Source organism: Rhizobium sp. Pop5 (assembly GCF_024721175.1).
Lineage (GTDB): Bacteria > Pseudomonadota > Alphaproteobacteria > Rhizobiales > Rhizobiaceae > Rhizobium.
The window spans coordinates 57,672-114,064 of record NZ_CP099400.1 but is presented as its reverse complement, the minus strand read 5'-3'; the positions used below and the strand labels follow the sequence as shown (position 1 = coordinate 114,064).

General features: G+C 62.0%; 54 protein-coding genes (2 of these 54 cut by a window edge). 27 read left to right on the top strand and 27 right to left on the bottom strand.

What is annotated here, in order from left to right; all coding sequences use genetic code 11:
* Nucleotides 1–2,065, bottom strand: the 5' portion of a protein-coding gene (locus tag NE852_RS24400; protein ID WP_258156820.1) for an ABC transporter substrate-binding protein. The gene continues 23 nt to the left of window position 1, outside the view; 2,065 of the gene's 2,088 nt are visible here — the first part of the coding sequence; it begins with the start codon at nucleotides 2,063–2,065; the stop codon falls past the left edge of the window.
* Nucleotides 2,066–2,189: 124 nt separating this feature from the next.
* On the bottom strand, nucleotides 2,190–3,656 hold the full coding sequence (locus NE852_RS24395; protein WP_008531719.1) for an alpha-glucosidase/alpha-galactosidase: 1,467 nt from the start codon (nucleotides 3,654–3,656) through the stop codon (nucleotides 2,190–2,192).
* A 244-nt stretch (nucleotides 3,657–3,900) separates the two neighbouring features.
* On the opposite strand from NE852_RS24395, the gene NE852_RS24390 reads away from it, so the two are divergent.
* Nucleotides 3,901–4,743 carry an AraC family transcriptional regulator gene (locus NE852_RS24390; protein ID WP_037173499.1) on the top strand — a complete coding sequence of 281 codons (843 nt, stop codon included), beginning with the start codon at nucleotides 3,901–3,903 and terminating at the stop codon, nucleotides 4,741–4,743.
* Nucleotides 4,744–4,998: 255 nt separating this feature from the next.
* Nucleotides 4,999–6,519, top strand: a complete 1,521-nt coding sequence (locus NE852_RS24385; protein WP_008531717.1) for a mechanosensitive ion channel family protein — start codon at nucleotides 4,999–5,001, stop codon at nucleotides 6,517–6,519.
* 44 nt (nucleotides 6,520–6,563) lie between these two features.
* Here the strand turns inward: NE852_RS24385 and NE852_RS24380 are convergent, their stop codons facing one another.
* Nucleotides 6,564–7,625 carry a class I SAM-dependent methyltransferase gene (locus NE852_RS24380; protein WP_008531715.1) on the bottom strand — a complete coding sequence of 354 codons (1,062 nt, stop codon included), beginning with the start codon at nucleotides 7,623–7,625 and terminating at the stop codon, nucleotides 6,564–6,566.
* Nucleotides 7,626–7,896: 271 nt separating this feature from the next.
* Here NE852_RS24380 and NE852_RS24375 point away from each other — a divergent pair, with 271 nt between their 5' ends.
* The 4 genes from NE852_RS24375 to NE852_RS24355 all read left to right on the top strand — a co-directional run bounded on the left by NE852_RS24375 (nucleotide 7,897) and on the right by NE852_RS24355 (nucleotide 11,605).
* Nucleotides 7,897–8,217 (top strand): XRE family transcriptional regulator, encoded by a 321-nt coding sequence (locus NE852_RS24375; RefSeq protein ID WP_037173497.1) that lies wholly within the window; start codon nucleotides 7,897–7,899, stop codon nucleotides 8,215–8,217.
* A gap of 3 nt (nucleotides 8,218–8,220) precedes the next feature.
* The gene (locus tag NE852_RS24370; protein ID WP_008531711.1) at nucleotides 8,221–8,481 is read left to right on the top strand and encodes a hypothetical protein; all 261 of its coding nucleotides are present in this window, start codon (nucleotides 8,221–8,223) and stop codon (nucleotides 8,479–8,481) included.
* A 9-nt stretch (nucleotides 8,482–8,490) separates the two neighbouring features.
* Nucleotides 8,491–8,730 (top strand): hypothetical protein, encoded by a 240-nt coding sequence (locus tag NE852_RS24365; protein ID WP_003554151.1) that lies wholly within the window; start codon nucleotides 8,491–8,493, stop codon nucleotides 8,728–8,730.
* A gap of 313 nt (nucleotides 8,731–9,043) precedes the next feature.
* Entirely contained in the window at nucleotides 9,044–11,605 is a 2,562-nt protein-coding gene (locus tag NE852_RS24355; protein WP_008531710.1) for an FAD-dependent oxidoreductase, read from the top strand.
* Between the two features lie 79 nt (nucleotides 11,606–11,684).
* On the opposite strand, the gene NE852_RS24350 is transcribed toward NE852_RS24355, so the two are convergent.
* Entirely contained in the window at nucleotides 11,685–12,422 is a 738-nt protein-coding gene (locus NE852_RS24350) for a phosphatase PAP2 family protein (protein ID WP_008531709.1), read from the bottom strand.
* Between the two features lie 192 nt (nucleotides 12,423–12,614).
* Here NE852_RS24350 and NE852_RS24345 point away from each other — a divergent pair, with 192 nt between their 5' ends.
* A complete protein-coding gene (locus NE852_RS24345) occupies nucleotides 12,615–13,160 on the top strand; it encodes a hypothetical protein (RefSeq protein WP_258156819.1) in 546 nt (181 codons plus the stop codon).
* Between the two features lie 5 nt (nucleotides 13,161–13,165).
* On the opposite strand, the gene hutH (NE852_RS24340) is transcribed toward NE852_RS24345, so the two are convergent.
* The 5 genes from hutH (NE852_RS24340) to NE852_RS24320 form a co-directional block, all read right to left on the bottom strand.
* On the bottom strand, nucleotides 13,166–14,659 hold the full coding sequence (gene hutH, locus NE852_RS24340) for a histidine ammonia-lyase (RefSeq protein ID WP_258156818.1): 1,494 nt from the start codon (nucleotides 14,657–14,659) through the stop codon (nucleotides 13,166–13,168).
* Nucleotides 14,656–15,432, bottom strand: a complete 777-nt coding sequence (locus tag NE852_RS24335) for an ABC transporter ATP-binding protein (RefSeq protein ID WP_008531703.1) — start codon at nucleotides 15,430–15,432, stop codon at nucleotides 14,656–14,658. The genes hutH (NE852_RS24340) and NE852_RS24335 overlap by 4 nt, the downstream gene beginning before the upstream one ends.
* Nucleotides 15,433–15,459: 27 nt before the next feature.
* A complete protein-coding gene (locus tag NE852_RS24330; protein ID WP_258156817.1) occupies nucleotides 15,460–16,164 on the bottom strand; it encodes an ABC transporter permease in 705 nt (234 codons plus the stop codon).
* A 10-nt stretch (nucleotides 16,165–16,174) separates the two neighbouring features.
* A complete protein-coding gene (locus NE852_RS24325; protein ID WP_258156816.1) occupies nucleotides 16,175–16,900 on the bottom strand; it encodes an ABC transporter permease in 726 nt (241 codons plus the stop codon).
* A gap of 107 nt (nucleotides 16,901–17,007) precedes the next feature.
* On the bottom strand, nucleotides 17,008–17,850 hold the full coding sequence (locus NE852_RS24320) for a transporter substrate-binding domain-containing protein (RefSeq protein WP_258156815.1): 843 nt from the start codon (nucleotides 17,848–17,850) through the stop codon (nucleotides 17,008–17,010).
* Nucleotides 17,851–18,045: 195 nt separating this feature from the next.
* Between NE852_RS24320 and hutC (NE852_RS24315) the strand changes: the two genes are divergently transcribed.
* Nucleotides 18,046–18,801, top strand: coding sequence for a histidine utilization repressor (gene hutC, locus NE852_RS24315; protein WP_008531698.1), 756 nt, complete (start codon nucleotides 18,046–18,048; stop codon nucleotides 18,799–18,801).
* 34 nt (nucleotides 18,802–18,835) lie between these two features.
* Here the strand turns inward: hutC (NE852_RS24315) and hutC (NE852_RS24310) are convergent, their stop codons facing one another.
* The gene (hutC, locus tag NE852_RS24310) at nucleotides 18,836–19,558 is read right to left on the bottom strand and encodes a histidine utilization repressor (RefSeq protein ID WP_008531697.1); all 723 of its coding nucleotides are present in this window, start codon (nucleotides 19,556–19,558) and stop codon (nucleotides 18,836–18,838) included.
* Between the two features lie 155 nt (nucleotides 19,559–19,713).
* Nucleotides 19,714–21,060 (bottom strand): formimidoylglutamate deiminase, encoded by a 1,347-nt coding sequence (locus tag NE852_RS24305; protein ID WP_008531696.1) that lies wholly within the window; start codon nucleotides 21,058–21,060, stop codon nucleotides 19,714–19,716.
* A 122-nt stretch (nucleotides 21,061–21,182) separates the two neighbouring features.
* Here NE852_RS24305 and hutI point away from each other — a divergent pair, with 122 nt between their 5' ends.
* From hutI to NE852_RS24275, 6 genes are all read left to right on the top strand, one after another.
* Nucleotides 21,183–22,445, top strand: a complete 1,263-nt coding sequence (gene hutI / locus NE852_RS24300; RefSeq protein ID WP_008531695.1) for an imidazolonepropionase — start codon at nucleotides 21,183–21,185, stop codon at nucleotides 22,443–22,445.
* Nucleotides 22,442–23,977: a histidine ammonia-lyase gene (gene hutH, locus NE852_RS24295; protein ID WP_008531694.1), complete on the top strand. Its 1,536-nt coding sequence runs from the start codon at nucleotides 22,442–22,444 to the stop codon at nucleotides 23,975–23,977. The genes hutI and hutH (NE852_RS24295) overlap by 4 nt, the downstream gene beginning before the upstream one ends.
* Before the next feature lies 1 nt (nucleotide 23,978).
* Nucleotides 23,979–24,782 (top strand): N-formylglutamate deformylase, encoded by an 804-nt coding sequence (hutG, locus tag NE852_RS24290; protein WP_008531693.1) that lies wholly within the window; start codon nucleotides 23,979–23,981, stop codon nucleotides 24,780–24,782.
* Between the two features lie 24 nt (nucleotides 24,783–24,806).
* Nucleotides 24,807–26,480 carry a urocanate hydratase gene (gene hutU / locus NE852_RS24285; protein WP_037173478.1) on the top strand — a complete coding sequence of 558 codons (1,674 nt, stop codon included), beginning with the start codon at nucleotides 24,807–24,809 and terminating at the stop codon, nucleotides 26,478–26,480.
* 5 nt (nucleotides 26,481–26,485) lie between these two features.
* Nucleotides 26,486–27,061, top strand: a complete 576-nt coding sequence (locus tag NE852_RS24280; protein WP_008531689.1) for a HutD family protein — start codon at nucleotides 26,486–26,488, stop codon at nucleotides 27,059–27,061.
* 173 nt (nucleotides 27,062–27,234) lie between these two features.
* Nucleotides 27,235–27,864, top strand: coding sequence for a J domain-containing protein (locus tag NE852_RS24275; protein WP_258156814.1), 630 nt, complete (start codon nucleotides 27,235–27,237; stop codon nucleotides 27,862–27,864).
* Nucleotides 27,865–27,877: 13 nt separating this feature from the next.
* On the opposite strand, the gene NE852_RS24270 is transcribed toward NE852_RS24275, so the two are convergent.
* Nucleotides 27,878–28,579 (bottom strand): DUF899 family protein, encoded by a 702-nt coding sequence (locus NE852_RS24270; protein WP_008531683.1) that lies wholly within the window; start codon nucleotides 28,577–28,579, stop codon nucleotides 27,878–27,880.
* A 352-nt stretch (nucleotides 28,580–28,931) separates the two neighbouring features.
* On the opposite strand from NE852_RS24270, the gene NE852_RS24265 reads away from it, so the two are divergent.
* Complete coding sequence (locus NE852_RS24265) at nucleotides 28,932–29,573, top strand: alpha/beta family hydrolase (RefSeq protein ID WP_258156813.1); 642 nt, start codon at nucleotides 28,932–28,934, stop codon at nucleotides 29,571–29,573.
* A 5-nt stretch (nucleotides 29,574–29,578) separates the two neighbouring features.
* Here the strand turns inward: NE852_RS24265 and NE852_RS24260 are convergent, their stop codons facing one another.
* The 3 genes from NE852_RS24260 to pcaQ all read right to left on the bottom strand — a co-directional run bounded on the left by NE852_RS24260 (nucleotide 29,579) and on the right by pcaQ (nucleotide 31,827).
* A complete protein-coding gene (locus NE852_RS24260) occupies nucleotides 29,579–30,250 on the bottom strand; it encodes an RES family NAD+ phosphorylase (protein ID WP_258156812.1) in 672 nt (223 codons plus the stop codon).
* Nucleotides 30,247–30,771, bottom strand: a complete 525-nt coding sequence (locus tag NE852_RS24255; RefSeq protein WP_008531676.1) for an MbcA/ParS/Xre antitoxin family protein — start codon at nucleotides 30,769–30,771, stop codon at nucleotides 30,247–30,249. The genes NE852_RS24260 and NE852_RS24255 overlap by 4 nt, the downstream gene beginning before the upstream one ends.
* 129 nt (nucleotides 30,772–30,900) lie before the next feature.
* Nucleotides 30,901–31,827, bottom strand: a complete 927-nt coding sequence (gene pcaQ, locus NE852_RS24250; RefSeq protein WP_008531674.1) for a pca operon transcription factor PcaQ — start codon at nucleotides 31,825–31,827, stop codon at nucleotides 30,901–30,903.
* A 199-nt stretch (nucleotides 31,828–32,026) separates the two neighbouring features.
* Here pcaQ and pcaD point away from each other — a divergent pair, with 199 nt between their 5' ends.
* The 7 genes from pcaD to NE852_RS24215 all read left to right on the top strand — a co-directional run bounded on the left by pcaD (nucleotide 32,027) and on the right by NE852_RS24215 (nucleotide 37,866).
* A complete protein-coding gene (gene pcaD, locus NE852_RS24245; protein ID WP_258156811.1) occupies nucleotides 32,027–32,836 on the top strand; it encodes a 3-oxoadipate enol-lactonase in 810 nt (269 codons plus the stop codon).
* The gene (pcaC, locus tag NE852_RS24240) at nucleotides 32,833–33,237 is read left to right on the top strand and encodes a 4-carboxymuconolactone decarboxylase (RefSeq protein ID WP_008531665.1); all 405 of its coding nucleotides are present in this window, start codon (nucleotides 32,833–32,835) and stop codon (nucleotides 33,235–33,237) included. The genes pcaD and pcaC overlap by 4 nt, the downstream gene beginning before the upstream one ends.
* Before the next feature lie 9 nt (nucleotides 33,238–33,246).
* Nucleotides 33,247–33,996 (top strand): protocatechuate 3,4-dioxygenase subunit beta, encoded by a 750-nt coding sequence (gene pcaH / locus NE852_RS24235; RefSeq protein ID WP_008531661.1) that lies wholly within the window; start codon nucleotides 33,247–33,249, stop codon nucleotides 33,994–33,996.
* A 2-nt stretch (nucleotides 33,997–33,998) separates the two neighbouring features.
* On the top strand, nucleotides 33,999–34,610 hold the full coding sequence (pcaG, locus tag NE852_RS24230; protein ID WP_008531660.1) for a protocatechuate 3,4-dioxygenase subunit alpha: 612 nt from the start codon (nucleotides 33,999–34,001) through the stop codon (nucleotides 34,608–34,610).
* 229 nt (nucleotides 34,611–34,839) lie between these two features.
* Nucleotides 34,840–35,886, top strand: a complete 1,047-nt coding sequence (locus NE852_RS24225) for a 3-carboxy-cis,cis-muconate cycloisomerase (protein WP_008531655.1) — start codon at nucleotides 34,840–34,842, stop codon at nucleotides 35,884–35,886.
* 66 nt (nucleotides 35,887–35,952) lie between these two features.
* Complete coding sequence (locus NE852_RS24220; RefSeq protein ID WP_008531654.1) at nucleotides 35,953–36,720, top strand: SDR family oxidoreductase; 768 nt, start codon at nucleotides 35,953–35,955, stop codon at nucleotides 36,718–36,720.
* A 315-nt stretch (nucleotides 36,721–37,035) separates the two neighbouring features.
* A complete protein-coding gene (locus tag NE852_RS24215; RefSeq protein WP_258156810.1) occupies nucleotides 37,036–37,866 on the top strand; it encodes an MBL fold metallo-hydrolase in 831 nt (276 codons plus the stop codon).
* Here NE852_RS24215 and NE852_RS24210 read toward each other — a convergent pair.
* Entirely contained in the window at nucleotides 37,863–38,615 is a 753-nt protein-coding gene (locus NE852_RS24210; protein ID WP_258156809.1) for a polysaccharide deacetylase family protein, read from the bottom strand. The genes NE852_RS24215 and NE852_RS24210 overlap by 4 nt on opposite strands.
* Entirely contained in the window at nucleotides 38,615–39,703 is a 1,089-nt protein-coding gene (locus tag NE852_RS24205; protein WP_008531648.1) for a glycosyltransferase family 4 protein, read from the bottom strand. Before NE852_RS24205 ends, NE852_RS24210 begins: the two co-directional genes overlap by 1 nt.
* 177 nt (nucleotides 39,704–39,880) lie before the next feature.
* Here NE852_RS24205 and NE852_RS24200 point away from each other — a divergent pair, with 177 nt between their 5' ends.
* From NE852_RS24200 to NE852_RS24190, 3 genes are all read left to right on the top strand, one after another.
* Entirely contained in the window at nucleotides 39,881–41,599 is a 1,719-nt protein-coding gene (locus NE852_RS24200; protein ID WP_258156808.1) for an adenylate/guanylate cyclase domain-containing protein, read from the top strand.
* Nucleotides 41,599–42,477 (top strand): FkbM family methyltransferase, encoded by an 879-nt coding sequence (locus NE852_RS24195; RefSeq protein ID WP_008531641.1) that lies wholly within the window; start codon nucleotides 41,599–41,601, stop codon nucleotides 42,475–42,477. The genes NE852_RS24200 and NE852_RS24195 overlap by 1 nt, the downstream gene beginning before the upstream one ends.
* Before the next feature lie 233 nt (nucleotides 42,478–42,710).
* A complete protein-coding gene (locus tag NE852_RS24190; protein WP_037173450.1) occupies nucleotides 42,711–44,627 on the top strand; it encodes an adenylate/guanylate cyclase domain-containing protein in 1,917 nt (638 codons plus the stop codon).
* A 67-nt stretch (nucleotides 44,628–44,694) separates the two neighbouring features.
* Here the strand turns inward: NE852_RS24190 and NE852_RS24185 are convergent, their stop codons facing one another.
* The 9 genes from NE852_RS24185 to NE852_RS24145 all read right to left on the bottom strand — a co-directional run bounded on the left by NE852_RS24185 (nucleotide 44,695) and on the right by NE852_RS24145 (nucleotide 52,650).
* Nucleotides 44,695–45,024, bottom strand: coding sequence for a hypothetical protein (locus NE852_RS24185; RefSeq protein WP_008531639.1), 330 nt, complete (start codon nucleotides 45,022–45,024; stop codon nucleotides 44,695–44,697).
* A 63-nt stretch (nucleotides 45,025–45,087) separates the two neighbouring features.
* A complete protein-coding gene (locus NE852_RS24180) occupies nucleotides 45,088–45,987 on the bottom strand; it encodes an RDD family protein (protein ID WP_008531637.1) in 900 nt (299 codons plus the stop codon).
* Entirely contained in the window at nucleotides 45,984–47,063 is a 1,080-nt protein-coding gene (locus NE852_RS24175) for a stage II sporulation protein M (RefSeq protein WP_258156849.1), read from the bottom strand. Before NE852_RS24175 ends, NE852_RS24180 begins: the two co-directional genes overlap by 4 nt.
* Nucleotides 47,063–48,376, bottom strand: a complete 1,314-nt coding sequence (locus NE852_RS24170; RefSeq protein WP_008531633.1) for a DUF58 domain-containing protein — start codon at nucleotides 48,374–48,376, stop codon at nucleotides 47,063–47,065. Before NE852_RS24170 ends, NE852_RS24175 begins: the two co-directional genes overlap by 1 nt.
* The gene (locus tag NE852_RS24165; protein WP_008531632.1) at nucleotides 48,377–49,333 is read right to left on the bottom strand and encodes a MoxR family ATPase; all 957 of its coding nucleotides are present in this window, start codon (nucleotides 49,331–49,333) and stop codon (nucleotides 48,377–48,379) included.
* A 65-nt stretch (nucleotides 49,334–49,398) separates the two neighbouring features.
* Complete coding sequence (locus NE852_RS24160) at nucleotides 49,399–50,709, bottom strand: hypothetical protein (RefSeq protein ID WP_052034570.1); 1,311 nt, start codon at nucleotides 50,707–50,709, stop codon at nucleotides 49,399–49,401.
* Complete coding sequence (locus NE852_RS24155) at nucleotides 50,702–51,472, bottom strand: hypothetical protein (protein ID WP_037173441.1); 771 nt, start codon at nucleotides 51,470–51,472, stop codon at nucleotides 50,702–50,704. Before NE852_RS24155 ends, NE852_RS24160 begins: the two co-directional genes overlap by 8 nt.
* 3 nt (nucleotides 51,473–51,475) lie before the next feature.
* Nucleotides 51,476–51,922, bottom strand: coding sequence for a DUF805 domain-containing protein (locus NE852_RS24150; RefSeq protein WP_037173438.1), 447 nt, complete (start codon nucleotides 51,920–51,922; stop codon nucleotides 51,476–51,478).
* Between the two features lie 248 nt (nucleotides 51,923–52,170).
* Entirely contained in the window at nucleotides 52,171–52,650 is a 480-nt protein-coding gene (locus NE852_RS24145) for a class I SAM-dependent methyltransferase (RefSeq protein ID WP_008531630.1), read from the bottom strand.
* Between the two features lie 121 nt (nucleotides 52,651–52,771).
* On the opposite strand from NE852_RS24145, the gene NE852_RS24140 reads away from it, so the two are divergent.
* Nucleotides 52,772–53,947, top strand: coding sequence for a DUF3095 domain-containing protein (locus tag NE852_RS24140; protein WP_008531626.1), 1,176 nt, complete (start codon nucleotides 52,772–52,774; stop codon nucleotides 53,945–53,947).
* Here the strand turns inward: NE852_RS24140 and NE852_RS24135 are convergent.
* Entirely contained in the window at nucleotides 53,937–55,274 is a 1,338-nt protein-coding gene (locus tag NE852_RS24135; RefSeq protein ID WP_258156807.1) for a nucleotide sugar dehydrogenase, read from the bottom strand. The genes NE852_RS24140 and NE852_RS24135 overlap by 11 nt on opposite strands.
* Before the next feature lie 648 nt (nucleotides 55,275–55,922).
* On the opposite strand from NE852_RS24135, the gene NE852_RS24130 reads away from it, so the two are divergent.
* A protein-coding gene (locus tag NE852_RS24130) for an adenylate/guanylate cyclase domain-containing protein (protein ID WP_258156806.1) crosses the window boundary here: on the top strand, nucleotides 55,923–56,393 show its 5' end (the start). Its footprint extends 873 nt past the window's final position; the window shows 471 of its 1,344 coding nt (coding positions 1–471); it begins with the start codon at nucleotides 55,923–55,925; its stop codon lies off the right edge, out of view.

Here is a 56,393-nt window from a genome sequence, read left to right as displayed (position 1 = left end):
CGGGCTTGCCGGGCAGTTGTTCAGGGAACAGCTCGTATTTGCCCTGCTTGTCGGCGGCCACCCACAGGCGTTCGCGGATCACCGAATCTTCAGCCCAGTTGAACATGAAGATCGGTGTGCCCTGCGGGACGTTCGAGAACCGCTTGTTGATGATCAGCGCACCGGGATATTCCGTCAGACCGACGGTGTTGACGTGCTCCGTCGAGATCTTCTGATACTGCTTCATCAGATTGACGCGCTCGTCATTGCTCTGGCTCGTGGTGAACTTGTTGACCACGTCGACAAGCTCCTGCTCGAAGGGCATCAGATCAAGCTTGTCGTCCTTGCCGGCACGGTGGTTCCAGCTGGTACGCGGACCGACAGGAGCAAGCTGTTCGGTATTCTGCACCACCGACGACAGTTCCGTCGTGTTGCGCTGGATCAGCCAATCCCAGCGGCCGGAATAATGCGCGTCGTCACGCTTCGTACCGTCGAGCCCGTTGATGACGATCTTCAGACCGAGCTTTTCCATCTGGGCGACGACACCTTCGGCAAGGCTCTTGTCGGTCGTGTACTGATTGGTGATCAGCATGACGATTTCGACATTCTTGCCGCCAAGCGTGCCGGCCGGGAAGTTCACGATGCCGTCGCCATCGGTATCCTTGAGGCCGGCCTTGGCGAGTTCCGCCTTGGCGCCAGCGAGATCAAAGGGATAGTAGACGGTCGAGTTGCGGTCGTAGAAGCTGGTGCCCGAGGAGAGCCCGCCCGCATAGATCGCGGTGAAGGGTCCCTTGACCAGCGATTCGCCGATCGCCTTGCGGTCGAGCGCCATAGTGACGGCCTTGCGGAAATCCTCGTTGCGGTTCAGCTCGCGGATCGCCTGACCGCGCTCGTCCGGGTTGCCCCAGCCGTTGGCGGAGAAGTTCATGCGCAAGTTATAGCCGATGAGGCGCGGACCGAAGGCAAGGCGGGCGGGCGCCGTCTTTTCCGCAGCACGCTTCAGCGATGCTACGAAGTTTTCCGGCTGCTCGAGGTTCGAGAAGTCGGCGGAGCCTGCTACGGCCTGAACGTCGCGGTCGGCCCAGGTCGAGAGCTTGTAGTGCAGTTCATTGAGGTAAGGCAGCTGGTTGCCCTTCTCGTCGACCTTCCAGTAATAGGGGTTGCGCCGCATGACGATGATGTCATCGGAGCGATATTCCACAGGCACCCAGGCGCCCATAACCGGCATGTTCATGAATTCAGGCGGAAAGGCGTTCTTGAACTGGTCGTAGGTGTTCTTCGAATATTTCGGATGCTGGGGTTTGAGGATATGCGATGGACCCGGGCAGAAGTTCGGGTAGGACATCGTGTAGAGATATTGCTTCGGGAAGGCCTCCTTGAAGGTCCATTCGACGGTGTAATCGTCGATCTTCTTCAGCGTCGTGCCGGCACCGAAGGCTTCCGGCGAGGCGCCGCCGCCGAGCGGCGAGACGTTCGGGTCGATGACTTCATCGTCCCAGTAGAACATGATGTCGTCGGCATTGAACGGCGCGCCGTCGGACCACTTGGCGCCTTCGATCAGGTGCATGGTCAGCTTATGGCCGTCCGCGGACCAATCCCAGCTCTTGGCGAGGTTCGGCAGCGGCTCGGTATCCTTGGCTTCCACCTGGAACAGCGGCGCGGTGCGCGTCAGGCATTCGGAAAGGCCGATATCGATGCCGCCCCAGCCCTGCGTCTGGCCGGCGCCGTAGTTCCAGCCTTCAGGCCGGCCGCCGATGACGTGACGCATCGTATCGCCGTAGACGCCGACGCCGTCGGGCATATTGCCTGTCTTGAAGACCAGCGGCTCCTTCGGCAGCCGGTCCTTGACCGGCGGCAGCTTGCCGGCGGAGACGAAATTCTTCGTGACCCAGTCGGGCTCGTGATATTCGGGCAGCGCCTTGAACTCCAGGATGGAGTCACGCGCAACATATTTGATCTTGCCTTCGGCCGGGAAATCCGCCGGCGCCGGCGGAATGGTTGCCTCGGAAGCATATGCATTCAGTGCCAAGACCGAGGCGCCAAGCGCCAGGCCGGCAAGAATGCCTGTTTTGCGGAAATTCATCATCGCTTCTCCCTCTGTTCCGGAGCGCAGGTCAAGCGGCTCCATTTTCCTCGCACGACGTGAAAGCGGGGCTTGATGTCATGGATTTCCCTCCCGGAAACCCATGACGACCCATCCTTCACAAAACTCAGACGGCCTGTTTCACAGCAGCCTTTTCGGCGCGCAATTCCTCGATCGAGCGGACATTGCGCCGCGCAGCACCTGCCCAGTCGCGGGTCTGCACCTTCGATTTCGACAGCCGCTCCTTGGCGGCCGGCACGGCATCGGCATATTGCGGCAGCCAGCGTGCCTGGGCAACAACCATCTCGTCGACCATCTGCCACACCTCTTCGGGTGTCGAGACGGCGCCGACCAGCGGATCGTGCAGCACAGCGAGCTTCAGCAGGTCGATGTCGCCGCTGATTGCAGCGTGCACCGACATGCGCTGGACGTTGATCGATGCGTTGCAGGTTGCCGCACAGGCTTCCGGCAGGGTGACGCCCGAGACCATGTTGATGCCGAAGCGATCGACGAAGCCCGGCGATTCGATGATCGCGTCGGAAGGCAGGTTGGTGATGACGCCATTGTTCTTGACGTTGAAATGGCCGCGATAGACCCGGTTCGTCTCAAGCGCCTCCAAAATGTGGCTGGCATGTTCGTTCGAGCGCTTGGCAGGATCGATCGGCTTCGAAGCGGATTCCAGGAATTGCGGAAATTCCGTCTCGAACCAGTTGCGCGTTTCGGTGGAATAACGGAGATAACCGCCGGTCTCGCCGTGGATCCAATCGGACATGTCGATCCAGCGGGTAATCTCGTCCGGCCGCTTGCGGTACCAGGGCAGGTATTCCGAGAGATGGCCGTTGCTTTCCGTCGAATAGACGCCGAACCGCTTCAGCACGTCGATGCGCAGCTTCTCCTGCTGCGAATAGACGGGATGTGCCTCGAAGGCTGCGATCAGTTCGTCCTTGCCGATCTTGCGGCCATTGAGGCGCAGATCGATGAACCAGGTCTGGTGGTTAATGCCGGAGCAGATATAGTCGAGTTCGCTGCGAGACTTCGCGCCGAGCACCTCGGCGATCTGTTCGGCGCCGTGCTGGACGCCATGGCAGAGGCCGACAGTATCGACCTTGCCGTATTCGATCGCCGCCCAAGTGTTCATCGCCATCGGGTTGGCATAGTTCAGGAACTTCGCGCCGGGCTCGGCGACCTCTCTTATATCCTTGCAGAAGTCGAGAATGACGGGGATGTTGCGCTGGCCATAAAGGATGCCGCCGGCGCAGATCGTATCGCCCACGCACTGGTCGATGCCGTATTTCAATGGAATGCGGATATCATCCGCATAGGCCTCGAGGCCGCCGACCCGCACACAGCTGATGATATAACGTGCGCCCGCCAGCGCCTTGCGCCGGTCGGTCGTCGCCGTCACTTTCGTCGGCAGCCCGTTCGCCTCGACGACGCGATCGAGGATCGCCTTGATCATTTCCAGATTGTGTTCGCTGAGATCAGTCAGCGCGAATTCCACGTCGCGAAACTCCGGAACACACAATATGTCGGTGAACAGCTTCTTGGTGAACCCAACGCTGCCCGCGCCGATGATAGCGATTTTGAAACTCATGATCTTCACCTCGACCCAATCGAATGCTAGAGAAAAGATGGCTATGAAGGATCAGGCCGCATGCCGGCGCATGTGGTTGAAAAGCCGTAAAACTGCCTGTTTTCCTCCCGACCGCTGTGTTCGGCCGTGGTCTCTTCTTCCTTGTCGAGCGGGATTATGCCCGAAATCGGCGGGGCCGCCAGAGAAGGATTATGCTTTCATGGGTAATTTTGTGCTGCATGATTTGATCTCTAACGGACAGTCGATGAGGACGGTCTCATTGCCCCGCGGCCGCCAGCCATTGCACGCCATGCCGACCAGTACCGGCTATGAAGTGCGTGAGAACGAAACCTATGATTGGGACGGCCGCCGGCGCGGCCAGACCCCCTTCACCGTGCTGCAGCACACGATCAGCGGCAGTGGCCGGCTGCGCTACCAGAACCGCAACTATCGCCTCCAGGGAGGCGACACCCTGCTCGTGCTCGTGCCCCACAATCACCGCTACTGGCTGGAGAAGGGCGACCGCTGGGAATATTTCTGGATTTCGATGAATGGCGAGGAGACGCTGCGCATCCACAAGCTGGTGCTTTCCACTGCCGGCCCGGTCTTGAAACTGCAACCCTCGACCATCGACCATCTCGCCGATTGCAGCCTGCGCCTCGTCAAGGGCGTGACGTCGCCGGGCGCTGCCTCGGCAATCGCCTATGAGGCGGCAATGGCGCTCTATGACGACGTCTTCGGCTCGCCGGCCTTTGCCGCCGAGCTCAGCCTCATGCAGCCGGTGATCGACCATATCAACGCCAATCTCGACAAGCCGCTGCCGGTCAGCGACCTCGCCGGCATCGTCGGCCTCAGCCGCGCGCATTTTTCGCGCAGCTTCGCCGAGAGCGAGGGCATGCCGCCGGCCGAATTCGTGCTGCAGCAGCGCCTGCAGCGCGCCGTCAAACTTCTGACCAAGGCGGACTTCCTGCCGGTCAAAGAAGTCGCCATCATGTGCGGCTTCGAGGACGCCAACTATTTCTCCAAGGTCTTCCGCCGCGTCTACGGCACCAACCCGACGGAATTCCGAACGACCGGCATGTATGCCAGCATCGGCAAGCTTCGCTGAGCGCCCTGATCGCCCGAAGGCCACAACGCCAAATCCACTGCTACGTGGCGGTTTGACATTGCTAGAACGAAGGGCAATGTTGCTCTCCGGACCTCTGGTTCGCCCTGCCTGGCGGACGTCGCGACGATATGGAATTTTCTCAAGGAATATTCGATGACAGCGACCAAGATTCTTCTATGGTTGCCTCGCGGTCGGCTTGGAAGGCCGGATGCGTACGTGCTACAGGGCGCAGCCTTCCCTCGCGAGTTGATTTCGATGCTTGACGATCCCACATGGTCCGAGGTGCTTTCCGATCCCATCGTCCAGGTCGGAGCGGTGGCCGTGGTCGGCGCGATGGTTACCCGAGTTGCCCTTCGCCCCTTCCCGAGCTGGAAGCTGGCCGGCCAGGTCTTCTTCCTCACGGCGCTGACCATCCTGCTTCTCTATCACGATATCGTGCCCTACGAGGTCAGTCCGCCATCGTCTTCCACCTTCGAACGTGTCTTCATCGCCCTTGCCAAAGTGGTCTGGTGGATCAATGCCGCCTGGGCGTTGATCGGCTTCGTTCGTGTCTTCCTGATCTTCGAACGCCAACCGCGGGAGGGACGCCTCGTTCAGGATCTGGTCATCGGCCTGATCTATCTCGGCGCGATCCTCTCGGTGGTGGCCTATGTCTTCAGCTTTCCCGTCGGAACGCTGATCGCCACCTCGGGGGTCTTCGCCATCATCCTCGGCCTGGCGCTGCAGAGCACGCTGAACGACGTCTTTTCCGGCATCGCCCTCAATCTCGGCCGGCCTTATACAATCGGCGACTGGATCGTCCTCAACGACGGCGTCGAAGGACGGGTCGTCGAAACCAACTGGCGCTCCACGCATCTCCTGAACGGCACGAACGACCTCGTCATCCTGCCAAACAGCTTCCTTGCCAAGGTGGGGCTGACCAACCTCAGCAGCCCCGACCGCAGCCACGGTGTCATGCTGACGGTCCGCGTCGTACCGACGGCCGGGCCATCGACGATCGTCGAGGTCATGCGCACCGTGCTTTTGAGCAGCGGCTCTATCCTGACGGAACCAAAGCCCGGCGTGCAGGTCAAATCGCTCAATGCCGATGCGGTGGAAGTGGAACTCTCTTTCCGCGTCAAGGATATTGGCCACGCCGGGCCGGCGAAGAATGAGATATTCGATCTCGTCTATCGCCACATCAAGGCTGCCGGCCTCACCCTGGCGCGGCCGATCGACGCCGCCGGCCCGCCGCCCGACCGGATGCAGCCGGAAGAAACGGCAGGGCCGCATCGTCCGACGCCGCTCAAGCTTCTCGACGCCATCCCCCTGTTTTCCTCGTTGACCGAGGACGAGAAGGAGACGCTGGCCGCCTCGATGACGCGGCGGACATTCAAGAAGGATGCGATTCTGATCGAACAGGGGGATACGGTGGCCTCGCTGATGATCGTGCGCAGCGGCGCCGTCATCGCGATGCGGAAGGAAGGCCACAAGGAAACCGAAGTCGGACGATTGGCGCCGGGCGACTATTTCGGCGAGAGCGGACTGCTGATCGGCGCCGGCGAAGCGGCAAGCCTGCACGCCCTCACCTTCGTGGTCATTTACGAAATTGCGCAGACCAGTCTGACACCGCTGCTGCACGACAGGCCCGGTATCGCCGAGGAGCTTGCCGCCACGCTGTCCCGCCGCATCGAGACCGGCCAGCATTCCCTTGCCACCGAAGGCGCGACGTTGAACGGCAGCTCGATGACCTCGTTGCTGATGCGAATCCGTCACCTGTTCCAGGTGCCGCAATAGCGGTCAGTACCTAGCCGACACCCTGAAAAAACGACTGATCTGCTTTACGCCCGCACCTCGAACACCATGTTGAATGGCGTTTCCGTCGCACGGCGGAAATGCGTGAAGCCGGCGTCGAGCGCGACCTTTCGAAGCTTCATTTCTCCCGCCTGAGCGCCGAGCCCGAGCCCCACCTCCTGGGAAAGCGATGCCGGCGTGCAGATCATCGTCGACGCACCGTAATAGACGCGGCCGACCGGGTTGAGATTGTCCTTGAGATGGTCATGGGCAAAGGGCTCGACGATCAGCCAGGTGCCGTTCGGGGCAAGCGTCTCCTTGACGTGCCGTCCGGCGCCGACCGGATCGCCCATGTCGTGAAGGCAGTCGAACATGGCGACCATATCATAGCTGCGCCCCGGAAATTCGGACGCCCGTCCCTGCTCGAAGGTCACGCGGTCCGCCACGCCCGCCTCTTGCGCGGCTGCCTTGGCTCTTTCGATCGATGGGCCGTGATAGTCGAAGCCGGTAAAATGCGAGGCGGGATAGGCCTGCGCCATCAGGATGGTCGACGCACCGTGACCGCAGCCGACGTCGGCGACATTGGCGCCGGCCTTGAGCTTTTCGTCCATCCCCTCAATAGCCGGAATCCATTCGTTGACGAGATGACTGTTGTAGCCCGGGCGAAAGAACCGCTCTGTTCCCCGGAAGAGGCAGGCGCTGTGCTCGTGCCAGCCGAGACCTTTGCCGGTGCGGAAGGCTTCAGCGACTTTCGGCTCGTCCATCCACATGGATTGCACGACCTCGAAGGCGCCGACAAAGAAGGCGGGGCTGTTTTCCTCGGCGAACACCATCGCCTGCTCAGGCGTCAGGCTGAAACGATCGGTTTTCTCATTGTAGGTGACATAGTCCGCCGCCGCCTGGGCGCTCAGCCACTCCCTGAGGTACCGCTCCTTCACGCCGGTTTTTGCGGCAAGCTGCTCGACGCTCAAGGGTGTCCCATCGGCCATCGCCTTGAACAATCCCACCTTGTCGCCAAGCACGACCAAGGCACCTGACACGGCGGCGCCGACGTCTCCAACAAGACGACCGACAAGCGCATCGAGTTTCTGCATATCTGGCTCGCGCATCGTTACCTCCCTGGCGCGTGGTAAAGGGGCATTAAATTAGGCTTTCATTATATTCAGTCAATCAACCTCCCCATCATCCAATGAGGGTAGATCATTAAAGCTCGAAAGATCTCTGGTTGACGGCACGCCTGGTTTCCATCCGGCATTGGGAATGCGCGACTGCAATCGGCATGTGGCTGACAATGAGCCTCGCTTGCTTTCTTCTCCTGTGGTTACATCTTTGTATTGCTGACTCAGAGCAAGAATCAGAACTTCAATGCCAGGTGGTGATTTGTATCTATCTCCAGCTCAGTGCCGCGCCGCACGTGCTCTCATCGCGTGGTCTGAGGACGACCTGTCTTCGGCCTCGACAGTCGCAAAGGCAACGATTGCCGGTTTCGAAGCGGGCAGGATTTCCCCCGACGATCAAACCTTGCAGAACATCAAGCAGGGCCTGGAGAACGCGGGTGTGCTTTTCATCCAGGAGAATGGCGGCGGTGCCGGCGTTCGCTTGGCAAGACCGGCGTCGGCTTCTATAGACACTGATGAAACCGAGACGGTTCAATACGAAGAATATTTGAAAAATGACGCCCCTCCCGGCGCTGGCGGCTGATTAATGGCAAAGAAACAGAAATTTGAGCATTCCGAACTGGCGGGCGAATTCACCGATGACGGGATTACCGTGCTCGTCGATATCTTTCGAACCTCCGGCAGCAATGAAGACTGGACGATGGAAGTCGTCACGCAGTCGGAGGACCTGATCCGCTGGGACGAACCCTTCGCGACCGACCGGGAGGCTTTTGACGAATTCCTGGCCGTCGTGGCGCGGGACGGCATCCGATCCTTTCTCGACGATGACGAGCCTTCCGTGCATTGAGGGGCAGCCATGAAAAGCATCAATGATCTCGTCGCATCGGCTAAAACTGTCTGCGACCGGTACCGGGCCGGGCGGATGGAGCGCGAAACCGTGCGGGAATGGGTCCTCGGACTGGGTGCCTATCCGTCGCCGCACGGAGACCGTGTGCGCGAAGCGGCCGAATGGTTCCGCCTGCACAATCGCGAGCCTGTTTCGGAAGACATCGTGCTCGTGGATATCGACCGGCTTGCAGCGATTTCCGCGCCGTGATCCTGGGGTGTGCGAGCGAATGGGCAAGCTGCAGGGCTCGTCTATATCCAATCGTCGCTAATCACTGCCTGACCGTTCGATGCGGGCTGACGCAATTACGCCGGTACTCGGCGGCGAAGGACCAATGACGATCCTGAGCCTTGTGCATAATAGCTTGATCGCAGCTTCCACGCGGAAAGGTCTGGGGCTTCCGCAGCTTCGGTAAATATGACACGCTTACCAGGCTGACATGGCTCCTGCATCTGACGCGCGAAGCGCAAGCCAAGCGCAGCTAGGTAATTTTTATTCGTGCGATAAGTAGAAGGAACAGCACGTGGCAGCATTTCCGGAAAAGGCAAAGGTCGTCATCATCGGGCTCGGCGGTATCGTCGGCGCCTCCATCGCGCATCATCTCGTCGAGCGCGGATGGGACGATATCGTCGGTATCGATAAGTCGGGCATCCCGACCGATATCGGCTCGACAGCCCATGCCTCCGACTTCTGTTACACCACGAGCCACGACTATCTGTCGGTCTGGACTACGCAATATTCGATCGATTTCTACGAGAAGATGGGCCATTACGCCCGCATCGGCGGTCTCGAAGTGGCGCGGACCGGCGACGATGCCTGGATGGAAGAAATCAAGCGCAAGCTTTCCTCGGCACGCGCTTTCGGCACGCGCGCCCATTATGTCAGCCCTTCCGAGATCAAGGAAAGGTTCCCGCTGATCGAGGAAGATCAGGTGATGGGCGGCCTTTTCGATCCGGATGCCGGCCTCGTCATTCCGCGCTCGCAGACCGTTGCCGGCAAGCTGGTCGATGCCGCCGAAAAGGCAGGCAAGCTCAAGGTGTTCGGCAACACCCCGGCGAAGTCGCTGATCGTCGAAGGCGGCCGCATCAAGGGCGTCGTCACCCATCGCGGCACTATTATGGCCGATCACGTCATCGTCTGCGCCGGCCTCTGGGGACGCCTGATCGCCGAGATGGTCGGCGAAGACCTGCCTGTTATGCCGGTCGACCACCCGCTCACCTTCTTCGGTCCCTATAACGAGTTTGAAGGCACCGGCAAGGAAATCGGCTTCCCGCTGCTGCGTGACCAGGGCAACTCCGCCTATATGCGCGATACCGGCGACCCGGCGACGACGGAAGGCGGCCAGATCGAGTGGGGCTATTACGAGGCCACCAATCCGCGCATGTGCCATCCGCGCGACCTTCTCGAAAAACACGAAGCGCGCCTTTCGCCCTCGCAGCGCGACCTCGAGATGGAACAGATCATCGAGCCGCTCGAGCGCGCCATGGAACTGACGCCGATCCTCGGCGAGCTCGGCTACAACGAAGGTCACTCCTTCAACGGCCTGCTGCAGGTTTCCGCCGCCGGCGGCGCGTCCTGCGGCGAGAGCCAGAAGGTGCGCGGCCTGTGGTATTGCGTTGCCATCTGGGTCAAGGACGGCCCGGGCTACGGCAAGCTGATCGCCGACTGGATGACTGACGGCCGTACTGAAATCGATCACAACAGCATCGATTACGCCCGCTTCTATCCGCATCAGCTGACGGAAGAGTTCATCGAAGGCCGCTGCTTCGAAGCCGCCCAGAAAATCTATTTCCCGGCTGTTCACACCCGCGAACCCTATGCATCCGCCCGCAACGTCAAGCGCTCGCCCTTCTACGAGCGCGAGAAGGAGCTTGGCGGCTACTTCATGGAACTTGGCGGCTGGGAGCGTGCGCACGGCTATGCCGCCAACGAGCACCTGCTGGAGAAATACGCCGACCGCGTCCCGGTTCGCGAGAATGAATGGGACAACCGCCATTTCTGGCGCGTATCGAATGCCGAGCATCTGGCGATGAGCGAGGATTGCGGCATCGTCAACCTCAGCCACTTCCACATGGTCGACATCGAAGGACCTGACCATGTCGAGCTGATGGAATGGCTGTGCGCCGCCAAGGTCGGCGGCGATGCAAACATCGGCAAGGGCGTTTACACCCACTTCCTCGACGACGAAGGCATGGTGCGCGCTGACTTCACGGTCTTCCGCATGGCCGACCGGTGCCGTCTCGTCAACGGTGCCGACGCCGGCCCGCGCGACCTTCACTATATGAGGCGCGTCGCTCAGGACCGCGGCCTTGACGTGACCATCACCGACGTCTCGGAGAAATTCGTGACGATCGGCATCTGGGGTCCGAACGCGCGCGACACACTGAAAAAGGCTGTGGCCGATCCGGCCGGGCTCGATCAGGAGAACTTCGCCTTTGCGGCGATCAAGCCGATCGAAATCGCAGGCAAGCCCGTCACCGCCTTCCGCATCTCCTATGTCGGCGAGCAGGGCTGGGAACTGCACATGAAGTACGAAGACGGCCTCGCCGTCTGGGATGCGCTGCGCGCGACCGGTGTGATGGCCTTCGGCGTAGAAACCTATGCAAACTCGCGCCGCATGGAAAAGAGCCTGCGCCTGCAGAACGCCGACCTCCTGACCCAGTACAACCTGATCGAATGCGATCTCGCCCGTCCCAAGGTCAAGGAAGCCGATTTCCGCGGCAAGGCAAAACATCTGGAATACAAGGCGCGTGAGCACCAGCCGGCCATGCTCTGCACGCTCGTGATGACCGAGAATACCGACAAATCGGGCGTGAAGCGTTATCCCCTCGGCAACCTGCCGGTTGTCGATCCGGCGACGGGCGAGGTTCTGGTCGACGAGCTCGGCCGCCGCTCCTACACGACCTCGATCGCCTACGGCCCGACGGTCGGCAAGAACATTGCCTTGGCCTATCTGCCCTGGTCGCATTGCCAGGTCGGACGCAAGCTTGAGGTCGAGTACTTTGCCGAGACTTATCCGGTGGAGGTTGTCGGCGTCGGCTACAAGCCGATCTATGACCCGGAAAATCTGAAGCCGCGCACCTAAGCACCCAAGTGTTTGTGGCGCCGCAGGTATGCGGCGCCACACCCATGAGGGCGAGCCGGCGCCTGGCCTAGACATCGCGCTATCTGCCGTCGCCGTTTTCGGCTTCGGCGACAGCGTCAGGGGCGCGGTTTGGAACGAAACGTTTCGAGATCAGCCAGCAGCCGAGCGCCCAGAGCGCGCCGGCGCACCATCCGGCGAAGACATCCGTCGGGTAATGGACGCCGAGATAGATCCGACTCAAACCGATGATGACGGCCAGGAAGACGCCGGCGCCCATGACGAAGATCCGCGTCGAGCGATACCGCTGCGTCCGGGCCAGCAACGCACCGAGCGTCAGATAGGTCACCGCCGAGACCATGGCGTGTCCGGAGGGAAAGCTGAGATCGCTGACCTCGACGAGATGCGGCACGATATCGGGACGCGGCCGTGCGACGAGGATCTTCAAGAGCGTGCTCGCCAGCCATCCAGTCAGCACTGAGGAAAAGACGAAAATCGCGATCGGCCAGCGCCGGTCGAGCAGAAGATAGACGGTGACAAGAACAGTCATCAAGGTCAGGACGGTGAGGCCGCCGAGGCTGGTGATGTCGCCGACGGCATGCGTCAGCCAGGCGGGACCGATCGGCACGGCAAGATCGCCATGCCGTCGAAGCGCCAGCAGGATCGCCTCGTCGAAGCCCAGAGTCTCGCCCTCGAGAACCTCGCTTGTCAACCGCTGCAGCACGAACAGCCCGCCGGCGATCGTTGCCAGCGTGATCAACGTCAGCGGCTCATATGCGGTTAGCCTCTCCCAAAATCCGCGTCGTTGAACATCCGTCATGCCTGCCGTCAAACTCCCTTCACATCTTGTCCCACCCCGCCAGATCGGCAAGGTGAGCCGCAAATTCAAGACCTTGCGGCATTCGGAGATGAGTAGAGGTTACGGCCCACGCGGTTTCGGCACGCCCGGTAGCAAAAGCTCAACCTTCTTTTGCTATCGCTGGAGCCGATTGTCCTGGAGATGGTTTCGGCGATGAAAATACTGACAGCGATGGTTCTGACGGCGGCCGTGCTGCAGCCGGTCGCAGCCCTTGGCGAGACCGATTGGATGGGCGGCGCGAGACAATGGTCGGTCGGCTATGCGAACGAGAGCCCGCAGCCCTATTGCCGCCTGCTGTGGGACAGTGAAATCGGCAAAACCATGGAATTCCGCCAGAGCGCGACCGAGACTTTGTGGCTGGTAACGAAGAACACATGGGACATTCCCGCCGGCACCACGACCGAGGTCACGCTGACCGATCGCAAGATGACGAAAGTGGTCGCGGCCGCGTTCTTCGACAAGAATACGCTTCGCCTCTGGCCCCCGGCCAGCAAGGGAAGTGGCGGGTTGAAGAAGATCATCAAGAATTCCTTTGCCGGAACCCCCGACGTGCAGTTGACCTTTGCCGGTGACGAAGGCGACTGGACGCTGCCGCTCTCGCGGGTGGATCAGCTCTACCCGACCTTCTCTCAGTGCCTCAAGCGCCTCGAGGCCGGCGGAAGGCCCAAGCAGGATTCCGAAACCAGCAAGCCGTTCTGACGAACTCAGCCGATCGGCGGCGGCGCAGTCTCACGGATCAGGCTTCGTACGGTCTCGATATCGCCGTTGAGCGGCCGCTCGTCGCCATAATGGGAAACTTGCTGCCGCGCGGCTTTATAGACAAGGTCCGTGCCTGCCGCCCGCGGCGCTGTCGCCGCCAGGAAATCATGTGCCTGGGCAGCGGCCATCAGCTCGATCGCCAGAATATATTCGGCGTTGTCGATGACGGCGAGCAGCTTGCCGGCGGCGGCCGTCGGATGCGCGAGGAAATCCTCCTGAAGGCCGGAGGTCAGGCCGCCGTCCATGGCAGCAGGCGCGGCAAGCCGGCGGTTCTCGTTGCTGAGCGCGGCAGCGGTATATTGCGCGATCATGAAGCCGGAATGGCTGCCGGCATCGCTTGCCAGGAAGGGCGGCAGACCGCTCACCAGTGGATTGACGAGCCTATCCATGCGCCTTTCGCTGATCGCGCCGATCTGCGCCAGCGCAATCGCAAGACTGTCGGCCGCCTGCCCGAGCGCGGGGGCGACCGCATGCGCCTCGGAAGAGACGATCGGCTGCTCCGGCGTGCCTGAGACCGCAGGATTGTCCGTCACCGAAGCCAGTTCCTGGTCGGCGACGCGGGCGGAATTGTCGAAGACGTCGCGGGCGGCGCCATGGGCATGCGGCACCGAACGAAGGCTGAGCGCATCCTGGGTGCGCCGGCCGAGCGCGGCGGCGACGAGGCCGCTGCCTTGGAGGCGAGCCCGAAGGGTCTCCCCCACCTTCCCGATGCCGGCCGATGGGCGCAGCGCCAGGACCGGTTCGTCAAAAGCGGTGATCTGGCAGCCTGCGGCCTCCAGTGTCAGCGCCGCGATCGCATCGGCCCAATCGAGCAACCGTTCAGCGCGGGAAAGCGCGACGGACGTCAAGCCGGTGGCGCAGGCGGTGCCGTTGACGAGGCTCAGACCCTCCTTGGCGCCGGGCACCAACGGTTCCAGGCCGATCGCGGCAAGCGCCTCGCGGCCGCCCATGCGCCGGCCGCCGAACGTGGCGCTGCCTTCGCCGATCAGCACGAGCGCGGTATGGGCGTTGTGCGTGAGATAACCCGCCGAGCCTTTCGACGGCACGTCGGGAATGCAATCATGCTCCAGCAGCGCCGCAAGATGCTCAACGATCTCACGCCGCACGCCGGAATGGCCGTGGGCGAAATTGGCGATCTGTGCGGCGATGATGGCGCGCACCTCATGGACCGGCAGCAGCGGGCCGACGCCGCAGGCATGGCTGAGCACGATGCTGCGCGACAACAGGCTTTGCGAGGTACGGTCGACCACGGTATCCGCGAGCGCGCCGACGCCGGTATTAACACCATAGGCGCGCACGCCCGTCTCGACGATACGCGCGACGATGCGGCTTGCCTGCTCGATCCGTTCCCAGGCTGCCGGCGACAGCGCAAGCGTTTCCCCTGCCCCGACGCGCGCGACGTCGCGCCAGGTCAGCACTTTGTCGATGACTATTGTCATTGACCTGTTCCGAAATGGCCGATGAACTGGCGGAAGGCTGGCGTCGCGCCGCTGGTGAACATCTCGTCCGGCTTGCCGCTGCTTTCGATCAGCCCTTCGCGCATGAAGACGACGCGGTTCGAGACGTTGCGGGCGAAGCTCATCTCATGGGTGACGACGAGCATGGTCATGCCCTCCTCGGCAAGCGCGCGCATGACGCGCAGCACCTCGCCGACAAGCTCCGGATCGAGCGCCGAGGTCGGCTCGTCGAAGAGCATGACCTTCGGCTTCATGGCGAGCGCGCGGGCAATCGCGGCGCGCTGCTGCTGGCCGCCGGAGAGGTGGGCCGGATAGGCGTGGCGCTTGTCGGCGATGCCGACCTTCTCGAGCAGTGCCTCGGCCTCGGCGATGCAGTCGGCGCGCGGCCGCTTCAACACATGGACCGGCCCTTCGATGATGTTCTGCAGGATCGTCATGTGCGACCAGAGATTGAAGGACTGGAACACCATGCCGAGTTCGGAGCGGATATGGTCCACCTGCTTCTGGCTGGCCGGCTTTGTCTTGCCGTTCTTGTGAACCATTTCAATATGCTCGCCGTCGACCCAGATCTCGCCGTCGCTGGCGGTTTCGAGCATGTTGATGCAGCGCAGGAAGGTCGATTTGCCGGAGCCGGAGGCGCCGAGCAGCGAGATCACATCGCCGTCCTCAGCATCGAGGGAAATGCCGCGCAGCACCTCGTGCGTACCGAAGCTCTTGCGGATATTGCGGACCGATAGTCGGGTTACGCCTGGCATGAGTGCTCCAATCGGGTCAAAAGCCGCTTATGCCTTCAGCGCCTGCGGGATCGCGCGGCGGTGTCGGGAAAGCGAATATTCGAGCAAGGCCATGCCCTGCAGGATGATGAAATTCAGGACGAGGTAGATGATTGCCGCGCAGAGGAAGACTTCCATCGTGCGGTAGGTCTGCGAGATCAGCCGCTGGGCCACGCCGGTGACCTCCCAGACGGTGACGAGGCTTGCGAGCGCCGTCGACTTCATCATCAGCACGATCTCGGTGGAATAGGCCGGCAATGCATGGCGGAAGGCGATCGGCGCCAGGATGCGGCGCACCAGCAGGGAGCCGGACATGCCGATCGAGCGCGCCGCCTCGATCTCCTTCGGGGAAACGGCCCGGATGCCGCCGCGGAAGATCTCCGCGGTATAACCGGCCGTGCAGAGCGCCAGCGACAGGATGGCGCAGACCATCGGCTCGCGCAGGAATGGCCAGAGGAAGGAATAGCGGATGAAACCAAACTGGCCGAGACCGTAGAACACCAGGAACATCTGGATCAAAAGCGGCGAGCCGCGGAAGACGAAGATGTAGCCCTTGGCGAAGCCCGCAAGCGCTGGGTTGCCGCTGACCCGCATCCAGACGATGACGAGCGCCAGCAGGCCGCCGAAGAAGATCGACAGCGAAAAAAGGATCAGCGTCGTCGGCACGGCCTTAAGCAGGGTTACCATCGTCGAGGCGAGGAAGGTGAAATCCATCGTCGTCTCCTTACGCCTGGCCCATGGCCGAGGCCGGCATGCTGCGGTTGGCGCGCCGCTCGGCGCCGTTGAAGATGCGGTCCGAAAGGCTGGTCAGGATCAGATAGAGGCAGCCGCCGGCGATGAAGAACAGGAAATATTGCCGTGTCGAGCCTGCCGCCACCTGGCTGGTGCGCATCAGCTCGGCAAGGCCGGTAACGGAGATCAGCGCCGAATCCTTCAGGCTGAGCTGCCAGACATTACCGAGGCCGGGAATGGCGTAGCGCAGCACCTGCGGCATGATGATGCGGCGAAAGCGCAGGCCGCGATGCATGCCGATTGCCGATGCCGCCTCGAGCTCACCCTTGGAGATGGCAAGGTAAGCGCCGCGGAACACCTCAGCCTGGTAGGCGCCGGAGATGATACCGACGGCAAGCGCGCCGGCGGCGAAGGAAGGCAGGCCGAGGAAGCCTTCGTAACCCATCGCCTTGCCGATCGACGTGACGGCCGAGGAGCCACCGAAATAGATCAGATAGATGATCAGCAGTTCCGGCACGCCGCGAAACACGGTCGTGTAGACATTGCCGAGCGTGACGAGGAGCGGATTGCCGGAGAGTTTCGCGAATGCCACGATCGCGCCGAGAACAGCGCCAATCGCAAGCGCCGTCGCAGTGACGGCGAGCGTCATCAAGGTGGCGAGAATGAGCAGCGCGCCCCATCCCGTCGAGCCGAAGCCAAGCAGTTCCAAGCTTGCCATATCGTCCGTTCCCCGTCCGCGGCAGTGTTTTTGTGAATTTAAGAATAACACGCGGTCTCCGGCGTTGAAGCCGGAGACCGGCGTTTACGGCCAAAGGCCGAAACGCCTTATTGCTGCGGGCTGACGTCGACCTTGAACCACTTCATCGAAAGGTTCTTGACGGTGCCGTCGGCGAGCGCTGATTTGATCGCCTCGTTGAACTTGTCGCGCAGATCCGTATCGGCCTTGCGGATGCCGAGACCTTCGCCCTCGCCCCAGATCGAGCCGACGATCTCAGGACCGGTGAAGTCGAGCGCGCCATTGGCGCTCTGGAAGGCGTTGGCGAAATAGACGGCGTCATCGAAGCCGAGGTCGATGCGGCCGTTCTGCAGGTCGAGGTCGCGATCGGCGCCGGTCTTGTATTCGCGGATCTCGGCAATGTCGCCGAAGTTGTCATAGACGAACTTGGCATAGACGGTCGCCGCCTGGATGCCGATCGTCTTGCCCTTGAAGGCGGCCTTCAGCGCCTCGATCTCCTTCACGCCGGTCTGGCCGGGCGTCATCTTGATCGTGGCGCCGGTGCCGGCGGCCTTCGCCAGCGGGCTGTCCTTGGCCGTCGCAAAGGCGGCAGGCGTCGCAGCGTAAGGAATGGTGAAGCCGATGACCTGCTTGCGCTCGTCGGTGATCGACAGCGCGTCCATGATGACGTCGAACTTGCCGGCATTGAGCGCCGGGATCATGCCGTCCCAATCGGAAGCAACCAGCGTGCACTCGATCTTGGCGCGTTCGCAGAGCACCTTGGCAAGCTCCGGTTCGAAGCCGCCGAGCGTGCCGTCGGCGTTGGTGAGGTTCCAGGGCGCATAAGCGCCTTCGAGGGTGATCGTCGCCTTGGTCCAGTCCTTGGCGAAGGCGGGCGCGGCGAAGGCGGAAAGGGCGGCGACGCCGCAAAAAAGGATAGCGCTGAATTTCATAGATGAATTCTCCTCTGAGATTGAAACTGACCTTGCGGCACCGGAGCCGATCTTCGCCGGCTTGCCCTTTCCGCCCTATTTTTATGTCAAGGACGGATCGGGAGGTTGTATAGGGTACCATATGAGATATTTTGTGATATGCAAGAGGAAAGTCGATTTATACGGCGAATTCCATTCGTGCAAAAGGAATAGGCAATGAAGCGTTCCGGCGAAATGAAGCGCGAACTGGCGGGAAATGACAGCACGCCGCTCTATGCCGGCGTAAAACAGGTGATCCTCGACCGCATTCACAGCGGCGAGTGGCCGCCGAAATACCGCGTGCCCTCGGAAAACGAGCTAGTAGTCGAACTCGGCGTCAGCAAGATGACCGCCAACCGGGCGCTGCGCGAACTCGCCAACGAAGGCGAACTCATCCGCATCCAGGGCGTCGGCTCCTTCGTCGCCGAACGCAAGGGTTATTCGGCGCTGTTCGAGGTGCGCAACATCGCCGAGGAAATCGCCGAGCGCGGCCATGCCCACGAGGCGTCCGTCATCGTTCTGGCGCGGGAGACAGCGTCTCCCGAGATCGCCGATGCGCTGGAACTGGAGATCGGCGCGGCAGTGTTCCACTCGCTGATCGTGCACAGCGAAAACGGCGTTCCGGTGCAGATCGAAGACCGTTTCGTCCACCCGGAGGCCGCTCCCGAATATCTCGATCAGGATTTTTCGACGCTGACGCCGAACGCCTATCTGACGGCGGCCGCCCCGCTCAGCGGCTCTGAGCACGTCGTCGAGGCGGCGATGCCGCAGGCCTGGGAATGCAAGCTGCTCACCATCCTGAAGACGGAACCGTGCCTGACCATTCGCCGGCGCACATGGTCGGCGAAGCAGGTCGTTTCAACCGCCCGCCTCGTCTATCCCGGCTACCGTTACCGGCTGGAGGCGCGCAGCGGCAAGATGTTCGAGGAGTGAAAACACCTGCCATCTTGTATATGGAACCTGGCGGCTATTGTGACGCCGGCGTGAAACGCGCCACCAGCGCGTGACGATCTCCCGGATAGGTGAAGCGCACGTGCGTCACCGGGCCGGCGCCGCTCCAGGTGCGGCGCTCGACGACAAGGCAGGCGCTGTTGCGCGCTATATCGAGAGCCGCAGCCACCTCCGCGCTCGCGGAAATGGCATGGATCCGGTGTTCGGCCGCACTCCATGGCACCTGGTTGAGCAGCCACGGCCCCGGCGCCACCGACAGGAAATCGGCATCGGCGGCTTCCGGCACGGTCTCAAGGCTGATCAGCCGCTCCTCCAGGCAGAAGGGCCGCGCGCCGGCATTGTGAATGCAGACGACCTCGACGACCGAGGACGCCACAGGCAATTCCAGCCGGCGGCTGTCTTCCGCCTTGGCCTTGCGGCTCGCCTTCTTCGAAACCGCGTAGGAATAGGGCAGGTTCAGCGACTGGACCTCGGCCTTGATGTCGTGGATTTCGAGAACGGCCGATTGCGCCTGCGGCTGGGTGACAAAGCTGCCGGATTTCTTGCGCCGCTCGATGAGACCGGCCTTGGCGAGCTGGGTTAGCACCTTGTTGACCGTCATGCGCGAGCAATCATATTGCGTGGCGAGATCGACCTCGAAGGGAATACGGTGCCCCGGCGGCCATTCGCCCGAGACAATACGGCCCTCGATCTCGCCCAGGATGCGCTGATGCAAGGTGAGGTCCCTGCTTTGATTCATCGCCACGTTCCGACTGGCCTTCCGCTATAGGGCATTTCCGTATCCTCCGCAGAATGCCCTATCTCTTTGTTTTTACGCAACTCCGGATGCAAGACCGCAACCTGTTTTTGCTGAAATTGCTCTAGTTCGAATATCCGGACAGGAAAAGCTCTTTTTCAGGCGGCGAGCAATTCCCCCATCGCCGCGAGAAACCGCCGGTCGATGGCATCGCGCCCGATATGACGCCCGCCTGCCACCTGCTTGCGGCCCCGCGCCCAGGCGCAATCGACGGAAACCCCGCCCGCAAACAGCCAGTGATCGAGAATCTGGTCGCCAGTGAGATAGGGAACGGCCGCGGCATCGAGCGAAACGACATCGGCATAAGCGCCTTCGGCGAGACCCACAGGCGTCTTCAGCGCGGCACCGCCGCCGGCAAGCGCATGCGTGAACAGCGACAGCGCCGTCGAACCGCCGGGCGTTGCAACGACGTTGCGGGCGCGAAGCGCCAGGCGCTGCGAATATTCGAGCTGGCGCAGTTCTTCGGACACGGAGATCAGCACGTTCGAATCCGAACCGATGCCGTAACACCCACCCTCTTCCAGGAAGAGCGGCGCCGCAAAGGCGCCGTCGCCGAGATTGGCCTCGGTGATCGGGCAAAGGCCGGCGATCGCGCCGCTTTTTGCCATCCGCCGCGTCTCGTCTTCGGTCATGTGGGTCGCATGGATCAGGCACCAGCGCTGATCGACCGGGGCGTGATCGAGCAGCCATTCCACAGGCCGCGCGCCGGACCAGGAGACGCAATCCTCCACTTCCTTCACCTGCTCGGCGACATGGATATGGATCGGGCCGTCGCCCGCCATCGGCACGAGTTTTTCCAGTTCCTCGGGAGTGGCGGCACGCAGACTGTGCGGCGCAAGCCCGAGCTCGGCGCCGTCGAGCCGGTTGGTCACCGTCCGGCATCCGTCCATCAGTCTTTCAAAGCTTTCGAGCGAATTGATGAAGCGCCGCTGGCCATCGATCGGCGCAGCGCCGCCGAAGCCGGAATGGGCATAAAAGACCGGCAGCAGCGTCAGGCCAATGCCAGTCTCGGCGCTCGCCGCGCCGATGCGTTCGGCAAGCTCGGCAATATTGGCGTAAGGTGCGCCGTCCCTGTCATGATGGAGATAGTGGAATTCACCGACGCGGGAAAAACCTGCCTCCAGCATTTCCGAATAAAGCTTGGCGGCGACCGCCTCGACATGATCTGGCGTCATCGCCAAGGCGAACTTGTACATAACAGTGCGCCAGCTCCAGAAGCTGTCATTGGCGGGGCCGCGCACTTCGGCAAGACCGGCCATTGCCCGCTGGAAGGCGTGGCTATGCAGGTTCCCCATCGCGGGAACGAGGAGAGCGTGGCGCTCATCGCCAGCTTCGGGAGAAACGCCGGCCTCAATCCTGGCGATGCGCCCGGCTTCCAGTGTCAGCCGCACGTCCTTCTGCCAGCCTTGCGGCGTCAGCGCCGCCTCTGCGTAAAGTGTGGTCATGGCCTTTCCTTTCCTCCTGTTGCGCTGCCGACCTTTCTTTTCCGGAAGAGCGCGCAAAATTTCTCTTGTCACCTCTCGATTATGTATATACATGTTTTGGCATAAGGAAAGGCGCAAAGCTGATGACCGGGAACAATTTTTCAGAGGAAACCCCATCCGCCGATGTCAGGCCGGTGCTTTGGCGCAATGCGCGCCTGGCGACGCTTGCGCCTGATAAAGCGGGACTTGGCATCGTCGAAAAGGGCGCCCTGCTCACTGAAAACGGCCGCATTGCTTTTGCCGGCGCAGAAAGCGAGCTGCCTGCAGCCGCCATTGAACGGTCCGAGATCGTCGATCTCGAAGGCCGCTGGGTGACCCCCGGCCTCGTCGACTGCCACACTCATATCGTTCACGGCGGCAATCGCGCCCGTGAATTCGAAATGCGCCTTGAAGGCGCGACCTATGAAGAGATCGCCCGCGCCGGTGGCGGCATCGTCTCCTCGGTCAAGGCGACCAATGCGCTGTCGGTCGAGGAGCTTGTCGCAGAGGCTCTACCGCGCCTCGACACGCTGCTTGGCGAAGGCGTGACCACGATCGAGATCAAATCCGGCTACGGGCTGAGCAGGATGGGCGAAATGAAGATGCTGCAGGGCGCCCGCCTGCTCGGCCATATCAGACCGGTTCGCGTCGCCACCAGCTATCTCGGCGCGCATGCCACCCCGGTCGAATACAAGGGCCGCAACGGCGATTATCTCGACGATGTCGTTCTGCCCGGCCTGGACGATGTGCATAGTCTCGGCCTTGCCGATGCCGTCGACGGCTTCTGCGAAGGCATCGCCTTTTCCACGACCGAAATCGCCCGCGTCTTCGACAAGGCGAAGGCACTCGGCCTGCCGGTCAAGCTGCATGCCGAACAGCTCTCCAATCTCGGTGGGGCCAAGCTTGCCGCGTCCTACTGCGCGCTTTCGGCCGATCACCTCGAATATCTCGACGAGGATGGCGTTGCCGCGATGGCCGCGGCCGGCACTGTCGCCGTGCTCCTGCCCGGCGCCTTCTACGCCATCCATGAGAAGCAGAAGCCGCCGGTTGCGGCGCTGCGCCAGGCGGGCGTACCGATCGCGATCGCCACCGACTGCAATCCCGGCACCTCGCCGCTCACCTCCATGCTGCTCACCATGAATATGTCGGCCACACTCTTCGGTCTTACCGTCGAGGAATGCATCGCCGGCGCCACCCGCGAAGGCGCCCGTGCGCTCGGTCTGCTTGACAAGACCGGAACGCTCGAAGCCGGAAAATCTGCCGATCTCGCGGTCTGGAATATCGAAAACCTTGCCGAGCTCGTCTACCGCATCGGCTTCAATCCGCTACACGCGCGCGTCTTCAAGGGCGAAAGGAACGGCCGATGACCATTACGCTCCACCCGGGCTCCGTCTCGCTCAGAGACCTCGAAATCATCTATTGGACGGGCGAACCGACTAGGCTCGATCCCTCCTTCGATACCGGCATTGCCAAGGCCGCCGCCCGCATTGCAGAGATTGCCGCCGGCAATGCGCCTGTTTACGGCATCAATACCGGCTTCGGCAAACTGGCCTCGATCACGATCGACAGCGCCGATGTCGCCACGCTGCAGCGCAATCTCATCCTGTCGCATTGCTGCGGCGTCGGCGCGCCGCTGCCGGAGAATATCGTCCGCCTGATCATGGCGCTGAAGCTCGTCTCGCTCGGGCGCGGCGCCTCCGGCGTCCGGCTGGAGCTGGTGCGTCTGATCGAAGGCATGCTGGAAAAGGGAGTCATCCCGCTGATCCCGGAAAAGGGTTCCGTCGGCGCTTCCGGCGATCTTGCGCCCCTCGCCCATATGGCGGCGGTGATGATGGGCGAGGCCGAGGCCTTCTTCGCCGGCGAACGCCTCTCCGGCGCCGAAGCCCTGGAACGGGCCGGACTGAAACCGGTCGTGCTCGCCGCCAAGGAGGGCCTGGCACTCATCAACGGCACGCAGACCTCGACGGCGCTGGCGCTTGCCGGCCTCTTCCGCGCCCATCGCGCCGCACAATCCGCCCTGATCACCGGCGCCATGTCGACCGACGCGGCCATGGGCTCTTCGGCGCCATTCCATGCCGATATCCACACACTGCGCGGCCACAAGGGCCAGATCGACACCGCCGCCGCGCTTCGCGCCCTGCTCGAACAGTCGGTCATCCGCCAGAGCCATATCGAAGGCGACGAGCGCGTGCAGGATCCCTATTGCATCCGCTGCCAGCCGCAGGTCGACGGCGCCTGTCTCGATCTGCTGCGTTCGGTCGCCCGTACGCTTGAGATCGAAGCCAATGCGGTCACCGACAATCCGCTGGTGCTCTCCGACAATTCCGTTGTGTCAGGCGGCAATTTCCACGCCGAACCCGTCGCCTTCGCCGCCGACCAGATCGCGCTCGCCGTCTGCGAGATCGGCGCGATCTCGCAGCGCCGCATCGCGCTACTGGTCGATCCCGCCCTTTCCTACGGACTGCCGGCCTTCCTCGCCAAGAAGCCCGGCTTGAATTCCGGCCTGATGATCGCCGAGGTCACTTCGGCAGCGCTGATGTCCGAGAACAAGCAGATGTCGCACCCGGCCTCGGTCGATTCGACGCCGACTTCGGCCAATCAGGAAGACCATGTCTCCATGGCCTGCCACGGCGCCCGCCGTCTGCTCGGCATGACCGAGAACCTCTTCGCCATCATCGGCATCGAGGCGCTGACGGCGGCCCAGGGCGTCGAACTGCGCGCGCCGCTTGCGACGAGCCCCGAACTTCTGAAGGCGATCGCCGCGATCCGCAGCAAGGTTCCGAGCCTCGATATCGACCGCTACATGGCGAAAGACCTCGCCGCTGCTGCCGAGCTGGTCGCGACCGGCACGCTGAATGCTTCGGTTCCATCAGGCATATTGCCGGTTCTGGAGGGTTGAGATGATCGCACCATACGAAATCCGCCAAGGCACCTCGCCCGTCATCCTCGGCTTCCCTCACACCGGCACGGACGTCCCGCCCGCGATCTACGACCGCCTCAACGACAACGGCCGGATTCTCGCCGATACCGACTGGCACATCCACCACCTCTATGACGGGCTGCTCGACAACATCACGACCGTGCGGGCCACCTTCCATCGCTACGTGATCGACGCCAACCGAGATCCGGCGGGTGTCAGCCTCTATCCCGGCCAGAACACTACCGGCCTCGTCCCCGAAACGGATTTCGACGGCAAGGCGATCTGGAAGGACGGACAGGCGCCAGATGAAGCGGACATTGCGGCACGGCTGCGGGATTTTCATGCGCCCTATCACGCGGCTCTTGCCGCCGAGATCGAGCGCGTCAGAGCAATCCATGGCGTGGCGATCCTTTACGATTGCCACTCGATCCGCTCCCACATTCCCTTCCTCTTCGAAGGCAAGCTGCCGGATTTCAATATCGGCACCGATATGGGCAAGACCTGCGACAGCGCCATCGAGCAGGCGACGCTGAGCGTCGTCGAGGCCGCCGAAGGGTATGACAGCGTCCTCAATGGCCGCTTCAAGGGCGGCTGGACGACACGCCACTACGGCCGGCCCGAGACCGGTGTGCATGCGATCCAGATGGAGCTTGCGCAATCCACGCATCTGCAGACCGAGGCAGTGCCCTTCGCCTACGACGCCGCCAAGGCGGACAGGCTTCGCGTCCACCTCAAAGACATTCTGGTGCGCATCGAACAGATCGCGCCAGGCCTGAAACGATAAAGATCACTCGACAGGGGAACCGTCATGAACAATCCACGCCATAACATCCGCGAAATCCGCGCGCCCCGCGGCAACGATCTCAATGCCAAGAGCTGGATGACCGAAGCGCCGCTACGCATGCTGATGAACAATCTCGACCCTGATGTTGCCGAAAATCCGAACGAGCTCGTCGTTTACGGCGGCATCGGCCGCGCCGCCCGCACCTGGGAAGATTTCGACCGTATCGTTGCGACGCTGAAGACGCTGACGGAAGAAGAAACGCTGCTCGTACAGTCCGGCAAGCCGGTCGGCGTTTTCCGCACCCACAAGGATGCGCCGCGCGTGCTGATCGCCAATTCCAACCTCGTACCGCATTGGGCAACTTGGGATCACTTCAACGAGCTGGATAAGAAGGGCCTTGCCATGTACGGCCAGATGACGGCCGGCTCGTGGATCTATATCGGCACGCAGGGCATCGTGCAGGGTACCTATGAGACCTTCGTCGAGGCCGGCCGCCAGCACTATGGCGGCAACCTCAAGGGCAAATGGATCCTGACCGGCGGTCTCGGCGGCATGGGCGGCGCCCAGCCGCTCGCCGCCGTCATGGCCGGCGCCTGCTGCCTCGCCGTCGAATGCAATCCCGACTCGATCGACTTCCGCCTGCGCACCCGCTATCTCGACGCCAAGGCCGAGACGCTCGACGAAGCGCTCGAGATGATCGACCGCTGGACCAAGGCTGGTGAAGCCAAATCCGTCGGCCTGCTCGGCAATGCCGCCGAAATCCTGCCGGAAATGGTCCGCCGCGGCATCCGCCCCGATATGGTCACCGACCAGACCTCGGCGCACGACCCGATCAACGGCTACCTGCCGAAGGGCTGGACGATGGCCGAGTGGAAGGCGAAGCGCGAGAGCGATCCGAAGGCTGTAGAAAAAGCCGCACGCGCCTCAATGCGCGAACATGTCGAAGCGATGATCGCTTTCTGGAACGCCGGCATCCCGACTCTCGACTACGGCAACAATATCCGCCAGGTCGCCAAGGAAGAAGGTTTGGAAAACGCCTTCGCTTTCCCCGGCTTCGTGCCGGCCTATATAAGACCGCTGTTCTGCCGCGGCATCGGCCCCTTCCGCTGGGCCGCCCTGTCAGGCGACCCAGCGGATATCTACAAGACCGATGCCAAGGTGAGAGAGCTGACCCCCGGCAATACCCACCTGCACAACTGGCTCGATATGGCCAGGGAGCGCATCGCCTTCCAGGGCCTGCCGGCGCGCATCTGCTGGGTCGGCCTCGGTGACCGTCACCGCCTGGCGCTGGCCTTCAATGAAATGGTCAGGAACGGCGAGCTTTCCGCACCGATCGTCATCGGCCGCGATCACCTCGACTCGGGCTCCGTCGCCTCGCCGAACCGCGAAACCGAAGCCATGAAGGACGGATCCGATGCCGTCTCCGACTGGCCGCTCCTGAACGCCCTGCTCAACACCGCGTCGGGCGCCACCTGGGTGTCGCTGCATCACGGCGGCGGCGTCGGCATGGGCTTCTCCCAGCACTCCGGCGTCGTCATCTGCGCGGATGGCACGGATGATGCGGCGAAGCGTCTTGAACGCGTGCTCTGGAACGACCCGGCGACGGGCGTCATGCGCCACGCCGATGCCGGCTACGAGATCGCTATCGATTGCGCCAAGGACAAGGGCCTGCGCCTGCCCGGCATTCTCGGGAACTGAGCCCGATGAAGATCCTGCGCGCTGGCGATCATAAGCGCATGCCGTGGAAAAACGGCGGCGGCGAAACGGTGGAGATCGCCGTTTCGCCTGAAGACGCCGGCCTTGCCGGCTTCGACTGGCGCGTCAGCATGGCGACCGTCGCGACGAATGGCCCGTTTTCGATCTTTCCGGGCATCGACCGTACGCTTGTGATTCTCGACGGCAACGGCATGGTGCTCGACATCGAAGGCAGCGCCCCGGTGTTGCTGACGACGGCAAGCGATCCCCTGGCCTTCCCGGCGGATATCCCCGTCTCGGCCAGACTCCAAGACGGTGCGATCACCGACCTCAACGTGATGACGCGCCGTGATGGGCTCGCCCATACGCTCAGCCGGATCGACGTCGCAGGTTACAGGATCGTGGCTCTCCCGTCGTCGACAAGCCTGTTCCTTTGCCATCGCGGCGCAGTGTCATTCCGGTGGAACGACGAGGCCGGCGTGCTTGCGGCCGGCGATACGCTGCTGATCGAGAATGCGGCCGGAACCGAACTAAAAATCGACGGCGACGCCAAATGTTATCTCGCCTCGATCACCACAGGCTAATCGTCTTACGACTTATTGAAAAATATGGATAATTCATGAATTGTCGAGGCCACGGCATCGGCCATTCTCATGTCAGACCATGGACGTCCTTCCTCCTTTCGGTCTAAACTTTGCCTTTGTGATGCAAAAGAAGACCTAGACTGCCCCGGCATTCGGGCAGCAGGGGAGAAGGCGTGACGGATCCATACGATATTCTCGGCGTTGAACGCGATGCGGACGAGGCGAAAGTGAAGGCCGCCTATCGGCGCCGTGCCAAGGTCGCCCATCCCGATTCGGGAGGCGATACGGAAGCCTTCGGCATTTTGCAGAAAGCCTATGCGCTACTTCTCGATCCGCTCCGCCGCAAGGTTTACGACGACACCGGCTATGACGTCGAATTCGCCGATGCTGCGGAGCTGCAGGCGCTCGTCATGATCGAGAAGCTCGTGACCGACGCGGTGCTCGACGAGCGGGCTCCCGGAAGCTTCGATCCCGTCGCCGTCATGCAGGACAGTCTCTCGGAGGAGTTGCGCAAGGCGCGGTTCAGCAAGAGCGAGCTGGAACGCCACGCCTCGCGCATCGGACTGCATCTGGAGCGGCTCGAAAAGCAGTCCGGCCGCGATGTGCTCGCCCACATGTTCCGCGCCCGCATTGAAGCGATCGCCAAGGCGGTCGCGGAAACCGAGGCGAAGATCGAGGCGACCGAACGCGCCGCCGACATGCTGAGCGGCTATGTCTACGATCTCGATCCATCGCTGCTGCCGGAGGCCTCGGTCGCCAACCTCGAATGGATCGAGACCTCCAGAAACCGCTCCACCGGCTGACGCCCTGCAATTATCAATAGGAGAGCTTCGGATACCAGTCCGGTGCCCGGCCTTCAGGCGTCGAATCGAGCACGGTCCAGAGCGGCATCAGATCGGGCGCACCTCGCGGATCTTCACCGGGATCGGCCGTGATGCCGCCCATCTCCTGGCTCCAGAAGTGGCGGATGGTGCCGTCGCGCCTCGTGAAGACATTGAAGGCGGCATCATCGCTGCCATCATTGCCGATGGCATGGTAATCGCGGCTATAATCGCCCGTCAGATCGGAATAGAGCGGCAGGTGATGCCAGCCGCGCTCCTTCTTGAAGGCGAGCAGCCTTTCAAGCGGCGAGCGGGCGACGATGGCAAGCGCGGCGCGCTGCTGGATATCGAGCGCTTCGCCGTCCCAGGCCGACAGCAGCGAGGTGCACATAGGGCACGGGCGCTCGCGTTGGGGGCCGAACATGTAGCTGTAGACGATCAGCGTCTCCTTGTCGGCGAAGAGTTCGCTGAAGCTTGTCGGCCCGTCGGCGCCTTCGAAGCGATAATCATTCTTCACTTCGCCGCCCGGCGGCAGCGCCCGGCGCTGCACCGCCACGCGCTCGATGTGCCGGCGCAGTTCGATCTCTTCCGCCAGCAGCGCGTCGCGGGCGCTGCGATAGGCCTCGCTCTCATTGGGGAAACGCACGCCGTTCTTCGCCGCAAGCGCGGCGGCAGGTACCAGATGCCGATTATCCATGACGATATTCTCCTTCTGTTTTGCCAGACGCGCTGAAGCGGCAAGTGCAATTCCAGCACATCGTTGGCATGACGAACGGCGGATGCGAAAATCGACAGTACGGATGCGAAAAATCAGCCCGCGCGAAGCCGGAAAGCAAAAAGGGCGCTCGACCCTTTCGGGGAGCGCCCTTATCCTGTCGGACAGCGGACCGTTCGACGACGTCGATACCGTACGCATCCATTTTTCAGGCAGGGCCGCTATATGTACCTTTTGCATCACGGTTTCAAGGGCGATTCCGCGCCATGGCCGTTTTCTTCGAGGAAAGTCGTGGTCACCCATATGGTTCCCGCGGCGATATATAGGATTTCGAATGCTTGACAGATTTCTGCTGCAAGGTCCTCAGGACGCGCGCTTCACGATCCTTCTTGCCCACGGCGCCGGCGCGCCGATGGATTCGGCATCGATGACGGGAGCGGCAGATGCGCTCGTCGGCGTCGGCTTCCGGGTCGCCCGTTTCGAATTCGCCTATATGGCCGCCCGCCGTACCTCCGAAGGCCGCAAGCCGCCGCCGCGGGCCGAAACGCTCAATCCCGAATACGAAGCGGCCATTGCCGAGCTTAACGCCGGCGGCCCCCTCATCATCGGCGGCAAGTCGATGGGCGGCAGGGTTGCCAGCATGATCGCCGACGATTTGTATGACAGGGGAAAGATCGCCGGACTGCTCTGCCTCGGCTATCCCTTCCATCCGCCGGGCCAGCCGGACAAGCTGCGCACCGGCCATCTCGCAGGACTGACGACGCCCGCGCTGATCTGCCAGGGGACGCGCGACGAATTCGGCACGAGCGACGAGGTGCCGGGTTACGATCTGTCCGACAAGATCGAGATCCTCTGGCTCGAGGACGGCGACCACGACCTCAAGCCGCGCAAGAAAATCTCCGGCTTCTCCAGCGCCGATCACCTCGCCACGATGGCGAATGCAGCAAAGGCATGGGCCGAGCGCCTGCCGGTTTAGAGCCGTCAGGCCGCCAGCTTTCTGACATCGATGCGGCGGTCGCTGGCGGAAACGGTGATCTCGAAGTGATCGGCCTGCACCACATCCCGAATGTTGCGCGGCCGGTGGGCGACGACGTTCACGCCGCCTCGCAGCCGGACACTGTCATAGAGGATGCCGGCCTGGCCTTTCGAGCGCACCTGCTCGCCGAACACCTGCGCCGCCGCATAGCTGGTGCCGTCATAGATATCGGGCCGCAGCGTCTGCTCTCCGCGAATGTCGAGGTAGTCGCCAAACAAGGTGGCCGAGTAGCATCTATAGGTGCGCGTCATCGTCGCCACCCCGCGCGCGACAGCCTCGCGCCGGAGGTGGTGGCCAACCTCGGCGGCGGCTGTCTTGAGATCATCGGCCGCATACCAGGCGCCGAGATCGGCACCGTTGAACCGCATGCCACCCGGTGCGACATGCAGGAAGGATGCCATCACGATACTGGCATTCGGAGTGCCGTAAACCCATTCCTTCTCAGGCAGCCGCTGAATGCGATCGGCAACAAGGCGGTCGTTGGTCCATCCGACGAGTTCCATCACTGCTTCGAGATCGGCTGCCCTCGTCACCGTCTCAAAAAGCCCGATCGGCGGGAATTGCGACGGGATCAGCCGGTACGAGGGACGCGGCGCCTGGGCGAAACGGTCGCTCACCGGAAGACGATGTCCGCATCTTCGTAGGGCGTGAAAGTTTCGTCGAGCACGTTCGGCTGCATGTAGACACCGCCTCGCGCGCCATCCAGGAACCGGCGTACGGTCATCAACCCATCCTGCGTACCGTTCGTTACGACATCGAGCGGGGGGTGCCCGCCGAAAACCGGAGCCTGATGCGGCATGCGCAGCCAGGCGACGCCCGCGCGCTCGTCGGCAAAAAGCACCCCGAACGCCTGATGAATGCCGAGGACGGCCGAGATCCGAGTGAGCGTATCGACATCAAGCGTGAAAGCGCCGTGTTCGCGCGCCTGCTTGGCCCAGTTGTGATAGGTCGACCGTGATGGATAGCCGAGCACAAGCAGACGCTGCTCTTCACTCAGCCCCCAGAGGTCGGCGATCGCCAGGAAGGTTCGCAAGGCTGGCGCACTCAGCCTTCTGCGGTTTGCCGGGGCGAAGCGTTCGGTGTCGAGCCGCTGTGGCCCCTGGCCTTCCCGATGCTCCTGATGTCGCGCATGCTGCATGAAAGCCGCTCCTATCCTGAATTAGACTTAGTCCAAATATGGGCATATATCAAGCAGATTTAAAGAATGGGTCCTGCCGGCGCCGCCACGATATCCTGCGAAAAGTAAATCGGACGATTGCGCGCCCGGTCATGGTTTCCCGGAAACCTCGCCTGCGGCCTCCCGGATCGTCTGCATCAGGATGGATTGTGGCGCCGACGGCACGGCGTCGGCGCGCATCGTCAGTCCAACCGGCCCCTTGGTTTCACCGGTATCAACAGGCAGGAGCGCCAGCCGTCCATCAGCTACATCGTCGGCTACGACCCCGTTGGAAATGATCCAGATCGCATCGTTTGTCCTGAGGAAAGCACGACCGAAGGAGTCCGACACCGTCTCGATCTGGTTCGGCAGGCTGGAGACACCGTTGGCGATAAGGAAATTTTCGACCACAGGGCGGATGATCGAGCCCCGCGTCGGCATCAGCACCGTATAATTCGCAAAACCGGCAAAGGGCGATTGACTGCCGTCGAGCAGCGGGTGGCCGGCACGTACGGCAAACACGACCTGCTCGGAATAGAGATGCTCGAAGGAGAAACCGGCCATCTTCTCCGCCCCGGCCAGACGTCCGACGACAATGTCGAGATCGCCAACGCGAAGCTGCTCCAGAAGCACGGCATTCTCGCCAGTGACGATCTTCACCCGGCTCCAGGTCCGCTCCTTGAGGAAAAGCTCCATCGCCCGCGGCATGATCCGTGACGAAACCGTCGGCAGCGCCCCGATCCGGATCGGCGGCGCATCGGCGAATTGCTCCTGCGAGACGGAATCGAGCCCCTGGCGCAGCGCCGTCAACGCCGCCCCGGCGTGGCGCAGGAAGACCTCGCCGTAGCGCGTGATTTTGATGCCCCGGCCGTCACGCTCGAAGACGCCGACACCGAGCGCCTGTTCCAGCTCGCGGATCGTCTTCGTCACCGCGGGTTGGCTGACATGCAGCAGTTCGGCTGCCTTCATGACGCTCTTCTGCCGCGCGACCTCGACGAAGGTTTGCAGATGACGAAACTTGACGCGGCTGTCGATCATCGCTCACATAACCCCTAGGTTATCGAAAAGCCAGGAAATATCATTTTACTTAACCGGATCAAATATTCAATTTCGCTAGCGGAGCATCCGCCTGTCCCATCGAATCGGCAAGAAGGCTTCGAAGTTTTGAATCCGCGCATCATTCTTTCCTCAGATCCCGTATGATCGAGGCCAGAATAGAGCGCGAGAGGAGATTTCAGTGCAGTTCGCCCGTATAAACGACGTGACGATCCACTATCAGATCATCGGCGCCCCTGCCGACAGACCTGTGATCGTCTTCGCCAATTCACTCGGAACGGATTTCCGCATCTGGCGCGACGTCGTGGTGCGGCTTGCAGGCGAATTCGCCATCGTGCTTTACGACAAGCGCGGCCACGGCCTTTCCGATGTCGGCCAGCTCCCCTCATCGATCGAGGATCATGCGACGGATCTCGCCGGCCTGCTCGATCTTCTGTCGGTGAAGAATGCCGTCATCTGTGGCCTCTCGGTTGGCGGCCTCATCGCACAGTCGCTCTATCAGCGCCGGCCGGACCTCGCCCGTGCCCTCATACTCTGCGATACCGCCCATAAGATCGGCACATCAGAGAGCTGGAACGCCCGCATCGCCGCCGTCGAGAAGAATGGTATCGGCAGCATCGTGGACACCGTCATGGAGCGCTGGTTCACGCCCGCCTTCCGCCGGCCGGAGAACACCGCTTATTCCGGCTATTGCAACATGCTGACGCGCCAGCCGGTCGAGGGGTACCTGGCTGCGTGCGCGGCGATCCGCGATGCCGACTTCACCGAGGCGGCCAAGACAATCACTGTCCCGACAATCTGCATCGTCGGCGACCAGGACGGCTCGACGCCGCCCGATCTCGTCCTCTCGACAGCGAAGCTTATTCCCGGCGCGCGCTACGAAGTCATCCCGGATTGCGCGCACATTCCCTGCGTCGAGCAGCCGGAAGCGCTGACGGCGATCATCCGCGCCTTCCTCACCTCCCTTCCGTCAGGAGAAATCCGCTCATGAATGAACACGCGCCCTCCTCCGAGCGCTACAGACAGGGCATGTCGACCCGCCGCGCCGTGCTCGGCGATGCCCATGTCGACCGCGCCACAGCAGCCGCGACGGAGTTCGACCGCCCATTCCAGGAACTGATCACCGAAGCCGCCTGGGGCCACGTCTGGTCGCGCCCGACGCTGACGAAGCGCGAGCGCTCGATCGTCACGATCGCCCTGCTCGCAGCCCTCGGCCAGGACGACGAGGTCGCCATGCATGTGCGCGCCACTGCCAACACGGGCGCCTCTCGCGAGGATATCTGCGAGGCGCTGCTGCATGTCGCGATCTATGCCGGCGTTCCCGCCGCCAACCACGCGATCAAGATCGCAAAGCAGGCTTTTGAACAAATGGACGCCGAACAGACGGTCTGAGGGGGATAGATGTCCGAACAACCGAACCGCAAGCCCGAAACCGGCGCTTTCTTCGCCAGGGACCGCGCCTGGCATGCGCCGGCGCTCACCCCGGGCTACAAGACCTCCGTGCTGCGCTCGCCGCAGCGCGCATTGCTTTCGCTCGATGGCACGATCTCCGAAATCACCGGGCCTGTCTTTGGCCATTCGACCATCGGCGAACTCGATAACGATCTGATCCTGAATTATGCGCGCCCTGGCGAAAGCGCCATCGGCGAGCGGATCATCGTTCATGGCCGCGTGCTTGACGAACGGGCCAAGCCCGTCGCCGGCGCTCTGGTCGAATTCTGGCAAGCCAACGCAGGCGGCCGCTACCGCCACAAGAAGGAAACCTATCTCGCGGCGATCGACCCGAATTTCGGCGGCTGCGGCCGCGCCATCACCGACGAGGAAGGCCGTTACCATTTCCGCACCATTCGCCCCGGGGCCTATCCCTGGCCGAACGGCGTCAACGACTGGCGCCCCGCCCATATCCACTTCTCGATCTTCGGTCACGGCTTTGCCCAGCGCCTGATCACCCAGATGTATTTCGAAGGCGACCCGATGATCTGGAAATGTCCGATCGTCGGTACGATTCCTGATAAAGCAGCGATCGAACAACTGATCGCGCCGCTCGACTGGGGCAACACCATTCCGATGGATTCGCGCGCCTATAAGTTCGATATCGTGTTGCGCGGCCGCCGCTCGACGATGTTCGAAAACAGACTGGAGGGCAACTGACCATGCAGCAGCTCGGCTACCTCAAGGAAACCCCGTCGCAGACGGCCGGCCCTTACGTCCATATCGGCCTGACGCCGAATTTCTGCGATATATCGGGCGTCTACGACGCCGATCTCGGCACGGTGATGATCAATGAGAAGACGCTCGGCGAACGCATCGCCGTCACCGGCCGCATCTTCGATGGCGCCGGCGCATTGGTGCGCGATGCCGTCGTCGAGATCTGGCAGGCCGACAGCGCCGGCCTCTACAACAGCCCGTCGGAGATGCGCGGCGCAGCCGATCCGAATTTCACCGGCTGGGGTCGCTGCCCGACCCGGGCCGAAGACGGCGTCTACAGTTTCGAGACCATCAAGCCCGGCTATGTTCCCTTCAAGGACGGCCGCAGACAAGCCCCACACATCACCGTCTGGATCGTCGCCCGCGGCATTAATATCGGCCTGCAGACACGCATGTATTTCCCGGAAGAGGCAGAGGCCAACGCCGCCGATCCGCTGCTTCTGCGCATCGAACACCGTGAGCGTATCGCAACGATGGTCGCCACCCGTGACGGTGCGACTTGTCATTTCGACATCTATCTGCAAGGTCCAAAGGAAACGGTGTTTCTGGATATCTGAGGGGCGCGCGGGCTAAGTTCGGAGGACTCGGCGCAAGCAGCCCCCTCACCCTACCCTCTCCCCGGGGGAGAGGGGAACAGTGCCATACGAGATCGACCGCTCATAAGCGTCGGCGCTGCCCTAAGTTCCTTCTCCCCTCGGGGGTCCGAAGGACGGGTCGAGACCAATGGCTCGGTCCCGGTTGGTGGCGGCAGCCGGATGAGGGGCCACCACCACAAACGAGCAGACCATGACCGCATCGCCCTTCGACCACCCCTTCCTCTCCGGCCTGCTCGGCGATGATGAAATCGCGCCCTATTTTTCCGCCGAGGCCGATATCCGCGCCATGCTCTTCTTCGAGGCCGCACTCGCGAAGGCCGAAGCCGCACACGGCGTCATTGCGGGCGAAGCTGCAAGGAGTATCGCCGAGACCTGCGCCAGTTTTTCTCCCGATCTCATCAGCCTTCGCTCGGCAACCGCGAGAGACGGCGTCGTCGTTCCCGACCTCGTCAAGCAGTTGCGCACGGCTGTCGGCGAGGAAGCAGCCAAAAGCCTGCATCTCGGCGCCACCAGCCAGGATGTCATCGACACCAGCCTGATGATCCGCCTGAAGGCCGTCACCTTCCTCTTTGCCGGCCGGCTTTCCACTATTATCGCAGGGCTCGATGCGCTCGGCCGTAAGTTTGGCAGCAGCCGCCTGATGGGTCACACCCGAATGCAGGCGGCGATCCCGATCACCGTCGCCGACCGTCTCGATGCGTGGCGCACGCCGCTGATGGTCTATCGCGACCGGCTGACCGAGCAGAGTTTCCCCGTCCAGTTCGGAGGCGCCGCAGGCACCCTCGACAAGCTCGGGGCGCAGGCAGCCGCCATCCGTGCCTCGCTCGCCCAGGAGCTCGGCCTCACCGACGCGCCGCAATGGCAGAGCGGGCGTCTGCCGATCGCCGATATTGCCGGCCTGTTCTCTTCGATTTCAGGCAGCCTTGGGAAGATGGGGCAGGATATTGCGCTGCTGACCCAGGCCGGCGGCGAGATCGAAATTGCAGGCGGCGGCGCTTCCTCGGCGATGGCGCACAAACAGAACCCCGTTTCCGCCGAAGTCCTCATCTCGCTTGCCCGCTTCAACGCCACGGCGCTGTCGGGCATCCACCAGTCGCTCGTCCACGAGCAGGAACGCTCGGGTGCTGCCTGGACGCTCGAATGGCTGCTTCTGCCGCAGATGACGATGGCGACCGCCGCCGCGCTGCGTCTTGGCGGGGAGCTTATCGGAAATATCAAGAGGCTTGGAAGCACCTGACGTCGCGCCTTCATGTGGCGCCGGAAACCGGCTATGCAGAAAGCGATAAAAATCAGGAGCCGCCTCGTGACCTTTCCCCTCTTCGATCTTTCCGGCCGCCGCGCCCTCGTCACCGGCTCCAGCCAGGGCATCGGTCATGCGCTGGCGCTCGGCCTTGCCGAACACGGTGCCTCGGTCATCATCAACGGGCGCGATGCGCAGAAAGCGGAAGCCGCCGCCGAGAATATTCGCAGTCATAACCGCCATGCCGTCAGCGCCGCCTTCGACGTCACCGATGCCGAGGCGAGCCGCAGCGCCATCGCCTATATCGAAGCGGAGATCGGTCCGATCGACATTCTGATCAACAATGCGGGCATGCAGTTCCGCACACCGCTGGAATCCTTCCCCGTCAACAAATGGGACGAGATCTTCAAGACCAATGTCTCCAGCCTGTTCTATGTCAGCCAGCCGGTCGCCCAGGCGATGATATCGCGCCGCCGCGGCAAGATCATCAACATCGCCTCCGTCCAGGCCGAACTCGCCCGTCCCGGCATCGCGCCCTATACCGCCACCAAAGGAGCGGTGAAGAACCTGACGCGCGGCATGGCGACCGACTGGGCGAAATATGGTCTGCAGGTCAATGCGATCGCGCCCGGCTATTTCCGCACACCGCTCAACCAGGCGCTCGTCGACGATCCGAAGTTTTCCGCCTGGTTGGAAACCCGCACGCCCGCCGGCCGCTGGGGTGAAGTGAAGGAACTGGTCGGCGCGGCCGTCTTCCTGGCCTCGGACGCTTCTTCTTTCGTCAACGGCCACATGCTGACCGTCGACGGCGGCATCACCGCCTCGCTGTAGTCCTTGTGATAGATGATACTACCGCGTTGCTTGGCCGTTCAGGGGCGGCAATTTGCTTTTTCGATCGCGCGCAACCATCTTATAGGCATGACCCACGGGAAAATGTCCCTTCCAACATCAGCCTGTTTACTGAAAACCAACCATACTGGGTTGCTTTCCGCGGCGAAAGCCGATTGCTTAGGAAAATCTACTTCTTCTTCCGCTAGCGGTTAGGAGAATGAAAGGGGGCATAGGCAAACCCGTGGAACTCTGCTGCTTCGCATCGGGATCAACTACGATTACGATGGCGATGCGGGAAGGCCGGTTTGAAGAACGATGACGACAGAACAGTTTCAAGTTAAATTTTGGGGTGTCCGCGGCAGTATTCCCGTATCAGGCCCCGAGTTCGACCGCTACGGCGGCAACACTTCCTGCATCGAAATCCGCTGCGGAAACCGCCGGATGATCTTCGATGCAGGTTCCGGTCTGCGCGAGGCCGGACTGTCGCTGATCGCTGAAGGCGTCAGTGACGTCGACCTGTTTTTCAGCCACTGCCATTACGACCACATCATCGGCCTGCCTTTCTTCAAGGCGATCTATTATCCCTCGATCAACGTCAACATCTGGTCCGGTCATCTCGACGGCAAGATGAGCACACGGGAAATGGTCGAACAGTTCATCAGCCCGCCCTGGTTTCCGGTCAAAACCGACATCTGCCAGGCGACGATGAACTTCCGCGATTTCCATCCCGGTCAGGTGCTCAATCCCCACGAAGGCATCGTGATCAAGACCTTCATGCTGAACCATCCGGGCGGCGCCATCGGCTACCGCATCGAATGGCAGGGCCGGTCGGTCGCTCTCATCTATGATATCGAGCATATTCCCGGCGCTTACGACCCGGTCTCGTTGGAGATGATGCAGGACGCCGATCTCGTCGTCTACGACTGTACCTACAATGAAGACGAGATGCAGCGCTTCAAGGGCTTCGGCCATTCGACCTGGCAGCACGGCACCGAGCTTGCCAAGATGGCGAACGCCAAGCGCTTCGCCCTGTTCCACCACGCGCCCTCCCGCACCGACGAACAGCTCGCCCAGATGGAAGCGCAGGCGCAGGCCGCCTTCCCCGAAACCTTCGCCGCCCGCGACAACCAGACCGTGGTGATCTAAAGCTTCAGAAGTGCTGCCGCCGATGACCACAGGACGGCGGGATGCCGGGCCGTCATCGCAAACAAGGCCGACAGGAAATTCCACGCCGCCGCGTCATGCACGAGATGGTGGGTGAGAACGCCGATTGGCTCGTCGTCGCCGGCAAACCGGGCGCGAAGTTCCGCCACCAGCTCCGCCACCAATTCCTCCTCGCTTCGTCCCCCACGCGTGCCGTGCCAGTCGATGATATCGACATCGGTATTGAGCAGCGGCATCGGGCCACCCTGCTTTGCCCGCCCATAGACCGAAAGCGCGGCAAATCCGAGCCCGGGCAGCGCCGGAATGAGCGCCGCGTCGATCCGGTTCCATGGCGGCACCAACACAGGCACGAAACGCGCCGGGTGTAGTCGCTTCAACAGCTGAAACCCTTCACCCAACTCACCGAGCACGATCTCCACCGGCCGCTCGCCGCCGAGTTCCTGCTTCTTCCCCTCCGGCCCTGCATGGTTCGTATGAGACCAGCCATGCACCGCGACCGCGATGTTTGCTTCCTCCGCCAGCCGCGCGGCCAGCGCTTCGCCGGTCAGGCCGGGAATGACCGCGAGCGTCAGCGGAACCTGACTTTCGCCGGTCAACGCCATCAGCATCTCCAGGTCAGGCGTCGGCTCGATGGCATCATCATCCCGCAGCCAGAGCCGCGCGACGCGGCCGGCCGCCTGCCAGCGGTCGAGTTCCCGGCGCAAAGGCTCCCATGCCATGCTGTCGCTCATCACGTCACTCCTGTTCCCGCACTGTCTCGCAATATCCCATCCAGGACGCGCGCCGCCGTCGCAAGCGATCGCTCGTCGAGCACGAAGCGCCGCGCCGCCTGCCCCATGGCGTCACGTCTTTGCCGGTCGTCAAGCAGGGCAGTGACGGCGCCTGCATAGGCGGCGACGTCGCCATCCGGCGTCAGCAGACCGGTCATATCAGCCCTGACGACCGCGGGCACTCCCGCCGTTTCCTGCGCGATAACCGGCAGGCCGGCGGCTTGGGCCTCCAGATAGGCAAGGCCGTAAGCCTCGCCGCAGCCCGGCCAGACATAGATGCCGCCGCGCGCCAGCAATTGGGCAATCTCGACGGCGTTCCGCTCGCCAAGCCATTCGACACGGCCGGAAAGGCCGGCAAACAGCGCCCGCACCTCTTGCCGCATCGGTCCATCGCCGATGACCGCAAGTGTCCAAGGCCGGTCTTCGATCAACCGCAATGCCTTTGCGAGCATTGCATAGCTCTCCATCTTGTCCCCGGGCCGCATCATCGCGACCGTCATCAGCCGGTGCGGATCGGGTGCCGGCGACACCATCTCGAACAGCCCCGTATCGATGAAGGGTTTGAGGCCGGCAAGCCTTGCCCTGGGAAAGGCGGCAGCAAGACCGGCCTCGTCGCGTGTTGTGAAACTGATGTTGACCGCCGCCCGCATGATCGCCTCGCCGATCGGCTTTTGACGAGCCGCCCAGCCGGTTCTGTCGCGTTTTGCCGCATAGGAAGCTTCGGCGGTGATATAGGGAATGGCGAATTCGGCTGATACCGCCGGCCCGAAGGGATCGGGCGATTTGTAATAGGGGTGGTAGCAGAACCAGAGTTCAGGTCGCGGCTCCGAACTCCATTTCAACCGCAATCGCTCCAGCTCGGCGCGAATGGCCGGTTCGAGTTCGGCCGCCGCCTCCAGGCTGTCGGCGTAAGTACGAAATTCAGAGGCGACTTCGACCTCATGCCCGGCAAGCTCCAACGCCCGGATCAGCAGCCGCGCCATCAACCGGTCGCCTGACGGCACCGGGTGGTTCGGCGATTTCATCGGCGCGTAGAAAGCCACCCGCATTGACACCTCTCGTAAGACACACTGTTTACCCTGCTCACGCCCGTGGCGTAATTTCCGCTATTGTCCCTTTCCCGAAAACTTGCGCATAAGCATATGGAATGTGATCGCGATCGAAGCAATTCCGCCTCTTTCTCAATCTCTATGGGCCTGCGGTCATATCGACAAGAACGGGAATGAATGACGACTGTCTCGGCCACAGGGTTTTTTTCGGAACGTGCGATCAGAAGGGCGAGGCTCGGTTCCGGCCTCGTCATTTTCATCTTCGTGCTGCTGCATTTGTCGAACCATGCGATTGGCCTCGTTTCTGTCGCCGCCGCCGATAAAGCCGCCTACCTCTTCCTCGCGATTTGGCGCAATCCTCTAGGGACCGCCATCTTTTATTCGTCGGTACTTACCCATATCGCGCTGGTGCTGCGCGCCATTTACATGCGTCGCAGCCTCGTCATGCCAAAGGGGGAAATGGCGCAGATCGTGCTCGGCTTGATGATCCCGCTGCTTCTTCTCGATCATGTCATCGGCACACGCATCGCTCACGCGCTCTATGGCTACATCGATGACTACGATGCGGTCGTCAGCATGCTCTGGATCAGGAATCCGACAAATGGATTGCGGCAGGGGCTCGCCGTCGTCGCCGTCTGGATCCACGGCTGCATCGGCATCCATTTCTGGCTACGCTACCGCCCCTGGTATCCACGTTTCGCGCCCCTCCTGCTGGCGCTTGCGATCCTGGTGCCGGTGCTCTCGCTGCTCGGTTTCGTTGAAATGGGCCGCACGCTCGCCGACCCCTCCTACCGGGAGGCAATGACGATCAGCACCTATAAGGAGGGCATCAACACCCATTACACCTCTAACCCGGAAGTTCACCGTCAGGTCGCTATGATCCGCGCCGGGCTCTACGGCGCCTTTTCGGCCTCGCTGCTGATCGTCGTCATCGCCCGCGCCCGGCGCAAGCTGAAAGAGCGGCTCAACCAGGTTGCCGTGCATTATCCGGGTGGGGAGGTGATCCGTGTGCCTCGCGGCTTCTCGGTGCTGGAAGCAAGCCGGCTCGGCGGCCTTCCGCATTACTCCGTCTGTGGCGGCAAGGGCCAATGCTCGACCTGCCGGGTGCAGATCCTTGGCAATTACGACGACCTGCCAGCCCCCGACAAGATGGAGCAGACGACGCTGAGGCGCATCGACGCCGGCCCGGACGTCCGGCTTGCCTGTCAGCTTCGCCCGAACCGCGACGTTGCGGTCGCACCGCTTCTCGTGCCGGCCGTCGAGGCGGCACTTCCCGCCAACAGCCAGGAAACGAGCCCCGGCCGCGAGCGCGAGATCGCCGTGCTCTTCGTCGATATCCGCCATTTCACCACGCTGACGGAAACCCGCCTGCCCTTCGACGTCGTCTTCCTGCTGAACCGCTATTTCGCCATCATCGGCAAGGCAGTGGAACAGGCCGGCGGTCGACTCGACAAGTTCATCGGCGACGGCGCCATGGCGCTTTTCGGCCTCAACACCGCGCCGGAGGAAGCATGCCGCCAGGCGCTCAAAGCGGCAGCGGCGATCGTCGCCGAGATCGAAAAGCTCGCCGCCGAGCTCGCTGATGAACTGGCGCTGCCGTTGCGCATCGCGATCGGCATTCATACCGGCCCCGCCGTCGTCGGCACGATGGGATATGGCCGGGTGCGCAGCATGACGGCGATCGGCGATACTGTGAACGTCGCGAGCCGGCTCGAGAGTGCCGCCAAGGAATTCGAAGCGGCGATCGTCATTTCCGAGCCGGTGGCAAGTCTCTCCGGCGCTGATCTTTCCGGCATCGAAAGCCGTGAAATCAGCGTGCGCGGCCGGACCCTGCCCTTGAAAGTCTATGTCATTCCGAGAGAGAAAGCGGCAGAACCGCTCGAAGGAAAAGACTGATGCCCGGCAGGCCCTGGCTGACCGCCAAATACTGGAAGCGCCGCCTGCGCAAGGCGCGCAATAGAGCGGCCTCGCGCTTCTTTAACACCCGTTTCGGCCGCCGCCTGCTGATCGAGAATATCGGCCAGCGCGTCGTCTCCATGACGGTCGACGCCGGCGACCATCTGATGACCTTCTCGCCTTCGGATTACATCGGCCGCAAGGTCTTCCGAAAGGGTCATTTCGAGCGTGAGGCCGTCGACCGGCTGATCGTCATCCTGCGCGAGCGCGGCCTTCTCAGGAAAGATGCGACGCTGCTCGAGATCGGCGGCAATATCGGCACACAGACCGTCTACTTTGCGCTGAGCGGCGCTTACGCCGAGATCGTCAGCATCGAGCCCGACCCGCGCAATTTCCCGCTGCTTGCCCTCAACATCCGCCAGAACGGGCTGGAAGAAAAGGTCCGGCTCGTCAATTGCGCCGCAGGCGAGAGCGAAGGCGAGATCGACTTTTTCCTCAACCTCGACAATCACGGCAAGAGCAGCGCCATCCGCCAGAGCCCAAGGGACAGGAAGATCAGCGTCCCGGTAAAGCCGGTTTCCGCTATCCTTGCAGGCCTGTCGGTCGATCCGGCCTCGATCGGCCTCGTCTGGATGGATATCGAGGGCTACGAGCCGGTCGCCTGCCGGTCGATGCAGCCGCTGCTTGCCCACCGCGTGCCGCTCTACATGGAGTTCACTCCGCTCTTTTACGGACCGGAGGGAACGAAAGCCTTCATATCAACGCTTTCCGCCTTCTACGAGGATTGCCTCGTCATCTTCGAGGATCGCGAAGAGGAAATGAAAGTTCGCGACCTCCCGGGCGATCTCGATCAGTACAACGTGTTGTTCCTGCCTTAAGGCGCGCCATCATAGCTCTTGTTCGCGCCATGCCGACAAGAGGAGAGGACCACGACCGGACATTTTCTGCCGCAGCAACCGGTCAGGCTAGCCAGCCGAGTACGCACATCGACGCCTTGTGCAAGTCCGAAAAAAGCGGTTAGCTACCCCCGTTGGGGCGCTCATTCCTGCACAATTGGACGGGCATTGAACCAAAGGTGCGCTGAGGCGGTCCGCATTTCGAGGGAAAGCTCGTGCACTGGTCTAAGCCGCTCAGAGTGCATCTCGGCGTCCTGGTCGTCGCCTCGCTGCTCTGCACGTCGATGCCAATCATCTGGATGGCGTTTCGGCAGGGAAGCGATGCTGCGGTGAATGCCGGCGTGCGGCAGATGCGCGAGATGAGCCTGCGGCTGATCGAGGGATACCGCAATACGTTGCAAGATGGCACGGAGGCCGTGGCGCTGGCATCGACCCTGCCGCAGCTCGTTTCCCCACCGCCTGAGGATAGCGAAGCAAAACAGGAACTCTTTCTGGAAGTCCTGCGAACCATTCCCGAGGCGACGAGCATCTACACCGGTTATTCCGACGGTTCCTATCTGCAGGTCATCAACACCGCCAGGAGGGATGTCCGCCAGACCCTCTCGGCGCCGGATGGCGCGGCTTTTGCGATCAGGACGATCGCGGAGAGACAAAGCGCCGATGTCATATCCACGCTTCGCTTTCTCGACAGCCAGGCAAGACCGATCGGCGAGCGGAACATCGAATACGCGTCCTTCGATCCGCGGCAACGCCCGTGGTATCAATCCGTCGTTCAGGATGGCGTGCCTGTCTCCGTCGGACCCTATGTGACCGGGACGCTCAATGTTCCCACGCTGACCATTGCCGCTCCGATGAAGGGTGATCGCCAGGTGGTCGTCGGCATCAACATTCACCTGCAGACGATCGGCCAGCTGCTGGATGCGCAGGGGATTTCGCAGCATGCCCGCGCCTACATCATCGATGAAGGCGGCAATCTCGTCGCCCATTCCGACCCTCAGATCATGAGCAGGATCATCGGGTTGTGGGCCAGAACATCAGGCGCATTCGCGGCGACGGCAAACAGTTTCGACACGAGCCTTGAAACCGTGGCCAGGCTGCGGCGCGATCCCGCTTTCGCAAGCGGTGGCGCGGCACGGTTCGATCTCGATGGCGCAACTTATCTGGTGCAGATGGCCCCGGTCAGCGTGTCCGGCCTGTTCCGGGGAAGCACGGCCGCAATCGTCGTGCCGCTGGAGGACCTCGTGGCCGAGGCCAACCGGCTGCTCGTGCGCAATCTCCTGATTGCCAGCGTCCTCTTGATCGCGGGTGTCGCTGCATCGGTGCTGCTTTCCCGTATGGTCAGCCGCTCTCTCTATCGGCTCGCCGACGAGGCGCGCAGGATCGGTGATCTCGATGTCGACGAGAAGGCCTTGTCGCATTCCTGGATAACGGAGATCAACACGCTGGCGAGCGCGCTCTCGGCAAGCCGTCACGCCATCGGCCAGTTTGCCCTTTACGTGCCCCGAGAAGTGGTTCGGCGGATCGTCAGCCCAGAGGGGCGAACGGTCGTCAAGGCGAAGCGGCAGGACGTGACCGTGCTGTTCACCGATATCAGGGACTTCACCACCATATCCGAGCTCAATTCGCCCGAGGACGTGGTCGATACGCTGTCGGCCTATTTCGAACGGCTGAACACCATCGCCGAGCAGAATGGCGGGACCGTCGTCCAGTATCTCGGCGACTCCATTTTCGTGATGTGGAACGCTCCTGTCCCGGATATCCGGCATGTCGAACATGGCTGCCGATGTGCACTTGCGATGAAAGCGGCGATCGATGACTTGAACGAAGCGAACTGCCAGAACGGCCGCCCCGCGCTCATAACCCGATTTGGCTTGCACACCGGCCCGGCCGTCGTCGGCAGCTTCGGCGCGATTTCGCGGCAGCAGTACACGGCCATGGGTGACACGATCAATGTCGCGTCGCGGCTGGAAGGGTTGAATAAGGAGTTTGGGACGTCGATCCTGGTGAGTGCGACCGTTCACGACGCCGTGGGAGATCGGTTCGGGTTTCGGCCGCTGGGCCTCGTACAGGTCAAAGGACGCGCAGAGAAGGTCGATATATGGGAGTTGATTGGGGAGAGCGGTAGAGGGTAGCCGTCGCTTGCTTGGTTTTCCCGAGGTTATCGCGCGTTGTCATCTCCGCCAGGCCCTGCCGCCCTTATTATGCTTGCCACCACTTGGCTCTTTCAAGGATGACTTTCCGCAGCACTTTGTGGTTGTCGGGAACCCGGATCTCAATAGTTTTGCTGTTGTTTCCTTTCTTCACCTCTTCGCAAATTGCAGCCATCGCCGAAAACAATGGATCGCTGATAAGATTCGACATTCCAAGAGTGGTTGCAGCTTTCAATGCCGACTCTGGCGTCATGTTGAAACCGCATGCCGATTTCGTCACATCATGAAAAAAGATTGCTGCGGCGCTGTGATCGCCGGCCTGAGCGTGACCCGCAGCAGCAAGAACAAACGCGAAAGCGCCTAAAATACCTAGCTTCATTACATTGTCCCTCCAATATAATTTCCGAGCGCAAGACAGCCGGTAAGGCCCGCTCACTCCACCTCAAATGAGTCTCTTCGCCTCCGTCCGCGCATACTGGTGATACTTGTTCTCGCGCAGCGTTCCGAATAGCTTCAAACTCTCCAGATGCTCGCGCTGGGCGCGGTAGAATTCGTTGAGGAAGGTGAGTTCCTGGCCGGGTTTTACGGCATCCTCGTAGCGGATCCTGCGGGTGATGGTTCGGACGATCTGCTGGATTTCGGTGTGGTTGGCGGTTTTGGTGGAGTCGCGCAGCACGTCTTCCAGCGTCTGCAGCTCATATTTGCCGTAGACATCGAGATGCTCCGGCAGAAACTCGAAGGCCGGCTGCGCGGATGCGGCGGCTGGCGCAGACACGGCGAGGTCGGAGAGCAGCACGGAGCGCGGATTGTCGACCACAAGGGTGCCGGCGATGACGTCGCCGAGCCTTTGGCGGCGTCGGTTGGTGAAGGGAACAACCACGACCACCAGGAGCCAGAGGCTCGTCAAACCGTTTTCCCATGCCGATTGGTAGCCGACCGAAGCCAGAAGGCTCATCGGCGCGAAGATCTCGACCTCCTTCATCAGGTTGCGGGCGGTGACCTGGTGCGGCGTCAGCCGGCGTCCATCCACGTTGATGACGCGGATGCCGGTTATTCTCTTGCCGAGCGTGCGTCCGTTCCAGATCAGCTCCGAGAGAATGTAATAGGGGGTCTGCACCAGAAAACCGAGCAGCACCATTAGCATTCCCTGGGCGCTCTCCGGCAGCACGCCGGTGAAGACGATCACGACGGCAATGATGATGGTGGCGATCGTGGTGAAGAGGATGTCGAGGAATTGCGCGCCGAAACGCGTTCCGAGCGAGGCAATGGCGAAAGTGATCGGGACGCCTTCCGGCGGGATGAACTCGCCCGCGCGCTTGCCATCCCTGAGAGACTGGTTCATCGCACGGCCTCGCGTGGCGTTTTGCCTCCCCGGCCGCCAAGCGTCAGCCAGGCGATCCAGAAGAGGCCCACGCCCCAGCCGATGATCAGGCGCGAGGTCGGATCCTGTATCAGCTGGCGAAGGACGCCTTCGATGAAGGCCGCCACGACGAGCATGAGGGCTGCGAGGATCGCGAGCTTGACGGCATCATGGGCCTGATGGCGCAAAGCTTCCTTCCGCGTTCGCGTGCCCGGGAGGAGAACGGCAAGACCGAGCCTCGCGCCGCCCGCGCAGGCGATGGCGATCGCCGCAAGTTCGGTGACGCCGTGGATCGAGAGCCAGGCGAATACGTCGTAACCCAGCCCCTTGCGGGCGAACATCGCGAAAAACGCGCCGAGGATCAGACCGTTGTAGAAGGTCAGAATGAAGCTCGGCACCGAGACGAAAACGCCGAGCGTGAAGATCAGCACGACGATGCTGGTGTTGTGGGAGAAGAGGAACGCGGAAAACGCGGCCAGCCGATCGCTGTCTTGCTGCCCTTCATCGCCATAGATCGTCGATCTGAGATAATCGGCCGAGGCATCGGGCGTGCGCTGATCAGCCATTTCAGGGGGCACGAAGGTGTAGAACCAGCTCGGGTCGCTTTCATAGAGCCTGTATCCGGCCGCAGCCCCCAGGATGAGGGCCAGGAAGCCGATGAACAGAGGCAGGGCCGAACGGCGCACCGCCTGCGGAATGCCGTGCCTCAAGAGGCGGGAGGTGAGCCCACCGAGGCTTTCCTGCGGAGCGTAGACGACGAGATAGGCCCGGGCGCAGAGGCTCTCCAGATAGGCGATCAGGGCGCGATCAAGCGAGATGTCACGCGCTACGCTTAGCGAATTCATCGCCTGCCGGTAGCCGCTCGCGAGATTGCGGACCTCGTCATAACCGAGGGCTGCCGCCCCGCCTTGCTCGGCGCGCGTCACCAGCTCGTCCAGCTGACGCCAGTGCGTCTCGCGCTCCACCCGGAAGCGCGCCGAGCGAAGCATATCGTTCTGGGCGGCACCGGCGTTGACCGTCGAGCGCTGATCTATCCTGCCGTCGATACCGATATCCATCATATCATCTCACGGGATTTGATTTCGATGTAGCGTGCAATGAGATCCGAGGTCAGTGCTTCGGGCGTGCTGTCGAGGCAGAGTACGCCAAGACGGGCAAGCTTTTCCATGACGGCGCGCCGCTCGTTGAGGATCTGGCGGGCGGCGACGGAGCGGGCGACGGCGTCGAGCGTCGTCTCTTCAGGTTCCACGAATTTCGCCAGCATCGGATCACGCAGAGCGACGTAGACGATGAAGTGGTGCCGCGCGAGCACCTGTATGTTCTCGATCATCAGCTCCGCCGTGATCGTGTCGACGAAATCCGAGAATATCACGATCAGCGAACGCCGCTTCAGGCGCCCCGACAGATGCGTCAGTCCCAGCGTATGGTTGGTCTCCTGGGTTTCATAACGCAAGCCGGCGCAGACCGTCTGCAGTCGCGGAAAGGCTGCTCTACCGGGTAAGGCCGGCACAAACAGGCGCGGGCGGCTGTCGAAACTGTAGAAGCCGACGAGATCGCCGGCAAGCCCGGCCCCCCAGCACATGGCGAGCGCCGCATTGATGGCGCGGTCGAGCTTGGTGAAGCCGGCGAGCTTCTCGGCCATCAGCCGTCCGGAATCGATGCACAGGATGACCTGATGGTTTCGTTCGGCCCGCATCTCGCGCACGACGAGACTGCGCATCCGGGCGGAGCGCTTCCAATCGATGCTGCGCGGGTCCATGCCGCTGGCAAACTCCCTGAGCTGATGGAACTCCGATCCCTCACCGCGCAGCCACAGATCCTTCTGGCCGGCTTCGAGAGGCAGGATCTGGGTTCTTATTGCTCCCGACAGCACCGGCGATATATCGGGCTGAACGGCGATCTCTTTGCCAACGCGCATACGCGCGATGATCTCGAGCAGCTTCAATCGCGACGGCCATTTCAGCCACAGTTCGTTGACCGCGAATTGTCCACGTCGGGTCAGGTGAAGGTCGAGAGAGGCTCTGGCTTCACTTTCCCCGGCAGGCGGCTTCGGCCATCCGATTTCGCCGACAACGAGATCCGGCGCGCAATCGAGCCGGATGTCGATCTTCTCCGGCAGCGCGTTCTTCTGCGGCCGCATGCCGATGGTGAAGGCGGCGGTGTGGCCGACGAAACCGTGCGGCGGCAGATCGCATTCGACCGTCATCCGGCCCGACAGGCGGGAAATGACCAGATCGACGGCCGTCAGCGCTGCGAGCGCAAGCCACATGAGAAGCAGGACATAGCTCACGTCGCGCCACCACACGCTGACGAAGACCGTCACGGCAGCCGAAATCAGAACGAGCGCGATCAGATATGAGGATGGCCGCATTTAACGGGGCGCATCCACGCGGTTCTTGATGTTGCGAAGCACCTCGTCCGGCGTGCGCCCGTCGATTTCGGCCGAAGGCGAGAGAACGATGCGGTGGCGCAGGGCGGGCACCAGCATCGCTTGGACATCATCCGGCAAGCCGTAATCGCGACCCTCGAAGGCCGCGCGCACGCGCACCGCCGAGGCAAGGGCGTCGGCCGCGCGCGTCGAGGCGCCATAGAGAATGTCGGGATCGGAGCGCGTGGCGCGCACGAGATCGACGATATAGGTCAGGATCGTTTCATCAAGATGGATCGCATCGATCAAGGCGCGTCCCGCGGCAAGCGCGGCGCTGGTGACGAGCGGGCGGATACCGGCATTGCGGGCATCCGATTTCAGCGCCTGGCTCGCATGTCTGGACAAGATCGCAATTTCCGTATCGCGACCGGGAAAATCGACGACGAGCTTGAACAGGAAGCGGTCGAGCTGTGCTTCTGGCAAGGGATAGGTGCCCTGCTGCTCGATCGGGTTCTGCGTGGCGAGCACGAAGAAATCTGACCCAAGCGGATAATCGGTTCCGTCAAGCGTGACCATGCGCTCGTTCATCGCCTGAAGCAGGGCGGACTGGGTCTTCGGCGGCGCGCGATTGATCTCGTCGGCGAGAAGGATGTCGGTAAAGACCGGGCCTTTGGTCAGGTGGAACTGGTTCGTCTGGAAATTGAAGAGATTGACCCCGAGGACATCGCCGGGCATCAGGTCCGGCGTAAACTGGATGCGGCGGTATTCCAGCGCCATGGCGGCGGAGACCGACCGGGCAAGCAGGGTTTTGGCCGTGCCCGGCGGACCTTCGACGAGGCAGTGCCCGCCGGCAAAGATCGAGATCAGGACGAGATCGATGATCGCATCCTGCCCCTGCACCGCTTTTCCGATCTCGCCGCGAACCGCGGCGATAAGATTGCGAAATTCACCCAGATCCAAGGTCAATGCTCCCTGTAGCATGATATCTTCCGAAAAGCGTAAGCGGTTTCGGGCGACATCATGCTCTAACTCTTTAATTTAGAACGGGATTCAGATCCTGGGCCGACTGGCCTGAGATCATCCTGTTCCAGCGATTTTCTGAATATCTCGAGATTGCGGTGCAGATCCGCCCGCGTCATCAAATGCCCACGATCGATCAGCGCCTGCGCCGACGAATGCAATGCCTTCGCCGCCGCCTGATCGCGGCGCGCCAGGCGCTGAAACAGCCGCTCTATCCCTGCCTCGTTTCCGGCTCCGGGCCCGAAGAATTGCTGCGCCTTGTCCGCAAGCAGATGCAGCACGAACTGTCCGGTCATCCGGCCATCATTGCCTGACAGGCGCAGCAGCCGCGCCGTGGCTTCGATCGCGGCGGTCTTCGACATTTCGATGTTTGCGGATGCCTCGGGCAAAGGCGGGCCGAAGCGATAGGCGCCACGCCAGAAGCAGATCGCCGCGACGAGGATGAGCGTTGCCCAGATAACCGACAAGGGATAGGCGAAGAAGCGCTTGAGATCGGAGGCGGAGCGCTCATAGGTGCGACCCTCGTCAACCGGCTTCTTGCCAGCCAGAGGCCGGTCTGATGTATCCAGATAAACAGGCCGGGTTTCGCCCACCTTGCGCAACAACGTGACGAGCGACACGGCAAAGGAGGCGTTATCGGCGAGAGCCAGCCCATGATTGTTCAACAGGTCGGGATCCGACAGCAGATAGACGCTCTGGTAGTTCTCGCAACGCACGAGAAGCGCAGCCGTCAGCGTGCCCGCGAGTTCCTTGCAATTGGACGGCAGGCTCGCCAGATCGAAGGTTTGTGCATTATATAAGGCGATCCTGATTGGCTGGTCCGGGTTCAGGTGAGGATGCGCCTCTTCAAACCCATTCTCGCTTCGATTGAGACCCAGATCCGGATAACCGATTCTATCGAGTTCGCTGCGGATATCGAGGAGATCTGCCAGTCCCGATCTGCTGGCAACACCCTCCGTTGACACGCTGCTATGCCATTTCGGCAAAATGATCAGTGTCGGCAGCGCATAGCGATTTGACTCCCGGACCGGGCTTTCTGTCCTCGCAACATCCGCTTCCTCATTTGCCTGAGATGCGACAGCCTCCCCCTGGCGTATCGACAAGGGAATGATGCGCAGCGAGATTTCCGAACGCGCTCGGGCGACATGAGGGTCGGAACGGATGACCGGTACACCCTTGGCCTGCAGCCACAATTCCAACCCCTTGTTGCCAAGGGGCGAGCGATCGTAGTCGCTGCCGCGCGACAGCGCAAAGATTGCCAGCGCCGCCACCGCGAGCAACAGCCCCAGAACCAGAAGCGGGGCGGAATTACGCATTGGCCAATCTGCCTACAGACAGCACGCTACGCGCCGCGCCGAGAATGACGCCGAAATGGCTATCCGTCACCGTTCGGCCGCCGTAGTGAACGAGTTCTACCGCGGCCAGCAAATTTTCGAGGCGATCGCGGTCAGGCATAGTTTCCGGCAAGCGGGCGAAAACCGCGCGCTCCGTATCCGAGCGGAAAAGGCGCGTTCCCGTTATATCGGCGGCATGCAGCAGGCAGTGCCTCAGCAGCAAGACAAGCGCCTGTCTTCGATCCGCCATGGCGGCAATGCGCTGCAGGAAATCGCCGGGCTTCTCTTCGGCCTCGGCTACCGACGTGCGCCAGCTTTCCGGCGCCTCCCCGTGCCGCCGCTTGATGTCACGCGGAGCCGATGAGAGCAGCACACCACTGTTTCCGAAGTGCAGCCACGCTGCGACGGCCAGTATGAGGCCGCCAAATACGATGGCGACCGCCAGTGGACCTGAAATGACCGCTTCCTGCGGGATTGTCAGCGGCTCGCGTTGGGGCGGTGACGAAGACGTTGTATTCGATGTATTTGATGCCGGTTCGGCTTTTGCCGAGGCGTCGCCATAGACGAGCGTACAGCGCAATCCGTTCTGCCGGCATTGCGCGGAATAGTCGACCCCGGCGGCGCTCTTTTGATGCTCGCCGCTCTCGACCTGCCTGGTATCGCTGTCCTGCGCCTGCGCAGGCGGAACTGGAGCCGAGGCAGCAAGCAACAGAGCCGCCAGCAGGCCGAGATTGCGGACGATCATGCTCTAGGCAAAGACCTCTGCTCTTGCTTCAGGACGCAGCGGATCCGGCCCGAACTTGTTCGGACCTTCTGTGCCCCTCAGCACGGAAATAATGGTGATCGAGAGGCTTGTAAAGGGACCGATATAGGGAACCATGCCTAGGATGATCAGCGCGAGATACCACCAACCGGAAATGTTGCGATCATGAAAGCGGCGAACCTGAAGGGATAGGATCGGCAAAACGAGGGCAAGCGCCAACAATCCGCCGATGACCATAACGAGGACGACCCCCGATGAAACTTCACCCTGTTGACCGGAAAAGGCACCAACCACGAAGGCTAAAACTGCTATTGCGATAGCCAACAACATATAGAATAGAAAAAACCACCAATATTCTGAGCGGGATGCCCTGCCGGAGAAGGTTGCATATTTCTGCGTCAGAACTGTTCGAACAGCTTCAGTAAACCCCATTGAAATGCCCCCATTTCTGCTTGCTGCGGGCGCGGTGACGACTCACCATCGCCGTAGAATGATAGTAGTATCGGATGAAAAACAGCTACAATTCAAACGCAGGGATTGCAATAAGCCAGTTGCATCGGCTCAAGATTCAAAAAACGCTTTTACGTTGAGACTTTTTCATCGCCGCGCCCGGTTCGGTCGCGATTATTGTCATGGATAGCGGGCGAACGTGTGACTGAATGGTTGCGACAGAACGCCGCTTACGTCCTCCGATAGAGGAAATACCGCCCTTCCTTAATGCCCTCCGGCAGCGGCAGCGCCACCAATTCGGCATGCTCCAGCGGCAGGCCGCTGACGGCGATGGCGTTGTGGGCAAGCACGCCGGCCATCAGTTGCGGCAGCCAGGTCAGAGTCACAGCGTCGATCTCGTCATGACCGGTGCCGATATCGGCATGGGCGAGTGCGGCGCCGATGCCAAGGAAGGCCTGGCCGGATTCGCGGATGTTGCCGGTCACCATGTCCTGCGCTTCCGGCGTCGAGGCGGAATAGGAGCGAACCTCCCAGTCGAAAGCGACGATGCGTCGGTCGGGAAATTTCTCGCGCAAATGGTCGTAGGTGCGGCCGTTGCCGAGGCCGAATTCCAGCACCGGCCCTTCGATTTCTTCGACCAGATCGACGATCGAGTTCAGAATGTCGCGTTGGGCCGTCAACCGGCGAATGAAGCTGTCGAGGCGGCTCATCTAATCCGTATCCGTCATGAAAATCGTTGAGCGTGCTAACACTGAAACCTTGCCAAGTCGATTGCCGTAAATGGGAATTGGCGTTGCAGTGGCGCGGTGGGTCTGTGCTAAGCTGGATGACATGAAAACCGTGACTGACGAAGACTTTTTTGCCGACGTGCCGCTCTTCAGCGCGTTCGAAGGCGTGACCGATGCCGCCAACTACCGGCCGCTGCCGGACGGCTGGGTGCTGGCGCTCGCAGACATCGTCGGCTCGACGCAGGCGATTGCCGGCGGCCGCTACAAGGACGTCAACATGGCGGGGGCCAGCGTCATCTCCGCAGTCTTGAATGCCGTCGGCAAGGGCGACTATCCCTTCGTCTTCGGCGGCGACGGCGCGCTGATCGCACTTCCGGGTTCGCTGGAGCAGCCGGCACGCGCCGCACTCGCCGCTGTGCAGGTCTGGGTCGAGGAAGATCTGAACCTGATGCTGCGCATCGCCATCGTTCCCGTCGCAGACACCCGCGCCCAGGGCCTCGACGTGCGCGTCGCACGTTACTCGGCAAGCCCCCACGTTACCTATGCGATGTTCTGGGGCGGCGGTACCAGCTGGGCGGAAAAACAGATGAAGCTCGGCCGTTACGCCGTCGAGCGCGCTGCCGCAGGAACACGCCCCGATCTCACTGGCCTCTCCTGCCGCTGGAGCCCGATCGAGGCGCGCAACGGCGAGATCGTTTCGATCATCGCCGTGCCGGGCGAAGGCCGGCCGGGCCAGGAATTTCGTGACCTCGTCAATGGCATCGTCGCCATCACGACCGAGCAGAACCGGGGCAGTCATCCAGTGCCGGCGGACGGCCCGGACTTTGCCTTCTCTCTGCACGGCATCAACCGCGAGGCAAAGGCCACGGCGCCCGCCGGCCGGCGCCTACGCCAGAAGCTCTTCATCTTCCTGCAGGTCGCTCTTACCGTCCTGCTCCACAAGCTCGGCATTCCGCTCGGCAAGTTCGACGCCCGCCGCTACAAGCGCGACGTCGCCGACAATTCCGATTTCCGCAAGTTCGACGACGGGCTGAAGATGACGGTCGACGTCGACGCCGACCACCTGAAACGGATCGAGACGCTGTTGCAGGAGGCACAGGCGAAAGGCATTGCCCGCTACGGCCTGCATCGGCAGAACTCGGCGCTGATGACCTGCTTCGTGCCGACGCCGATTTCGCGCGACCACATGCATTTCATCGACGGCGCCGCCGGCGGTTATGCGGTGGCCGCAAGCCGGATGACCGGCAAGTCGCTCTCGGCTGTTTCCGTCACGCCTTGATGACGTGATCGGCCGAGAGGCCGAGCCGGTTGAAAACGTTGCGCGTGTCGACGATCAGGGAAGCGCTTTTTACGAGCGCAGCATAATCCACCTTGTCGTGGTCGGTCGCGACCAGTACCGCGTCATAGCCGCTAACGGCCTCCGGCGTCAGCGCAACCGATTTGCGGCCTTTCAGCGCCTGGTATTCGCGCGTCGGCGGAATCTCGGCGACAAAGGGATCGTGATAGTCGGCCCGGCCGCCGCGTTCCTCGATGATTTCGATCAGCCGCAGCGACGGGCTTTCTCTTATATCGGCGACGTTCTTCTTGTAGGCGAGCCCGAGTACGAGCACCCGGCTGCGGCTCAGCGCCTTGCCGGCGCGAATATCGAGCGCTTCGGCGAGCTTGCCGACGACATAACGCGGCATCGCCGAATTGATCTCGCCGGCCAGCTCGATGAAGCGGGTGGGCAACTCGTACTCGCGCGATTTCCAGGTCAGGTAGAAGGGATCGATCGGGATGCAATGGCCGCCGAGGCCGGGGCCGGGATAGAAGGGCATGTAGCCGAAGGGCTTGGTCTTGGCCGCGTCGATCACTTCCCAGACGTCGATGCCCATCGCCACATAGACGGTCTTCAGCTCGTTGACGAGCGCGATATTGACCGAACGAAAGATATTCTCGGTGAGCTTCACGGCCTCGGCCGTCGCATTGGAGGAAACCGGAACGACCGTCGAAACCGCCGCGCCATAGAAGGCCTTCATCAGCGACAGCGCCTCGGCGCCGTCGCCGGCGACGACCTTCGGGATCGTGGCGGTGTGATAGTGCTGGTTGCCGGGATCTTCGCGCTCCGGCGAGAAGCCGACGAAGAAATCCGACCCGGATTTCAGGCCGGTGCCTTCGAGAATGACCTTCACCACATCATCGGTCGTGCCGGGATAGGTAGTCGATTCCAGCACGACAAGCTGACCGGGGCGCAAGTGCGCGGCAATCGAGCGCGATGTCGCCTCGACAAAGGAAAGGTCGGGATCGCGATGCTTGGTGAGCGGGGTCGGTACGCAGATGATGATGACGTCGCAGTCGGCAAGGCCGGCGAAATCGGTCGTCGCCTTGAAGCGGCCCGCATCGATCTCGGCCGAAAGCGCCTCGTTGCTCACCGCATCGATATAGGAGCGGCGCGCATCGAGCGCCACCATCTTCCCGGGATCGATATCGAAGCCGGTGACCGCAAAGCCGCTGCGCGCCACCACGATCGCCAGCGGCAGGCCGACATAGCCGAGCCCGATGATGCCGGCACGCGCCGTGCGGGTTTCGATCTTCCGAGAGAGCGTATCGAAGGAGGGGCTGGCCAAGACGGGATCTTTCAAAACAGAACAGGAAAAGCTGATCTAATGCATGATCGCGTGGAATAAAACCCGATGCCCCTCTCCTCGGCGGCAAAGCTGTTCGGTTGGCTCCGAAGACCCCTCCCCAACCCCTCCCCGCAAGGGGGAGGGGGCTCAACTGCGATCCCGACGGCGATGAAGCGAAAAGGTAAAGCTGGCTGTTACCGTTCTCCGGATCGCCACTGTGCAGATTATGGGACACGGTACAGCACGATAGCCCCTCCCCCTTGTGGGGAGGGGTAAGCGGCAGCCAGATGACGACCTGGTTTTGCGGATTTCCCGGACATCAATGGACAAGGTCCTTAGCCGGGTGTGGCGGAAATGACTCGGGGCCGGCTTTTGCTGCAACTTCGCAGCACAAAAAGATGACGCTCCCATTGTTTCGCATTTGCAGCATCCCTATTTTGACTTTTGATAATGAACCATCATGAAAGGACTGCCCATCCGATCTCCGACCGGAGAGCTGGGGGCGCCGCTGCCGGGTTCTCGGCAGATCGTTGACACAATAATACCGCTCGTACATCCTGATTTCCTTGTGTCCTGCGCATGAAAATGTGCCGGCCGAGGGACTTTTGGCTCTTGGGGATGGCGTGCCTTATGAGGATCATACCGAGAATGAGCACGATCGAATCCAGCGTGTCCTCCATCCTGTTGGACCGGGTTGCTGAATGGCTGACGAACTCTTCGCTTGCGGGAGACGATCTTGAAAACATCGTGCGTGGCTTCTGCGAAAGGATCGCTGCCGCAGGCCTGCCGATCGCGCGCGTTCATCTCAGTTTTTCGATGCTGCATCCGCTCTACGATGCGCTCAGCTTCACCTGGCGGCGCGCCAGCGGCGTCACCATCGAAGGCTTCCGCATGCCCGCCGGCCAGAAGCCGGACCGCTTCCTGCAGAGCCCTTATTATTACCTCCTCGACAACAACCTGCAGCACATCCGCCGCCGGCTGATGCAGGACGGGCCAAACGAATTCCCGATCTTCGAGGATCTGCGCAAGGACAGCATCACCGACTACCTCGCCTTCGTGCAGCCCTTCGGCGACGGTTCCGTGCAGGGCATGATGGGATCCTGGTCGACCGACCATCAC

What these genes read in the sequence shown, in the direction of transcription:
- pcaH (WP_008531661.1), top strand. Translation starts at nt 33,247, where the DNA reads ATGTCCGAACAACCGAACCGCAAGCCCGAAACCGGCGCTTTCTTCGCC.
- NE852_RS24350 (WP_008531709.1), bottom strand. Translation starts at nt 12,422, where the DNA reads ATGACGGATGTTCAACGACGCGGATTTTGGGAGAGGCTAACCGCATAT.
- NE852_RS24320 (WP_258156815.1), bottom strand. Translation starts at nt 17,850, where the DNA reads ATGAAATTCAGCGCTATCCTTTTTTGCGGCGTCGCCGCCCTTTCCGCC.
- NE852_RS24370 (WP_008531711.1), top strand. Translation starts at nt 8,221, where the DNA reads ATGGCAAAGAAACAGAAATTTGAGCATTCCGAACTGGCGGGCGAATTC.
- NE852_RS24365 (WP_003554151.1), top strand. Translation starts at nt 8,491, where the DNA reads ATGAAAAGCATCAATGATCTCGTCGCATCGGCTAAAACTGTCTGCGAC.
- pcaQ (WP_008531674.1), bottom strand. Translation starts at nt 31,827, where the DNA reads ATGATCGACAGCCGCGTCAAGTTTCGTCATCTGCAAACCTTCGTCGAG.
- hutH (WP_258156818.1), bottom strand. Translation starts at nt 14,659, where the DNA reads ATGACAATAGTCATCGACAAAGTGCTGACCTGGCGCGACGTCGCGCGC.
- hutH (WP_008531694.1), top strand. Translation starts at nt 22,442, where the DNA reads ATGACCATTACGCTCCACCCGGGCTCCGTCTCGCTCAGAGACCTCGAA.
- NE852_RS24150 (WP_037173438.1), bottom strand. Translation starts at nt 51,922, where the DNA reads ATGGGGTTTACTGAAGCTGTTCGAACAGTTCTGACGCAGAAATATGCA.
- hutG (WP_008531693.1), top strand. Translation starts at nt 23,979, where the DNA reads ATGATCGCACCATACGAAATCCGCCAAGGCACCTCGCCCGTCATCCTC.
- NE852_RS24160 (WP_052034570.1), bottom strand. Translation starts at nt 50,709, where the DNA reads ATGCGTAATTCCGCCCCGCTTCTGGTTCTGGGGCTGTTGCTCGCGGTG.
- NE852_RS24205 (WP_008531648.1), bottom strand. Translation starts at nt 39,703, where the DNA reads ATGCGGGTGGCTTTCTACGCGCCGATGAAATCGCCGAACCACCCGGTG.
- NE852_RS24265 (WP_258156813.1), top strand. Translation starts at nt 28,932, where the DNA reads ATGCTTGACAGATTTCTGCTGCAAGGTCCTCAGGACGCGCGCTTCACG.
- NE852_RS24210 (WP_258156809.1), bottom strand. Translation starts at nt 38,615, where the DNA reads ATGAGCGACAGCATGGCATGGGAGCCTTTGCGCCGGGAACTCGACCGC.
- NE852_RS24390 (WP_037173499.1), top strand. Translation starts at nt 3,901, where the DNA reads ATGAGGACGGTCTCATTGCCCCGCGGCCGCCAGCCATTGCACGCCATG.
- hutC (WP_008531698.1), top strand. Translation starts at nt 18,046, where the DNA reads ATGAAGCGTTCCGGCGAAATGAAGCGCGAACTGGCGGGAAATGACAGC.
- NE852_RS24325 (WP_258156816.1), bottom strand. Translation starts at nt 16,900, where the DNA reads ATGGCAAGCTTGGAACTGCTTGGCTTCGGCTCGACGGGATGGGGCGCG.
- pcaG (WP_008531660.1), top strand. Translation starts at nt 33,999, where the DNA reads ATGCAGCAGCTCGGCTACCTCAAGGAAACCCCGTCGCAGACGGCCGGC.
- NE852_RS24145 (WP_008531630.1), bottom strand. Translation starts at nt 52,650, where the DNA reads ATGAGCCGCCTCGACAGCTTCATTCGCCGGTTGACGGCCCAACGCGAC.
- NE852_RS24335 (WP_008531703.1), bottom strand. Translation starts at nt 15,432, where the DNA reads ATGCCAGGCGTAACCCGACTATCGGTCCGCAATATCCGCAAGAGCTTC.
- NE852_RS24170 (WP_008531633.1), bottom strand. Translation starts at nt 48,376, where the DNA reads ATGCGGCCATCCTCATATCTGATCGCGCTCGTTCTGATTTCGGCTGCC.
- NE852_RS24330 (WP_258156817.1), bottom strand. Translation starts at nt 16,164, where the DNA reads ATGGATTTCACCTTCCTCGCCTCGACGATGGTAACCCTGCTTAAGGCC.
- NE852_RS24225 (WP_008531655.1), top strand. Translation starts at nt 34,840, where the DNA reads ATGACCGCATCGCCCTTCGACCACCCCTTCCTCTCCGGCCTGCTCGGC.
- NE852_RS24200 (WP_258156808.1), top strand. Translation starts at nt 39,881, where the DNA reads ATGACGACTGTCTCGGCCACAGGGTTTTTTTCGGAACGTGCGATCAGA.
- hutU (WP_037173478.1), top strand. Translation starts at nt 24,807, where the DNA reads ATGAACAATCCACGCCATAACATCCGCGAAATCCGCGCGCCCCGCGGC.
- NE852_RS24385 (WP_008531717.1), top strand. Translation starts at nt 4,999, where the DNA reads ATGCTTGACGATCCCACATGGTCCGAGGTGCTTTCCGATCCCATCGTC.
- NE852_RS24380 (WP_008531715.1), bottom strand. Translation starts at nt 7,625, where the DNA reads ATGCGCGAGCCAGATATGCAGAAACTCGATGCGCTTGTCGGTCGTCTT.
- NE852_RS24270 (WP_008531683.1), bottom strand. Translation starts at nt 28,579, where the DNA reads ATGGATAATCGGCATCTGGTACCTGCCGCCGCGCTTGCGGCGAAGAAC.
- hutC (WP_008531697.1), bottom strand. Translation starts at nt 19,558, where the DNA reads ATGAATCAAAGCAGGGACCTCACCTTGCATCAGCGCATCCTGGGCGAG.
- NE852_RS24255 (WP_008531676.1), bottom strand. Translation starts at nt 30,771, where the DNA reads ATGCAGCATGCGCGACATCAGGAGCATCGGGAAGGCCAGGGGCCACAG.
- NE852_RS24185 (WP_008531639.1), bottom strand. Translation starts at nt 45,024, where the DNA reads ATGAAGCTAGGTATTTTAGGCGCTTTCGCGTTTGTTCTTGCTGCTGCG.
- NE852_RS24280 (WP_008531689.1), top strand. Translation starts at nt 26,486, where the DNA reads ATGAAGATCCTGCGCGCTGGCGATCATAAGCGCATGCCGTGGAAAAAC.
- NE852_RS24215 (WP_258156810.1), top strand. Translation starts at nt 37,036, where the DNA reads ATGACGACAGAACAGTTTCAAGTTAAATTTTGGGGTGTCCGCGGCAGT.
- NE852_RS24395 (WP_008531719.1), bottom strand. Translation starts at nt 3,656, where the DNA reads ATGAGTTTCAAAATCGCTATCATCGGCGCGGGCAGCGTTGGGTTCACC.
- NE852_RS24155 (WP_037173441.1), bottom strand. Translation starts at nt 51,472, where the DNA reads ATGATCGTCCGCAATCTCGGCCTGCTGGCGGCTCTGTTGCTTGCTGCC.
- NE852_RS24175 (WP_258156849.1), bottom strand. Translation starts at nt 47,063, where the DNA reads ATGGATATCGGTATCGACGGCAGGATAGATCAGCGCTCGACGGTCAAC.
- NE852_RS24140 (WP_008531626.1), top strand. Translation starts at nt 52,772, where the DNA reads ATGAAAACCGTGACTGACGAAGACTTTTTTGCCGACGTGCCGCTCTTC.
- NE852_RS24305 (WP_008531696.1), bottom strand. Translation starts at nt 21,060, where the DNA reads ATGACCACACTTTACGCAGAGGCGGCGCTGACGCCGCAAGGCTGGCAG.
- pcaC (WP_008531665.1), top strand. Translation starts at nt 32,833, where the DNA reads ATGAATGAACACGCGCCCTCCTCCGAGCGCTACAGACAGGGCATGTCG.
- hutI (WP_008531695.1), top strand. Translation starts at nt 21,183, where the DNA reads ATGACCGGGAACAATTTTTCAGAGGAAACCCCATCCGCCGATGTCAGG.
- NE852_RS24180 (WP_008531637.1), bottom strand. Translation starts at nt 45,987, where the DNA reads ATGAACCAGTCTCTCAGGGATGGCAAGCGCGCGGGCGAGTTCATCCCG.
- NE852_RS24345 (WP_258156819.1), top strand. Translation starts at nt 12,615, where the DNA reads ATGAAAATACTGACAGCGATGGTTCTGACGGCGGCCGTGCTGCAGCCG.
- NE852_RS24195 (WP_008531641.1), top strand. Translation starts at nt 41,599, where the DNA reads ATGCCCGGCAGGCCCTGGCTGACCGCCAAATACTGGAAGCGCCGCCTG.